The sequence below is a fragment of the uncultured Pontibacter sp. genome, assembly GCF_947502515.1.
Classification (GTDB): Bacteria; Bacteroidota; Bacteroidia; order Cytophagales; family Hymenobacteraceae; genus Pontibacter.
The window spans coordinates 1-57,671 of sequence record NZ_CANNAI010000004.1 but is presented as its reverse complement, the minus strand read 5'-3'; the positions used below and the strand labels follow the sequence as shown (position 1 = coordinate 57,671).

Sequence of the window (57,671 nt, the reverse complement as noted above, 5' to 3'; positions counted from 1 at the left end):
ATCACAAGCGGCGCCTTCGAGCTGATGCCTACTTTTGCCAGCATCTTCACCACAGAAGGCAGCGGCAACAGAGAGTCCATCTTTGAGATCGACTTCACTACAAACGACCAAAATAGCCTGGGTTCATCTACTAACCCGAACACACCTGGTCAGAAATTCTACGTGCGTCAGGGCACTTACGAGGCTTTGCAAGCATCGGCTGCTAACGGTGACACCCGCTTTGAGTCAACTGTTCGCATTGAAGGCTCTGCCAACCGCCGCAGACTGCTCAAGTATGAAGATGCCGTGAATAACGCCGATAACGTAATTGTGATCCGTCTGGCAGAGATGTACCTGATCAGAGCAGAAGCTGCCATCAGACAGTCAAATACTGTTTCAGAGCAATCTCGTGAGGACATCAACATGATCAGAAACAGAGCCGGTCTACCTGACGTGGGTGCACTCTCTGTAACTGCAGCACTTGATGAGATTCTTCGTCAGCGCCGTCTGGAGTTCGTAGGTGAAGGCCTCCGCTACATTGATCTGCGTCGCTACAACCTGACATGCGAGGTGCTTGGCTTCTGCAACGGACAGGCTTTCCGTAACCTCTGGCCAATTCCGCTTCAGCAGATTGAGCGTAACCCGAACCTGGTAAGAAACGAGGGCTACTAATCCCTGATTTTTATACCTTATAAAAAATGGCTCCCCTTGCAGGGAGCCATTTTTTATTTAAAATATTTTCAAATAACTAAACATTTAGTTTGTAAACTAAGTAATTAGTTATATATTTATCTTATTAAACAGCCACAAGCCCTATGAAAGAACTCACCAAAGCCGAAGAAGAGATCATGCAGATCCTTTGGAAAATGAAAAAAGGATTCGTGAAAGATATTTTGGAAGAGATGTCGGAGCCTAAGCCAGCCTATAATACGGTATCGACCGTTGTTCGCATTTTGGAGAAGAAGGGATTCGTCGGCTACAATGCCTTTGGTAAGTCACACGAGTACTACCCGCTGGTGGCCGAAGACAAGTATAAGAGCTTTTTTCTGAAGAACTTCATGAGCGGCTATTTCGGAGGCTCTTTCGAAAAGCTTGTTTCGTTCTTTGCCAAAGACAACAACCTGGACGTAAAAGAGCTTGACCAGCTGATGCGCCATGTAAAAGATGACCTTAAAGAAGAGGACCAACGAGATGGAAACAATGCTTAATTACCTGCTGCAGTCAGCCACAGCATTGCTGGTGCTATACCTGTTTTACAGACTAGTGCTGCATAATCAGCCTGGCCTGCTTTTTAATAGGCTATACCTGCTGCTGACTCCCGTGCTAGCGCTCACTATTCCGCTGCTGGAATTACAACTGCCATTCCAAGCCGTGCTTCCCTCCACGGATGTCATACCTGCCATCCAACTGCAGGAAATACAGGTAACAAGCTATAATTCGACTGCACCAGCCACAGCACCACTCTTTACAACCGGCCAATGGTTCCTTCTGCTGTACGGTGTAATTGGCCTTGTACTACTCTTTAGGCTGGGCATGCAGGTGATCCGCATCCGGACGCTGGCGTCTGCCGCCAAACCGCTTCATTCATCAGGGTCTGAGGCAACCGTGCTCCAAACTGAAGGACAGTTTCCCTCCTTCGCTTTCCTGCACTATGTGTTCCTGGGAGATATGAAGCATTTGTCAGCACAGGAGCAGCAGCAGATCCTTTCGCACGAGATGGCCCACGTACGTCTGCGCCATACCTACGATGTGCTTTACTATGAGATCCTGACCGCTGTGCTGTGGTTTAACCCGCTGGTCTGGCTTATGAAAGAAGAGCTGCGCAATGTGCACGAGTTTCAGGCGGATGCGGAGGTACTCGCTAACTGCCAGCCACAGGAATACAGCTCGTTACTGGCCAAGGAGGCGCTTTACATGGCGGGCATACCGGTGGGGAGTTATTTCCAGAAGCCGCAAGTGTTCCGCCGCCTGCGCATGCTGCAGTTGCATGGAAAGCCTGTAAGCAAAGCGCGTCTGCTGCTTTCCCTGCCTGTAATACTCATACTGCTGGTAGCATTCTCAAGTAGCAAAGTAAGCGCTGATGTGACAACTCTCGTGGAAGAACCCGCTTCGCTGACAGAGCTGCTCGTAATGGCTCCAGCACGAAAAGCCTCAACTCCAATAGGCGAGCAGAAGCCCGAAGGGATAGAGCCTGCAGCTGCGACGGCCAACGCAGCAACCACCGAATCGGCCAAAACAGTGAAGAAAGAGGTCAAGATGGTAGAACCAACTGCTACACCTAACATTGCGACTGAAAATGCCAGTTCTGATGAAAAACCCTATACCTATGTAGACCAGATGCCTAAGTTTAAGGGTGGTGAATCTGAGATGATGAAGTTTATGGCACGACAAGTTCGCTATCCAAAGAGTGCACAGGATGCAGGCATAGAGGGACTGGTAGTGTTGAGCTTCGTGGTAGATAAGACTGGCGGCTTAAACGAAATAACGCTACTAAAGTCGTTGCACGAGGACCTGGACAAAGAGGCCATACGGGTAGTAGAAGCCATGCAAGGTCAGTGGGATCCTGGCAGACAGAATGGGAAAACAGTGCCCGTCCGCTATACCTTGCCCGTGCGCTTCGCCATAAAATAATAGTTTCACCCTATTTTATACCTGCTAAACCCGGTTAAAAGCCGGGGCAGGGTCACTATTGCCTTTTCTTTCCTAAAACAGAACCATAAAACTTACATCTCATGAAAAACAAAAACTCATTCAAAATCTTACTGGCCGCTCCCCTGCTGGCCCTCTCACTCAACATCGGGTTGCAAACAGACGCACTTGCACAGCAAAAGAAGCCTGCAGGCGAACCCTACAGCTACGTCCAGCACATGCCGCAGTTTCAGGGTGGTGAAGCTGAAATGATGAAATTCCTGGGCACCAACATCCAGTACCCTGCTATTGCCAAAAGCAATGGAGTGGAAGGCTTAACCGTGGTAACCTTTGTAGTAGAAACCGATGGTAAGATCAGTGAAGTAAAAACTGTAAAACCACTCAGCAAAGAAACTGACGAGGAAGCGATGCGGGTGGTGAAGCTGATGAGTGGTCACTGGTCCCCAGGCCGGCAAAATGAAGAGGTTGTACGAGTGCGCTATACCTTGCCCATCAGGTTTGCCCTGAGCGAAGCTGACCGTACCGCCGCAGCCAGTGTGGCCAATCGTATGCCTGCCTTTAAGGGCGGCACAGAGGCAATGCAACAGGCTATGCAGGCGCACCTGGCATTACCCGCCGAAGCTAAAAAGGAAAATCTGAACGCCCGTGTAGTGGTGAAGTTCTATGTTGATAAGGAAGGGCAGGTATCGAATGTGCGACTGGAAGGCACCAAACTGAAGAAAATGGTTGGGCCCGGCTCCGAACTGGATTATATGGACGCTTCCACTTTCCAACTGCAAAACAAAGCCATGCTGGCTAAGTTGTCAGAATCGGCTATGGCAGCCGTGAAATCAACTTCGGGCCAATGGGAGCCTGCCCTTAAAAGCGGACAGCCTACCGGTGCTGAAGTAGTGCTGCCGGTGCAATTCCTGAGCTCAGAGTCTGGCCGTGGCAGCGAGAAAATGGGCGTGCCGACTATGACTAAGTATACCAAGTATTCTTATAAGATAGAGGAAGTGGATGTGAAACCAACTTTTAAAGAGGGATCCTTTGAGAGATATCTGGCTAAAAACCTGCGCTACCCTGCCAACACTGACTTCGAAGGAGCCGTTGAGGTGCACCTAATCATAAAGGAAGACGGCAAAGTAATCAGTATGTTCTCGGTAGGTATGGGAAAAGAGATGCATGATGCTATCTCTGGCACAATTCAGAAAACACAAGGTATGTGGAATCCCGGCAAAGTAGATGGCCAGCCTGTAGCGGTTAGTCAAAAGCTTACCATCCTCTTTGTGACGAATGACGGCTCAAGCAAGCCTGCAGACTCGAATGCAAAGAATGCCGATGTAGTAGTCACCAGAATAAAATAAGCTATAAACACAAACTTGTTAGGTTGCCCCCGGCGCTGCTTTTGGCGGTCCGGGGGTTTTTCTATACCTTAAATATCCCACTCATTGAGCGTCGCCATGGCATGGTAGGCCGTCATATCGAACTGGCAGGGCACTACGGATACGTAGTTGTTTACCAGCGCCCACTCGTCCGTGTCCTCTCCTTTGTCGTGGTTCACGAAGCTGCCTGTCATCCAGAAGTAGCGGCGGTTGCGCGGGTCAAGGCGCTCGTCAAACTCCTCCTGCCACCTGGCATGGGCCTGCCGGCATACCTTCACACCTTTGATCGGCTCGCTGCTCTTCTTTGGCAAGTTCACGTTCAGGGCTGTATTCTCAGGTATACCATGTTCCAGTGCCTGTCGGATGATCAGCTCCACAAACTCTTCGGTATGCGAAAAGTCTGCCTCGTGCCCGTAATCGCAAAGCGAGAATCCGATAGCTGGCAGGCCTTCAATAGCCGCCTCAATAGCCGCTGACATGGTGCCGGAGTATAGCACGCTGATGCTGGAGTTGGAACCGTGGTTGATGCCGCTCACCACCAGATCAGGCCGGCGGTCTTTCAACACATGGTGCTTGGCCAGTTTTACGCAGTCGGCCGGCGTACCGGAGCACTCGTAGGCCTCTATACCCAGGTCTTCAAAAGCAATGGAGCGATCGAGGCGTAGCGTGTTGCCGATCGTGATCGCGTGCCCCATACCTGACTGCGGTCCGTCAGGTGCCACAACCACTACCTCTCCTATTTTCTTGGCCACTTTCACCAGCGTCCGTATACCTGGCGCTGTAATGCCGTCGTCGTTCGAAACCAGTATTAATGGTAAAGCCATTTTATTATTTTTAGTTGATGTATGACAAAATAAACGAATTACGTTTTCGTGCTAATATACGACAACCCCGGCAGTCACAACAGGGTTAAGATGAATATAATGATTTCCTAATCTCACCTCATGCTTAAGAATATACTTTACGCCATCTTGTTGGGGGTGGGCATGGCAGCTTGCCTGGCCGACCGTGACAACACCGATGAAGCGGCCAACACTACCGATACGGCAATCGAAGGCGGGCCGATGACAGAAACCGTTGAATCAGGTACCCCCTCCCCCGCAACCCAGCCTGCCGACTTTGTCATTCGAAAGGGGCAGGTGGGCAACATCCGGATAGGTATGCCCATCGAGGAAATGCGCAACCAGGTGCCGGCAGGTCTGCAGATACGGGATACCACCCTGCAGCTCGAGGGTCAGCAGTCTACAGCTTATGTCTTCAGCGGTCCCGACAGTCCACGCGGGCTGCTCGTGGAGCAAACCTGCGAGCCCGATTGCCAGGTATGGCGCATCCAGGTACAGGGCGAGCAGTACAAAACGGCGCAGGGTTTAGGAATTGGATCAAAATACAGTGAAGTAACACAGCACCATCCGATTTCCTACACCAGTTTGGGTGAGGCGGGCTTTGTGGCGGTGAGTGAATCCACGGGCATGTCTTTTTTATTGGACACCAGCCAGTTAGACCAGAACAACCTTCACAAACTGAAACCTGACCAGGTTCCTGCCAATACCCTTGTGCGCGGTATTTTAATATATTAGATTTTTGTAATACTTCAGCGGATTACGTATTATTGCTCTTATGTCATTACTCCGCACCCGCTACAGCTATAAAAACACCGGCCTGCTGCTGCTCCGCATCGGCATCGGCATTATGTTCATCCTGCACGGCTGGCCCAAAATGGTCGGTGGGCCCGAGCGCTGGGCCAAAATAGGAGCGAACATGCAGTTGCTGGGTATAGACTTCATGCCGGAATTCTGGGGTTTTATGGCTGCGTTTGCGGAAACAGTGGGCGGTACGCTGCTGGTGCTGGGCCTTTTCTTCCGCCCGACGACCATCCTGCTGGTTATCACCATGCTGGTGGCTACGCTGCGCCACATGAGCGCCGGCGACGGATTTGGCGGTTACTCACACGCACTGGAAGCAGCTATCCTTTTTTTTGCCCTCTACTTCATCGGCCCAGGTAAGTATAGCCTGGACAAGCAGCTCTTCCCGACAAACAAACACCGGAAGACTTTTCAGGTATAAGCAGGATTTTTGCCCTGAATTGGTTAACATTGCTCTGCAAGACCAATTGTAACACCACACATGCTAACCACCCTACTCTTAGCCGCGCTGCTGGCTACCGGAACACCTGACAAAACCGACCTCAAAACGCCTTACGAGAAAGGTAACAAGAACCAGACCGCCACTTACGACGAGGCCATTGACTGGTACCGCAAGCTCGACGCCGCCTACGACGAAGTAAAAATGGTGCCCTACGGCTATACCGACTCCGGTCGTTTGTTGCACCTGGTCATCATCTCCACCGACAAAGACTTCGACCCGCGCTCCATTAAGCAGAAAGACAAACGCGTACTGCTTATCCAGAATGGCATCCACCCGGGCGAGCCCGAAGGTATAGATGCGACCATGCTGCTGGCCCGCGACTACCTGCAGGATAAGAACAAGCGCAGGCAGCTTGATAATGTGGTGCTGGCCATTATACCTGTGTATAACATAGGCGGTGCGCTCAACCGCAACAGCCATACCCGCACCAACCAAAACGGACCGGAGAGCTACGGCTTTAGAGGCAATGCCCGCAACCTCGACCTGAACCGCGACTACCTCAAGACCGATTCCAAAAACGCGCAGGCCTTCCACCTCATCTATCGCGACTGGGACCCGGATGTGTTCATGGATAACCATACTTCCAACGGCGCCGATTACCAGCATGTGATGACGCTCATTGCCACGCAACACAACAAGCTGAACCCGACACTGGCCGGTTACCTGCAGGGTAAGATGCTGCCTACGCTGTATGAAGGCATGAAAAAAGACAAATTCCCGATGGTGCCTTACATGAACACCATTGGTGAAACACCAGAGAAAGGCATCATTGGCTTTATGGAATCTCCGCGCTATGCTACCGGCTATACTGCTCTGTATAACACCATCGGTTTTGTGCCGGAGACACACATGCTCAAGCCTTTTGATCAGCGGGTGCAGTCCACGTACAAACTAATGGAGCACATGATCAGCACCGTGAGCCGTGACGCAAAAGAAATAGGCGAATTGAGAGCCAAAGCCAAGCAGGAGACGCTGACACAGAAGACATTTGCACTGGACTGGAAACTGGACACTACCAAGGTGGAGCAGATTCCTTTCCTAGGCTATGCTGCCAAGTATAAGCCAAGCGAAGTAAGCGGACTCGAACGTCTTTACTACGACCGCAAGGCCCCTTACTCCACTAACATCAACTACTACAATACCTTCACCCCTTCTGTGACTGTGGAAAAGCCGGTGGCCTACATCATTCCGCAGGCCTGGCGCGAAGTGATCGAGCGATTGAAGTTGAACAAAGTGGAAATGCGCCAGCTAAAGCGAGACACCACCCTCACGCTCGATACATACTATATCACCGATTACAAAACGTCGCCGCGAGCATACGAAGGTCATTACCTGCACACAGGCACGCAAGTGGAGACCCGCACCATGCCGCGCCAGTTCCTGAAAGGTGACTACGTGGTATACCTGAACCAGGAGGCCAACCGCTTTCTGGTAGAGGCACTGGAGCCACAGGCCGTTGACTCTTACTTCAACTGGAACTTCTTCGACAGTATCCTGATGCAGAAAGAATACTTCTCGAGCTATGTGTTCGAGGACCTGGCCGCTGATATTCTGAAGCAAAACCCGGACCTGCGCAAGCAACTAGAAGCCCGTAAAAAGCAGGATCCTGAGTTTGCCAAGAATGCCCGCGCCCAGCTGGACTTTGTGTACAGAAATTCTCCGCACTACGAGCCTACACACAACATGTACCCGGTGGGCAGGTTGATGAAAGATGTGAAACTGCCGCTGTAAAGCAGAATCAGTATAAAACGTGAAAGCCACCCGATGAAGGTGGCTTTTGCTTTTACACCCACTATATTTGTATACACAAGGTTGCGAACCACGCATGCCCCGAAGATTGAAATACAAATACTATGTTAAAGACAAATCACCTATTCCCACTCCTGGGACTAGCCCTTATCACACTGGATAGCTGCACCAGCTCCGGCAGCAGCGGCAGCACAAGCAGTCCGGATAAACAGACAGTCGCCCAAAATTCCGTTCAGGAAGTAGCCCTTACCGAGGCACAACTCGAGAAAGCCCGCACCAATTACGCCAGCTACTGCTCCGGCTGTCACGGCGAACAGATGGAGGCCTTCACCGACCGCAAATGGAAGCATTGTAGTTCTGCTGAAAATCTATTTGCCGCCATCAAGCACGGCTACCCCGAGGAAGGCATGCCCGCCTTTGAGCAGACATTCTCCGACCAGGAAATCACCGCGCTGGTCGCTTACATTCAGGAAGGTATACAGAACGTGAAGCAGTACGATTTCAGCGAAGAAGCCACCGCCACTACCGTCTATACCTCCGAAGACCTCCGCTACCGCCTCGACACCGTGGCGACAGGTATGGAGATTCCGTGGGGGATGGCCTTTTTACCAAACGGCGACATGCTGATTACGGACCGCAACGGTGCTTTCTACCTTTTGCCAAAAGGAAGTCGACAGCTGCAGCAAATTTCCGGTGCACCGGAGGTACTGGCACAGGGACAAGGTGGTTTGCTGGACGTGGAGCTGCACCCTAATTTTACCCAGAACGACCTGATCTATCTCTCCTACTCTGCTTTCAAGAAAGAAGGAGAACAGACTCTCTCGACTACTGCTGTAATGCGCGCCAAATTGGAAGGCAACAGACTCACGGATCAGAAAGTGATCTTTGAAGCTCAGCCTTGGGCCCGTACCCGCCACCACTATGGCTCCCGACTGGAGTTTGGCCGTGACGGCATGCTGTATGTTTCGGTAGGCGACCGTGGCCAGCACCACGAAAATGCGCAGACTATTGAGCGTGCCCCAGGCAAGGTGCACCGCATCAAAGACGATGGCGCTATACCTGCTGACAACCCTTTCTCAAACGAAAAAGGAGCCATTGCTTCTATCTGGACCATCGGCAACCGTAACATCCAAGGTATGACCATACACCCTAGCACCGGCGCCATCTGGACAAACGAGCATGGCCCGAGAGGAGGTGACGAAGTGAACATTGCTGAACGAGGCAAGAACTACGGCTGGCCAGTTATCTCTTACGGCATCAACTACAACGGCACCGTGCTGACTGAACTGACTAAAAAAGAAGGTATGGAACAGCCGCTCTGGTACTGGGTTCCTTCCATCGCCCCATCCGGTATGGCTTTCGTGACGGGCAACCGCTACAAAGGCTGGGAAGGCGACCTGCTGGTTGGCTCTCTCCGTTTCCAGTTCCTGAGCAAGCTCAAAATGGATGGCGACAAGATTGTGAGTGAAGAGAAACTACTCAAAAACATCGGCCGCGTGCGTGATGTGAAAATGGGACCGGATGGGTATATCTATGTCGCAGTGGAGAGCCCGGGGACGATTTACAGGGTGGTTCCTGTGGAGTAGGATTTAGTATGGCGCGAGCGTCTTCGCTCGTGTCTACTATGGCGGGGCCTCCCAGGTATAGGTATAGGCCCAGGTATAGGCACTACCCACACTCGCGGGACGCGAGTGTGGGTAGTGCCTGTGGTGTCCCGCCACTAGTACCAAGGCCACAGATCAAAGCGGCCAGAGTCCGCCCGATAGCTCACACTCGCGGGACGCGAGCGAGGGAGTAAACAAAAAGGTCAGGCCCTTTAACAGAGCCTGACCTTTTTCATTTATACCTATACCTGCTTATGAACTCACATTTGCACGCAGCACGCGCAGGAAGTTTTCGCCTAGTATCTTTTTGATATCCTCTTCGCTATACCCTCTGGCAAGCAACTCACGGGTAATCACCGGCATATCGGCTACACTGTCGAGCTGCTTCGGTGTGGAAGTGACACCATCAAAGTCAGAGCCGAGGCCTACGTAGTCTACGCCGACCAATTTCACGATGTGGTCAAGGTGGTCGAGCAGGATAGACAGTGGCGGACGCAGTTCTGAAGCTTCTTCCGGATAGTTTTCCATCGCCCAGTCAAATACCTCAATTGAGTTCTTTCCTTCCTTGTGCAACGAATCTACTTCTGCCTTGTGTCTGGCCCGGAAAGCATTCATGCGCTTGTCGTACTCCGGATCCAGAAAGCCGGAGAAGAAGTTGAGGTGAATCACGCCGCCGTTTTTGGCGATGGCTTTTATCTGGTCGTCTTTCAGGTTGCGGAAATGCGGGTTGAAGTGATGTACGCAGCTGTGCGAGATCAGTACAGGCTTAGTGGTCGTGGCCATGGCATCCCAGAAAGTACGCTCACCTACGTGGCTCAGGTCAACCAGCATACCTAGTTCGTTCATTTTGCGCACCACCTGCTTACCAAATTTGGTAAGTCCGGGTTTGCGGTTCTTAGGCAGTTCGCCACCTTCCTCGTCCATGGCAGAAGTAGCCCAGGGAGTGGAGTTGTTCCAGGTTAGGGTCATGTAGATGGTGCCGCGCTTGTGCAGTGCCTCCAGGTACTTTAGGTTGCTTTCCATCATGTGGCCACCCTCGACCCCGATCATGGTAGCCATTTTGTTTTGCGCGACGGCCTGCTCTATATCGGCAGGTGTGCGGGCAATCATCATCTTGTCAGGGTTTCGGTTTACGATGGCGTAGAGGGAATCGATCTGGAGGTTGGCGAACTTGAAGCCTTTGCCTTTCCCATACGTACCATCACTCCAGACTGAAAACACTTGTACATCTACCCCGCCCTCTTTAAACCGGGCCAGGTCAGAGTGTGTTTTGCCTCGAAGGTCATCCTCCAGCCGCAGCCCTTCCAGTACCGAGATCAACACATCGTTGTGCGTGTCTACCACAATAGCCTGCTCGTGGAGTTGCTTGTAATCCTGAGCTGATACCTGCAGATTGCCGCAGAGCACGGTTGCCAGGGTGAGGCCTCCGCCTAATAGTTTCTTATAATTCATAGTCTGGTGCTTAAAGTCTCAAAGAGCCATACCTTAAATATAGCCAAAAGGCGCGACTTTCCTAGCGTATCCAATTCTCCACGATCAGATTAGAGAAGGCAAAAAAGTTGGTCAGGATATGGGCCAGCGTAGGTATAAGGATGCGTTGTTGCCGGAAAGCGGTATAGCCCCAAATCAATCCCATAAAAAATGCGCCCCCAACCAAAGGTAAGAACCCTCCCTGGTAGCTGATGCCATAGGCGGCATAAACCGAAATATGCCAGAGCCCAAAGAGCAGCGTAGGCAGCACGAAGGCGTACAGTTTGTTTTGTCCATACCTACTCGTGTAGGCACCACGCCAGTAAAACTCCTCCACGAAACCGTTTGTGAGGGCAGCAAGTGCCAGCATCAGGTATAGCGCAGGGCTAAGAAAAGGATATGCGACTAAAAATGCTGCCGTAAAAGCACCGATTACCGGCAAAAAGCAAAGCACTGCCCAAAGTATGTTTATACCTGTGCGAGGAGGCCAGCTATAGCGTTTGGCCATATCATCTTTCTTCAAGACCAGCCCATGCACAATACACCAACCCCAGTACAGCACAAAACTAGCCAGGTAACCAGCTGTTTTGCCCAAAAGCTGCGGTAGGAAATAAAAGGCTGCAAAGGTTACGGGCAGTAGCAGAAAGCCTGGCAATAGCAGGCGTTTCTGGCTGACATCTTGCGGACGGATAAGTATTGACATCTATTAAGCAGATTTTCTTGAGCTAAGCACATAACAGCCGATCTTGTCGGGGTGGTCCTGCACGAGGTCGGAGCTATGCTGATGACGCAGCATCCAAAGAATGAGCAAATCACCGGCAGCGGCCATGCTGAAGAACAGGCCAAACAGGAAGAGCAGGAAATGCCCCATGGCTATACCTGCCAAAGCTGGCAACAGCCCCATCACCAGCCCCGGCATCATCCCGCCTATGGCATACTGCCTCAGCGGCAGTACTTCTTTGCAATGGCAGTAGGGTGTCAGCATTTTCCAGTACACGCCGTATTTGATTGACTTTAAACCGTTTTTGCAGAACACAGCCCAGGTGAGCCCATGCAGCAGCTCATGTACTACTGCTCCAACAATGAAAACCAGCAGCATGATCATCGGGGAGATCATCAGCAGGTCCCGGTTTGTTTGCACAAGCTGCCGCAGGTTTTGGGTAGAGAACTGTTCGGGCCAGATGAGCAGATAAACCCCCACGTAAATCACCAGAATTGGCACGATGAAAACCAGTGCCCGTACATTGGCCTCGGCAGCCGTCATGCTTAGTTCTGTGGTCTTGTATTTTTCCTTATCTACTTGCATAAGCTAATAATCACTTATAAGTAGTAAAAAATAGGCGAATATTCAAGTTGAATTTCAGCCTTTTGGGGTCGAACTTTGTCAGCATGGATATTAAAGGTATACTTTTCAGGATTTTACCGGCCCTGAGCCTGCTCCTATGGTTGAGCGCTCCGGCACAGGCGCAAAGCGAGCGTGTAAAAGATTTCAACAGCAACGGCTGGTACATGTACTTCGGCGATCACAAACTCAACGAGAAGTGGGGACTACATACCGAGGTGCAATGGCGCCGCCACAATATACTCAAAGACCCGCAGCAACTGCTTATTCGCACAGGTATAAACTATGATCTGACGCCATCAGCCATGTTCACGCTCGGCTACGGCTACATCGAAACGCACCCTTACGGCGACTTCCCAGCGGCGGGTACTTTCCCGGAGCACCGCATTTACCAGCAGCTACAACTCAGGAACAGTGTGTCGCGTATAGGTCTGATGCACCGCTACCGATTGGAGCAACGCTGGATCAAACCAGCCGGAGCCGAAACTACCACCTACCTCAACCGGGCACGCTACATGCTCAAGGCCACCCTGCCACTCATCGGCACCAGCATCGATGTGGGCGAGCCCTTCCTGGCAGCCTATGACGAGATATTTATTGGTTTTGGCAACAACATCCAGCGAAACATTTTCGACCAGAACCGGGCCTATGCTGCCCTGGGGTATAAGATCAGCAATGCTGCAACGCTAGAACTAGGCTACCTCAACCAGATTGTGCAGAAGGCCAATGGCACTGTGTTCGAGCACAACCATACCCTGCAGGTAAGCCTGTTTTATAACCTCGACTTCAGCAATAATAATTAGCCATCCTTATTTATCATCCTGTAAGGATCCTGGTAGTAGATAGCAGAGACCTGCCATCACTTAAACTAAAGCACTGAACAGCAAGACAAGAGGCATTAAATCTACTTTACTGTAAGAAAAGCGCGCCTGCTCAGGTATAGCAGGCGCGCTTTTCTTTTCTCAGCCGATATCAGAAAAACGCTATATTTGTCTAAACGACTCTCCGCTATGGCAACAGTCCTATACCTGAACGAACTCTCAAAGAAATACGGAAGCCTGCAGGCCGTGGACCGGCTAACCCTGCAGGTGGAGGCAGGCAGCATTTACGGTTTGCTTGGCCCGAACGGAAGCGGCAAAACCACTACGCTTGGTATGGTGCTGGACGTGATCCGGCCGAGCGGAGGCAGTTTTCAATGGTTCGGGGATTCCATAAGCAGCGAAACGAAGCGTAGGGTCGGCGCTCTGCTCGAAACGCCCAATTTCTACCCCTACCTCACAGCACGCGCCAATCTGGAAGTAGCAGCCGACACCAAGCAGGCAGACCACCGGCACATCAACAAGATGCTCGATATGGTAGGTCTTGGCACACGCAGCCACACCACTTTCAAAGGCTTCTCGCTGGGTATGAAACAGCGTCTGGCACTGGCCGCCGCCATGCTCAACGATCCGGAAGTGCTGGTGCTCGATGAGCCAACCAATGGCCTTGATCCACAAGGTATAGCCGAGGTACGTGACCTGATCACCCGGATTGCTGCACAAGGCAAAACAATTCTGCTGGCCAGTCATTTGCTTGACGAGGTAGAGAAGGTATGCACACACGTAGCCGTGCTGCAGGCAGGCAAACTCAAGGCCGATGGTCCGGTGGGGGACATACTCTCTACGCAGGATCAGCTGCTGATTAGCGCCGATGAGTTAGCCCCGGTACTGCAGCTATTGGAGCGTCTGCCTTACATCGTGAAATTTGCGCAGGAGAAGAATTACATCAGCCTCACACTCTCTGAAGGCTACACCAGTACTGACCTCAACCGCGATATGTTTGCACAGGGCATTGTGCTATCCCAACTCCTGGTGCGCCGCAAAAGCCTGGAGGCGCAATTTCTTGAAATCACCCAAAAATAAGCACCACATGAATCTGATCAGAACTGAGCTCAGGAAGATACTCCAATACCCTACCTTTTGGGTAATTATGGCCATCTATGTGCTACTGCAGGTGCTGCTGATTTACTTCAGCAGCAACATGATGGTAGGCGGGCAGTCGCTAGGCAAATCGCTTTATGATTTCCCTAACCTTTGGATGCGCTTCACTTACGTCGCCTACTTTTTCAACTTGCTCCTGGGTATACTGGTGATCGTGCTGATCACGGATGAGTACAGCTATCGCACGCTCAGACAACAGGTCATAGATGGGCGATCGCGTACAGAGGCCGTTCTGGCCAAATTTTACGTCACGCTGGGTCTGGCAGCATCGGCCACTGTGTTTCTCCTGGTGATGGGCTTGTTTTTCGGATTAATTTACAGCTCCGACACCAGTATGGGAGCCATATTCGGCAAGATCGATCACCTCTCCTACTTTTTTGTGCAGGCTGTCGGGTACATGTGCCTGGCCATGTTCTTTGCCTTTCTGATACGTAAGAGCGGGTTGGCCATCATCGCCTTTCTGGCCTGGTCTAAAATAGTGGAGCCCATCATACACTACCAGATCGATGACCAGATCGATCGTTTTATGCCTATGAAGGTGTTTGGGAGTCTTACTCCTACGCCGGGGCAGGAGATTATAGATGGCCTCACCAGCCCCATGATGGCACTTAGTCCGGCCTGGGCTGTGCTGCCTGCACTATTTTATATCGCAATGCTTGTATTCGCATCCATTCTGCTGGTGCGACTACGTGATCTCTAAGCCTTTGCTCTAGAGAGAATTATAATAGTCTACGATGCTGAGTAAGTCTTTGGAATTATTGTAGTCAAGCTTATTAGCCTTTACATACTGCTTCACTTTTCCTGCTTGCGTACCGCAAAGCTTAAGCAGGTCTTTTTTGTGCTTGCGTAGCTGCACTATCTCCCCATCCGGTAGCATCACATACAGAATTTCCTGTAGTTCGTCTCCGGCCGTGGCAAAGTGCGGAAAATAATGTGTTTGCAGCGATGCTGTTGCCTGTTGCTGATGCTGTTCACCTTTCGCAGCTGTAACGCCTACGTATCTTTTCATGAGCATGAGTTCCCCCTGATTGATCTGCTCGAAGAATACCGGTACCCTAAAATCACTCTGAAAGCTCCCTCTGTTCCAGGGCAGTGAGCGAAAGATCTGTGGCTTGCCATCATAAACACCGCTGATCATAAAATGGCTGACATTAACTGCAGAAAGAGAATTGATAGTGCCATCTTCTGATGCTATTTGCACAACATCTTTTGCCGGATGATAAATCACTGCCCCCTGCAAACTGTCTCCGCTGGTTAGTACAACTTTTCCATACAGCCATCGCTCTGTATCAAATCCTTCCCGCATCTGTGCCCAAGCCCATCCACTTTCGCAGGCAAATGCCACTAATAATGTAAAAAACAAATATTTGGTACTCAGTCTTTTCATTAGCAAAACGTTAAAATTGTGAACAACCTATTATAAAACCACCTACCTAACCTATTGTTTCACAAAAGATTACATACAATTCATAACGTAAGAAAACAGAAGCGGGATAGACCTTTCACCAAATAATTATTTACCTACGCTCCTGCGCCTGGTACAAAAAAAGCCCGTACCTGGCGGTACGGGCTCTCTGTTCAGTTATTCAAGGCTGCTTAGCGCACAACCGTATTTTTTAGTATCTCGTGCCCCAATTTGTCGCGTTTGGTGGTCAGGTAACTCTGGTTATGCGGGTTCGGCGCGATTTCTATCGGCACATTTTCCACTACCTCCAGTCCATAACCGATCAGGCCAACGCGCTTCTTCGGGTTGTTGGTGATCAGGCGCATCTTCGTTACACCAAGGTCACGCAGAATCTGGGCTCCTACGCCATAGTCACGGTCGTCCATACCGAAACCAAGCTCCAGGTTAGCTTCCACCGTATCGCGGCCTTGCTCCTGCAGTTTGTAGGCCTTCAGTTTGTTGATCAGGCCGATGCCACGTCCTTCCTGGTTCATGTATACGATCACGCCTTTGCCCTCACGCTCCACCATGCGCATGGCTTCGTGCAGCTGCGGACCGCAGTCGCAACGGCATGATCCGAAGATATCACCTGTTACACAAGAGGAGTGCACACGAACCAACACCGGTTCGTCATCCTTCCAGTCTCCTTTCACCAGGGCCAGGTGCTTGGCACCATTGCTACGCTGCGTGAAGGCATAGAGGTCAAAATTACCGAAGTCAGTTGGCAGCTCCACCGCTATCTCACGGTCGATCAGGCTTTCCTTCTTCAGGCGGTACTCTACCAAGTCTTTGATCGAGATAAGCTTCAGGTTGAAACGCTCCGCTACTTTTACCAGATCTGGTAAGCGGGCCATCGTACCGTCTTCGTTCATGATCTCGATCAGCACACCAGCTGGTGCAAGTCCAGCCAGTCGGGCCAGATCAACAGCAGCCTCTGTGTGGCCCGGACGACGCAAAACGCCTTCTTTCTTAGCCTTGAGCGGGAAAATATGTCCAGGCTTACCAAGTGAGTTCGGATCTGTGTTAGGATCAACCAGCGCCTGAATAGTTTTGGCTCGGTCAGAGGCGGATATACCTGTGGTGCAGCCATGTCCGATCAGGTCAACTGACACCGTGAATGGTGTAGCATGCAGGGCCGTGTTGCGGCCCACCATCAGCTCGAGGCCCAGCTCGTCGCAACGCTCCTCTGTAAGAGGCGCACAAATCAGACCACGGCCGTGCGTCGCCATGAAGTTGATGATCTCCGGTGTAACCATTTCTGCAGCGCAGATAAAGTCACCTTCGTTTTCGCGGTCATCGTCATCCACCACAATAATAATCTTACCCTGGCGGATGTCTTCGATCGCTTCTTCTATTGAATCGAGCTTGATTGGCTCTAATGAATTAGTTTCCATGTGTTACTCCATATACCTGCTATACCTATGGTTACCAGCAAGGTGATTGTCTATACTATGAAATGCGCTGCAAAGGTAGAAAGTTTATACCGCATTGCCTTCTTATTTCACAACACAATATGACAGTGAAATATTCAATAGAAGATCAGGTGAACATTGCACGGACTAAAATGCACTAGATCATAACAAGTCTGGTTATTCTGGCTATGATACCCTTGAAGAGATAGTCCTCTCACAGATAATAAACACTAGTCCTACTTATTGACCACAATCCCTAATAAATCCCCGATCTGCTTCTCGAAGGATTTGAGCTGGAAGATGATTTGCAGTACACGGTCCTGTTCGGTGGGGTCGGTGACAAGACGAAGCTTCTCCATTTCGGTCTTCATAAGCAGCTGCACGTTACGCCACTTCAGGCGTAGCACGGCCCGCTCGGCGCCATATGGCAGCAGGTCCGACTCGTGGGGAACGTAAATCTGGTGCGTTTCCCAGTTGTGGGAAAGCTCGTAGGGGTCCGACAGCAGGTTGGTTGCTTCGGTTCGTATTTCCTGGTCCGGGTAGTTGATGAAGTCCTCTGCAGAAGGTATAACACTTTGTTGTAACTTCTCTTTTACAACCTCGATCAGGCGGGCGTAAAGCGGCGTGCGAAATTCCACATCCTCCAACTGCTCCAACATATACTGGCAGGTATTCTGCCCATCCACCAGCACCTTATCCGGGTAATTCAGCAGCATACGCACAATCTCCCGTTCGTAGCGTTTCAGACCATCAGCTTCCGTGGCTGGCTTTTCAGCCTCCATCTGTTCCGCCTCATAGGCCTCCGCTTCTGCCAGATCTTCCGGACTGCCCGAGCGCTGCTGCTTTTGCTGGCGCTCCTGCAAGTGCATCTTATTGTACTCCGATATCAGCAGTTGCTCATCAATGTCAAAAATCAGGCTGCAGCTCTGGAAGAAAACAGTCCGTTTGATCGGATCCGGAATTTTGGAGATAGAGGTCACGATCTCCCGTATGGCCTCCGCCTTCTTTACCGGGTTGCCCTTCGCCTCTTCAGCATAGAGGCTGGTCTTGAACGAGATAAAGTCTTGCGAATGCTCTGCCACATAGGCTTTGAACTTCTCGTCGCCAACCTTATGGATGTAGGAATCCGGGTCCTCCCCTGCCGGGAAAGTGACCACGTTCACGTTCAGACCATTCTCTAGGATCAAGTCAATCCCGCGCAGGGAGGCCTTTATACCTGCCGCATCACCGTCGTAGAGCACCGTGATGTTCTGGGTATAGCGGGCGATAAGCTTGATTTGTCCCTCGGTGAGTGAGGTGCCCGAAGAGGCTACTACGTTCTCAATCCCGCCCTGGTGCAGTGAGAGCACGTCGAGGTAACCCTCCACCATGTAACACATATCCTGCATGCGAATCGCTTGCCTGGCCTGGTACATGCCGTAGAGCACATTGCTCTTATGGTAGATCTCCGACTCAGGAGAGTTGAGGTATTTCGGGCTCTTTTTATCGTTGCTCTTCAGTGTACGGGCACCAAAGCCGATGACACGTCCTGATATATTATGGATCGGGAACATGACACGCCCCCGGAAGCGGTCGTACTTTTTCCCGTCTTCTTTCGCAATAGTCAGTCCCGTCGCCTCCAGATACTTCTGCTTATACCCTGCCTTCAGGGCAGCATCTGTCAGGTCAGACCAGGCATCAAGGCTATACCCTAGTTCAAACTTCCGAATAGTATTACCGCTCAACCCACGCTCTTTCAGGTAAGACTGACCGATGGCGCCTTCATCGTGGCTGTTCAGCAACTGCTGGTAATGTTTGCTGGCAAAATCGGAGACGATGTACAGGCTGTCCCGCTCACTCTGTTCTTTGGCGTATTCGGGGTTCGGCTGATCTTCCGGTACCTCGATGCCATACTTTTTGGCCAGGTACTTGAGCGCCTCCGGAAAGCTGGTGCCTTCCACATCCATGATAAACTGCACTGAGTTGCCCGCCTTGCCGCAACCAAAGCACTTGTAAATACCTTTAGCAGGTGAAACAGAGAAAGACGGTGACTTCTCGTGGTGGAAAGGGCAGCAGGCCCACAGGTTCTGTCCCTTCTTCTTGAGCGAGACAAAATCCCCCACCACTTCCGCTATATCAGCCTGGGCAAGAATCTGGTCAACTACTTCTTTTGGGATCAGGGACATGGGTATACTGGTTGAGGGGCTACAAATATAAGGTATAAATTGTCTGAATCAGGATTGAAGGATTAAAGAATTTTCAGGATTGGTAATCGATTAAACCTATACACACATACCGCAAGTGCAGCTTGTGGTATAAGCAGATGTAAGGACCTTAAAAAAACCTACAACTTACCGCATAACATAATCCCCTGCCCTCAAATCATGTTTAAAGTTTTTTTGTTTGTATCTTTGTAAGGCTTTACAAAAGCGATTAACACTATGGCAATTACAAAAGAAGATATACTCAAAGCCCTCAGTTATGTAGAGGAACCTGATCTTGGCAAAGACCTGGTGACGCTCAACATGATCGAGGATGTGCAGGTAGATGGCAAAAACGTGAGTTTTACCGTGATTCTGACGACTCCAGCCTGTCCACTCAAAGACCTCATCCGCAACGCCTGTATTCGTGCTATCCATACAATGGTAGACAAGGAAGCAGAAGTGACCGTGAACATGACTTCCCGTGTTACTTCCGGCCGTGCGGGCAGCAGCGAAGTACTCACAGGCGTAAAGAATATCATTGCCATCGCCTCCGGTAAAGGTGGCGTAGGCAAGTCTACCGTTACGAGTAACCTGGCCATTGCCCTAGCGCAGTCGGGTGCTAAGGTTGGACTAATTGATGCCGATATTTTCGGACCTTCTATACCTACTATGTTTGGTGTGGAAGACCAGCGCCCGAGCATGGTGCAGGGAGATCATGGCAAAAACTACATCATTCCGGTTGAGAAATATGGCGTAAAACTGATGTCGATCGGTTTCCTGACGCCGCCTGATCATGCGGTGATCTGGAGAGGCCCTATGGCAAGCTCTGCCCTGAAGCAATTTATCAGCGATGTAGAGTGGGGCGAACTGGATTATCTCCTGCTTGACCTTCCTCCGGGAACCTCTGATATTCACCTCACCATGGTGCAGGTGCTGCCGGTTACAGGTGCTGTGATCGTGACGACTCCTCAGAAAGTAGCGATTGCCGATGCACAGAAAGGTCTGCAGATGTTCCGTCAGCCTCAGATCAACGTGCCGGTACTAGGTGTGGTCGAGAACATGGCTTACTTTACACCTGCTGAACTTCCTGAGAACAAGTACTACATTTTCGGACAGGAAGGTGGCCAGAACTTAGCCAAGAAGTTTGATGTGCCTGTATTGGGCCAGGTACCACTGGTGCAAGGTATACGCGAATGCGGCGACGAGGGAACTCCGGTGGCCTTGCAGAACGATTCTCCGGCTTCCGGTGTTTTCAGAGAGTTGGCCCAGGCTGTTGCCCAGCAGGTGTCTGTTCGCAATGCGACTTTGGCCAAAACACAACCAGTAGAAATTAAAAGCTAAGACAGATGGCAACCATTAATGTTGACAACAATTTTTTACTTCGCATCGAGAGTGCCCTCGACCAGATCAGGCCCTACCTGGAAGCTGACGGCGGCAACGTCAAGGTGCTCGAAGTAACCGATGATATGACCCTGAAGCTGGAGCTGCTGGGCGCCTGTGGTACCTGCCCGATGTCTACCATGACGCTTAAGGCAGGTGTGGAACAGTCGGTGCTCAAAGCTATCCCAGAAATTAAAGCTGTAGAGGCTGTCAATGTGACGCCACTGCCTTAGGCTTTGTAGATAAAGGATTCTCTAATAAAGAATAGAAATTGTAAGCAGGTGCTGAGAAATCAGTACCTGCTTTTTTTGTTTCCCCATGCCCTTCAAAATCCCTATATTTGTCTAACAACCCAGATTTTCTTGCACTATGATAAAAGCGAATGACCCTGCATTGCATTCCTGGATCGAAATATCCCCTGAAAGCGACTTCCCAATACAGAACCTTCCATTCGGTATATTCGAATCAGCGACCAAAGACCCGCGTGTAGGCGTAGCCATCGGCGACTACGTGCTCGACCTTTGTGCTGTCGCCCAGCACAACCTGTTCGAGCTTCTTGATGTTGACCCTACTGTTTTTCACCGTCCATACCTAAATGACTTTATCGCACTTGGTAAGCCCACCTGGCGTGCCGTACGCAACCGCGTGTCGGAGCTGCTCCGCAACGACAACGACGAGATCAGCGGTAACAGCAAACTGATGCAGGAATGCCTGATCAAGCAAGCACAAGTTCGTATGCTGATGCCCGTCAAAGTAGGTAACTACACCGACTTTTACTCCAGCATTGAGCACGCTACCAATGTGGGGACTATGTTCCGCGACCCTAAGAATGCTCTGCTGCCCAACTGGAAGCACATCCCGATCGGTTACCATGGTCGTGCCTCTTCTATCATTGTATCAGGTACTGACATCCGCCGCCCTAACGGGCAAACCAAAGCCCCTGATGCAGCTGCCCCTACCTTCGGCCCATCTCGCCTGCTCGATTTTGAGTTGGAAGTAGCCTTTATCACAGGTCGAGAGACAAAGCTTGGCGACATGATCAGCCCTGACGAGGCAGATGATTACATTTTCGGCCTGGTACTCTTCAACGACTGGTCAGCTCGCGACATGCAGACTTGGGAGTATGTACCGCTAGGTCCATTCCTGGCCAAAAGCTTTGCTTCTTCTATATCCCCATGGGTAGTCACACTGGATGCTTTAGAGCCCTTCCGTGTAAAAGGTCCAGTGCAGGACCCGAAACCACTACCCTACCTGGAGTTCCACGGCGACCACAACTATGACATTAACTTAGAGGTATCACTCCAGCCAGAGGACGGACAGGAAAATAGTATCTGCCGCTCCAACTTCAAATATATGTACTGGAACATGAACCAGCAGCTGGCCCATCAGAGCAGCAACGGCTGTAACATACAGATAGGCGACATGTACGCATCCGGCACCATCAGCGGCCCGGACAAAACCTCCTACGGCTCCATGCTCGAACTCACCTGGCGCGGCACCCAACCGATCAAGCTTTCAGACGGCACCGAGCGTAAGTTTATCAACGATTATGATACCGTGATCATGCGCGGCTTTGCTGAGCGGAATGGGATTAGAGTTGGTTTTGGGGAAGTAAAGAGTAGGGTATTGCCGGCGTTGTAAGCGCTGTTTTCCTTTTGCCGATGGATCCCTTCCCAGAATTCAATATCGCTTCATGCATTTTTGATTAAATGCCCCCTTCTAAAGGGGATTTTAATCAAGACTTAAAAAAAATGTCAAACGGTAAAACAGCAGAAGGCCCGATTCAATCCGGGCCTTCTGCTGTTTTACCGATCTAGAAAGGTCTTACTGCACCATTGAATCCAGTTCTTCGAATCTGGAGTTTTTGCTCTTGAACTCGGGAACGATCTTTTTCATTTGCTTCACGGTATCCAGCTCGTCGCCCTCCTTGTTAAGGTTAAGGAGCTCGTTGATGCTGGCCAAGACCTTATTATAGGTATACTCGCGCACTTTCGATACTTTGATCTTTTCGTGATGGGTCGGGATGGTGTGCTCTTCCTGATTTAACAGCTCTTCGTAGAGCTTCTCTCCAGGACGAAGGCCTGAGAATACGATCTCGATGTCATTTGCTGTCAGACCGGCCAGCTTGATCATCTTGCGGGCTAGGTCCACTATCTTCACGGGCTGCCCCATGTCGAAGATAAAGATCTCCCCCCCTCTGCCCATCGTGCCGGCTTCCAGTACCAGTTGCACCGCTTCCGGTATGGTCATGAAGTAGCGGGTAATGTCTGGGTGTGTAACGGTAATTGGACCGCCTTTTTCGATCTGAGAACGGAAACGGGGAATCACCGAGCCATTTGACCCCAGCACGTTGCCAAAACGAGTTGTGATAAAGCGGGTTTGCTGCAGGGCTGTACCCTGTACATTGTCCTGAAGCCGAGGCTGTGCACTGATGTTGTTGAGTGACTGAATGTAAATCTCTGCGATACGCTTCGAAGCACCCATCACATTGGTTGGGTTAACGGCTTTGTCAGTGGAGATCATCACAAACTTCTCTACATCAAAGGTCATGGAGAGGTCTGCCAGGTTTTTGGTGCCTAATACATTTGTCAAAATGGCTTCTGAAGGATTGCTTTCCATCATCGGCACATGCTTGTAAGCGGCAGCATGGTATACCATCTGGGGATTATACTCCTTAAAGAGCGCATACATGCGGTTAAAGTTCTGAATGTCAGCAATGCAGAGCTTTAGGTTAGCATCCGGGAATTCTTCCTCCATCTCCAGCTGCAGGTCATGCAGGGGCGACTCAGCCTGGTCGCAGATGATCACCATTTCTGGTTTGTAAGAAAGCACCTGGCGCACAATTTCTGAACCAATAGAGCCGGCTCCACCTGTAATCAGGATACGCTTGCCGGCTAGGTCAGCTGATATTTTGTCATTCTCGATCACAATCGGTGGACGCTGCAGCAGATCCTCGATGCGCAGGTCTTGTATCTGGTTCATACGCAACTGGCCCGACATCCACTGCTCAGTTGGAGGCACGGTTACTACTTTTATACCGAGCTCAACGCAAGTTTCGATGGCGTTCTTACGAGCGTCTGATTTCAGGTCCTCGCTCAAGATTACCAGTTTATCAATGTGCAGTTTGCTCTGCAGTTTTTCGATATCATTGATATGGTATACCCGCTTCTGCTGGATGTGCTTGTCGATCTTGTTTGGATTGTCATCCACAAAACCGGCAATTGTCAGGCGACCGGCATTGCTTACCTCGAGCGCCTGCTTCACCAGAATGGCAAAGCTATCAGCTCCGTAGATCAGCACTGTTTCCTTATTGCCGCTGTCACCACGCTTAATGTAGTAAAACAACGCCTTGGCACCTAAGCGCATCATAATCAGCACCGAAGAACTGATAAAGAAGTTGACCAGGAGCACTACATAAATGTTCACAGAGTCGATGTGATAGGCAGGCGCAACCCACAGACCGACGATGGCGCCGTAAACCAGACTAGCCATCAGCACAGCGGTAAAGATGCGGTAAATATCGTCAGTGCTGGAGTAGCGAATCAGACCGGTATGAATGCGCATCGCGTAAAACACCATTACAGAGATCATCAGGTAAATACCGCTGTAAACAAAGAAGTGACCGCGCAGGATTGTTTCAAAATCAAATTGGCGGATAATAAAGAAAGACAAAGCGAAAGACCATGTAGAGATAATTTGATCGATGATCAGAATGATCCATTTCGGTAAAGCTTTGTTCTGTAAAAATGTTTTCATACGGTAGTCTCAGGGTAGAGAAGAGCTTAGATTACGGCATTAAGCTGGCATTCGTTTTTATTTAAATTAATATCTGTTTTGTCCAGTCAAGCTTCCAGCTTACGTTAGAATCATTCAACAGTTCTCACATTAACTAATTCATAACGACACTTCACCAGCATAATTATATCCTTCACATTTTAAAAGACATAGATGCCGTCCAAAATTACACAAAAAATCTGAAAAGTTCAGCTTTTAACTTGCTGTTCCTCAAGTAGCACAGCCAATAGCTTATACGTAAAAATCCACCTGCGCTTTTCGAATAATATCGCTCCGCAGGTGGATTTTATTTTATTTTTCTGTCGCGCGCCTATCGCGCAAAGCAATCTTTAATGGCATGAAGTACGCGTTCCCTTTCTTCGTCTGACATGTTAGATCCGGAAGGCAGGCAGAGTCCTTTTTCAAACAGGCGCTCGCTGGTACCATCACCATAATAAGGAGAATCAGCGAACACAGGCTGCAAGTGCATCGGCTTCCAGAGCGGGCGTGTTTCGATATTCTCACGTTCCAGCGCCAGTCGGATATCTTCCCGACTCACTCCTTGGGCATCATCCACCAGCACCGTGCTGAGCCAACGGTTAGAATAAAAATCTCCATTCGGCTCTTCTGCAAATTGAATAGCAGGTATAGCAGCCAATTCTTCACGATAGAAGGTATAGTTAGCACGGCGCTGCTGCACACGATCCGGCAGTACATCCATTTGACCGCGCCCGATGGCAGCGCAGATATTACTCATGCGGTAGTTATACCCAATGTGGGAGTGCTGGTAATGCGGAGCAGCGTCACGCGCCTGCGTCGCCAGGAAACGGGCCTGCTTGATGTAAGCTTCGTTGTTTGAGACCAGTGCACCACCGCCAGACGTAGTGATGATCTTGTTGCCGTTGAAGGACAGAATGCTCATCGCCCCGAAGGTTCCCAGCTTACGGCCTTTATAAGTCGAGCCCAGTGCCTCTGCCGCATCCTCCACCACAGGTATAGCATAGCGATCGGCAATGGCCATGATGCGGTCCATCTCCGCTGGCATACCATAGAGATGCACGACAATGATGGCCTTCGGCTTTTTGCCCTTACTGATGCGGTCTTCAATTGCCACTTCCAGTAGCTCAGGCGACATGTTCCAGGTACGGTCCTCGCTGTCTACAAACACCGGCGTAGCACCCTGGTAAGCGATCGGGTTGGCAGAAGCCGAAAAAGTCATGCTCTGGCAAATTACTTCGTCACCGGCTTTCACCCCCAGCATGATCAGCGCCAGGTGCAAGGCCGCTGTGCCCGAGCTCAGGGCTGCCACATGAACGCCTTCACCCAGAAACTCCGCTAAGTCACGCTCAAAGCCGTCTACATGCGGACCAAGCGGTGCGATCCAGTTGGTGTCAAAAGCCTCTTTGACATTCTTAAACTCGTTTGTCCCCATGTGTGGGGAAGAGAGCCAGATTTTTGTATTCATAGTTATTGCTGATGTTCTTTTATGATTCGGGCCGGGCTACCAACTGCTGTTACGCCATCAGGCAGATCGCGTATAACTACGGCACCAGCACCTATTTTGCACCACTTGCCTATCTTCAGGTTCGGGATCACGACGGCACCGGCACCTATATGCGTCCCTTCGCCTACCTGCACGTTACCGCTGAGCACCGCTCCCGGTGAGATGTGGGCATAATCCCCAATCTGGCAGTCATGGTCGATGCTAGCTCCTGTATTGATGATGGCATGTTTCCCCACCTGTGCGTCGGCCTGTATAACGGCCCCTTGCATCACTACGGTGCCTTCGGCGATGGTAGCGGAGGGCGAGACAATCGCTGTTGAGTGAATGGCTTTACCAAAAACTACCTTCAATTTTTCAGCTACGCGACGACGGATAGCATTGTCTCCAATGCTGATGATGACAGGCTGCTCCACTTCCTCTTCTATTTGAGCCCCCAGTACAGGTACACCGCCTACTTCTTTTATAGCGGGATTCTTATCAAAAGCTCCAAGTACAGGTATAGCCCTATCCCGCAGGATGTCGATGATCACTTTCGCATGTCCGCTCGCGCCGTATAGGTACATGGGATTTGTCTTTGGTAGTGCAGATGCAAAGGTAAGAATTCTCAATTTGTCATTTCGAACGCTAGTGAGAAATCTGGAAAGCTAATTGTCTGAATCAGGATTTACAGGATTTAAAGATTTGCAGGATTCTCGTGAACGATTGTCATCCCCAGCCCCTTCAGAGGGAACTTTTAGCTATTACATCTATTCCTGTCATTCAGAAGGAATCTTGGTTGTAGGGAGGTCTGCAGTAGCTATAACCTGCCTCACTGTAGAAAGAAATTTTCGCGTAGAATTTCCCCCTTGAAGGGGTAGGGTGGGTTAATCTTTGGCGTAATCACTACCTCTAAACCGCTTCATTGTCGCTACCCCCTCAGCACTGATTCCTTCGGACTTAAACACTTTTCCAATGGTTTTAAAAAAAATCTTCACGTCCAGCCAAAAAGAGATGTTATCCACATACCATACATCATAACGAAATTTCTCTTCCCAACTGATGGCGTTGCGGCCGTTTATCTGAGCCCAACCGGTGATGCCGGGGCGCACTTCGTGGCGACGCTGCTGGGTTTTGTTGTAGAGGGGCAAGTATTCCACCAGTAAAGGGCGCGGACCAATCAGCGACATATCTCCTTTGATCACATTGAGTAATTGCGGTATTTCGTCAAGAGAGGTCTTGCGCACGAAAGCACCAATTGAAGTCAGGCGTTCAGCGTCTGATAGTAGTTCGCCATGCTCGTCGCGGCGGTCGTTCATGGTTTTGTATTTGATCACCCTAAAGATGCGGCCGTTCTTGCCTGGTCGTTGCTGCAGAAAGAAGGGTTTGTCGTCATTGGCGATCACCAGCAGCAGCGTAACCACTAGGAACACGGGCAGCAGCACGATGAAAGCCATCAGGCTCAGCATTAGGTCGAGCGGGCGTTTAAAGTAACGGTTATATACCTTCATCTTGTTTTAAATGGGATCTGTATTCCTTTAATAAAAGCTCCCAGAAATGGGTCTGCTCATAGCGCTCTACGATCATCCTGCGCGCCTGTGCCTGCATGTGGGCATAGGCCGCCTTATCGGTGACCAAACGTTCCATTGCGGCATACAAAGCCACAGTCGACTTCGGCGGTACGATCAAACCATTCTCTCCATGTTGGATGATCTCGTTGCAGCCGTTGATATCGGTCACAATAGCAGGAAGATCAAAGCAGCCTGCCTGCATGGGCACATTCGGGAAACCTTCGCGATAGGAAGGAAAGGCCAGTGCCTGGCTAATGGCCAGGTAAGGGCGCACATCGTTTTGAAAACCCACAGACAGTATACCTTTATTTTCCTTTATCTCCTGCAAAACCTCGTCTGCGATCGGGTCCAGGTCCTGTTCAAAAGGTCCAACCAGCAACAGCTTCACTTGCGGATATAATTGCTGTAACTTCACAAAAGCCTGCACCAGTTCCTGTATACCTTTGTCTTTTACCAGGCGACCGATAAAGATGAATACAAAATCTTCCGGCGCTATACCTAAGCTGGCTTTTAATTCCTGCAGCTTCGATTCATCTAATTGCTCTCGGCTGTAGAATGCAGTGTTGATGCCGTTGCTGCTGCCATTTCCGATCACTTTTACTTTCTCCGGTCCGCAGAAGCCACTTCCTAGGATAAAGTCTTTCAGCACGGTAGAGTTAGGGTATACTTTCGTAGCGCAGGCGTAGGTAAGCTTCTCTACCGCTTCCAGCAGTTGGCGGGTTTTGCCCTGTGTTTCCATCAGTGGAAGACCAGCCACCGTGTGCAGTCGTACCGGCACGCCCGCCAGTTTAGCACCCAGCATGCCAATAATGCCCGCCTTCGGGGTATGGGAATGTACAATAGCGGGCTTGTGCTTCTTGCAGAGGCGGTAGAATTGCCAGAGCGCCTTCATATCCTGCACCGGTGTGATCTTGCGCGTCATCCCAATCTCGATCAGAGGCGTTTCCTGCTCCCGAACTACCGCCTCCGACTCAGGTCCCGCCGCCGACACCATCACGGGTTCAAAGCCTTTGGCACGCATATACAGCAATTGGCCTGTGATTAACTTTTGTAGAGAGAGCGGGACAGTGGTAATGCGGACAAGAACTGGGGGCATTGGGGTATAATTTGTTTTCGGGTGCAAAGATAAACAAACTTAAATTGTCATTTCGAATGCAATGAGAAATCTGATTCTGTGTTATAATCTACAATCAATCTAGATTTCTCCTATCGTCGAAATGACAACATAGTACTTAAGCAGTTATATACTCATAAATCCCCCGCATGCTTAAGCTTTGCATGCCATATTGCTGCTCTAGCTTTTTATAATGATCGATAATGATCTTCAGATCAGCCATACTGCGTTCAGGATAGCTGCCGAAATTGTGCGGATGCCACCAGAGGTGATAGCATGCTTTACGTTTGGCGGCAGCGGTCATTTCTGACAATATGCGGTTAAGACGTAGTTTATTCAGAATGTCTCTTTTCCCATCAATTGGTCTTAAGAATCGACTGGTAGGTATAGCTAGTGGTAGTCCATCTTCCAGTTTAAGAGAAGAAAGCGGGAAAGAGGTTCTTTTGCCCAGTGGTAGGTAAGCATCACCTGTCCGGAAGATCCTATTAGTTAGTGTATCCTTCACAGTCTGTTTCCAAAACCAATCGCTGGGGTTTGAACGGACCGTCTTAATGCCTTCTTCACGGCAGACACGCAAATACTGTTCATTGAACTGGTTACGCGGAAACACAAGTGACCTCAGTTTCATGCCTTGCCGGGCTGCTATACCTTGCGCCGCCTGCAAATCCTGCCGGAACTGCTCCAGCGTCTGCCCGGCTTCCTGGCAGTAGTAGTGTGCAAAAGTATGGGTCGCCATCTCCTGGTAAGGCGTCTGATTGATCTGCTGTACCAACTCCGGCGCAAAAAAGAAATCCTTTAGACTTCCATTCATGCCATACTCATCCTTCAGCCGGTAAGCCGACAGCTTGTCATTGTGGTACGACGGCCGTTGCGCAGGTATAGCAGTTGCCCAGTCGGCCCAGTCTTTGGCAAACAGCATCCCCACTGTCGCCCAGGTCACCTGCACTTGCTGTTGCTCAAACAGCGTCAGCATTTCAGGTATAACCTTGCGGGTGTTGGCGAAATACTGCTCCCGCTCAGTTAGCGGCACTTTATCAAAAATCCCCCAGTACAGCTCAAAGTCTAGAGAGATGGTGAAGACAGGTATATTTGTTGGCATGGTTCTAATTAACCTCCCCCTGCCCCCTCCTAAAAACAGGAGGGGGTGAGAAAGTATTTTTAACTCCCTCCCCTGTTTTTAGGGGAGGGTCGGGGTGGGGTGAATAGGGAGGACAGGGGAGGAGTGCTCCTCCAACTTCCTCCTTTTCAACTTCATCAAATTTATTTTCTTCTGTTTCTTGTATTCCATAAAAGAGATAATCACAAAGAACAGAAAATACATTACCATACTCTTCTGCCGCATGGCTATACCTAAGTTCGACATCACAAAAGATAGCGCTATTGATGCAGCGATAAATATTACCAAACTCATCTTCACAAGTGATGGAGAATTTTTCAGGAAAGGAATAAAATCCTTATCTAGTAACTGCAGAGCAAGTAGTAAATAAAATAAATTTTCGAACGACACAAAAATACCAAGTGCACCTGGCGCATCAACAAATAGAGGTCTAAACCAAAAAGTGAATAGTTTGAGCGGCAGTGGATAAGAGCTGATGTCCACTCCTGATCCCGCTTTAGCTAAATAGCCTGACTGCCTATCTGCAAAAGTTTCAAAGCTATCCAATGTATTTTCAGAATCAAGACCAGCTACTGCTAAGATATTGTCCATCAATAAAAATGTACCTCCCGCAAATGCCACGTACACCAGCAACTTTTGATATAATGGGACTTTCTCTTTGCCTGTAAAATAACCAACAATTGCTCCTACAGCCAAAAACAAAAACATATGTGGCCTGATATTATATACAACAAAAGAACCCAGTAACAACGACATAACTCTTTTATGTGGGGTCTTCATTGCATAAGCAAACATGCCTATACCCATAAATATCAGGGAACCTTTACCCAAAGATGCTGTCCAAAAATGCATGTTTGGCAAAAACAGGACTAAAGTGATGAGGTCGTAGCCTTTAAACTTTACATTAAGCTTATTATTTTCCTTGAAAAAAAGATAAAAATAAACAAAACCTAGAAAGCCAAACCAGGAGAAAAGAACCATAGTGGATTCGTAGGAGAATCCTATGGTTTTAATAAATGGGTAGGAAACGAAATGGATAAATTTACTATCTGTTCCATAAGCACTTAACCAATTTTCATACGAACCACCTCTAGCGTAATACTGTTTAGAATCAGAGGCATTAAATGTGGCATATAGGTAATATATAAGCCAGAATATCAAGTGATAAATGTATAGCTTGTTTAAAAAAGACACAGCTAGAAACTTATGCTTCTTTTTTAGAGCAGTTAATAGAAGTTGGTTTACACCCCACAATGACACCATTAAAACTACAGCTCCAATCATACTCGACAACCCAACGAACTAATTCTTTTAATGCTTCCCCAATTTTTGGTGCCAGACCTCCATTGCCAAAACACTAAACAGTATGCGGGCTCTCCTATCTCGTGTCATAGAAGCGCCCTCCTTATCTTGCAACAAAGCATCAATTACTTTAGGATCTACTACAGAACGATACAAAGCATTGGCACTTGAAAGATAGTCCTTTAACATCGGCTTTAACGTATTCTCCATAAGCGGAATTACAGGCACTTCAAATCCTCGTTTAGGCAGTTTCTCTACGCCTGCGGGTAGGTATTTCGCAGCTAACTTCCTAAGCAAATACTTTGTTGTGGTTCCTTTAATTTTAAGCGAATCTGGTAAAGAAGGTGCAAATTCTAGGATTCCTTTCGACAGGAATGGGGAGCGCCCTTCCAAAGAGTGCTGCATGGAACTGATGTCTATTTTCTTCAATAGAATGTTTGGTAAAATAGTTTCGAAATCAGTTAGCATAATCTGTCTTAATGCTGACATTTCTTTCGTAGCATTTTGCTCAATTCTGGATCTTAATTCACCTGACGGCTGTACTTTAAAAGATTTTGCCTGATCATAAAGCATGTCAGTACCCGAGCTGAGGTATTGTTCATATAGTTGCATACTGTTTAGTCTGGCTAGTCTGTAGGCGTAGTTATACAGGCTCATTTTGTCAGTAGGGGTAGGAAGAAAAGGAAGTACAGCGCCTGAAATATTTTTAACTACAGCATTATGTAATAGCTTATTACCAAAAGGCACATACCGTCTATACCCACCAAAAAGTTCATCCCCACCATCTCCATTAATGATAACAGTCAAATGTTTTTTTGCTTCCCGTGCTACGTAATAAGACGGTATTTGTGAGTCGTCCATAAAGGGCTCTCCGTAAGCGGTTACAATTTTTTCAAAGTCATTAGCCAATTGGTCGTACGATACGGATAGTTCGTGGTGGTCTGTCCCTATATGCTTTGAAACTGCACCTGCAATAGCCGATTCATCATACTGTCCACCAAATTTTACCGTAAAGGTTCTCAGATCAGGCTTCACTTTCGCTGCCATGGCCGTAATAATGCCACTATCAATCCCTCCGCTAAGAAAACAGCCAACTTCCAGGTCACTACTTTCTACCCTGCTCTTAACCGCCTGCTTCAATCGCGCGTCTAACTCAACAAGCGCATCCTGCTCGCTGAGTTGCAGCGTCTGCTGGTAGTATGGCTCTATCGACCACCATTGTTTTTGATCCGATAGTTCTTGGCTATCGACTTGTATAGACACCAGATGCCCTGGCTTCAATTCATAGATATCTTCGTAAGGTGTAGCTTCGCCATACACCATACCTGTCTGCAAATATTCTGCAATGGCAGACAGCTTAATAGTTGGTTTAACAATTTTTTGAAGCAGATTCTGCTCACTGGCAAAATAGATGCTATTACCCTGCTTGGAATAGTAGAGTGGTTTCTTACCTGCTCTATCACGAAGCAGGTAAAGCGTCTTTTTTCCTTTGTCATACAGTGCAATAGCAAACATGCCATCCATGTATTGCAACATATCAAGCCCAAACCGGCTGTACATGCGCATAATTGTTTCAGTATCGGAACGGGTATGGCATTTCAGGTCAAACTTATCTCGTATCTCTTGGTGGTTATAGATTTCACCATTAAATATAATAGCTAGATCCTCGTCTGCCATAGGTTGTGTTCCTCCAGCTATATCTACAATGCTTAGCCTGGCGTGGAACAGGTGCACCTGATCATACGATTCATAAAGTTGACCATCAGGTCCCCTGTGGCAGAGCATCTGCGTTGCCACCTCCATCTCACTAGCTTCCAGCTGGCCTACTTTTCCAAAAATTCCACACATAGCTTAAAATAATTCGAGGTCACCCATTTTAAAGGACCAATCATCCAAATTTTCAATTCTACTTATCAGATTACTGTCATTAACCTCCCGAATCGTCACTTCCGGAGCCAAATACTGAAGCGGAAAAGTCCTATATCTGATTTTACTCCATAGGCTTAATGGTTCATTGCCTATATAGCTGATAAAAGTAGTCCCCAATTCAGCAGCTAAGGTATGGCAAGCTGTTAAAAATACAGTTGTATTGTTTTTACCATTTAGCCATAGTTCGTCACATATCCTTAACTCATAAAACCTTCCACGTTTTTTTAAATGAAATAAGAGTAACACGCCAAAATTATCTTTTACATACTCATATTTGCCATAGGGTATTTCAGGAATACTTTGAAAACGCCACTTATGATAATTTACTGCATGGTTAGTATGAATATGAAGTTGATTTATAACAGGAAGGTAAGAGGATACATCAAAATTGAAACCCTGAAGAGATTGATGATACGCTTTAAATTTCTCAGCTGCTTTAGCGCTATAGGTTAAGGCGAGGCTCCCTGTTACATTTGGTTTGCCTAAGACCTGCCAGCCCATTTTCACATAGCCTGGCTTGGATTGTTCGTTTGGCGTATTGTAAATAAAAGAACTTGGTTCGCTTTCAGCCAGTTCCCCCAGTAGCCGTTTCGTTAACTTTGAGAAAATTCCCTTGCCACGGTAATCCGGGTGGGTTGCTGTATCAACAGCACGAAAGGCTGGCAGTACCTGACCATTTATTACCCATTGCCAGCGCATAAAGGCACGCAGGCCAATCAGCTTACCATCATTAAATGCCAGCAAAACAGGCGATGGGCCAAAGGGGTTATCTACATGCTTCCAGCGCCAAAAGCTTTCCACAGGAGCTCCTCCTTCTACCCCTAATGATAATTCAAATAGTTCTAATATAACAGGTACATCCTGTTCATTTGCCACTCTTATCGTGTAGTCCATTGTTTGTATATTGGAGATAAATACCCTCCAGCTTTTGCACCATTTTCTCCATACTGAAGTGTTGCTCTATACGCTTTCGGGCTTCCGCTGCCATTGCTATGCGCATTGGCTCATTCTCAATCAGCAAAGTTACATCTTTTTCTAGGCTCTCCACATCTCCTGCTTTGCTAATCATACCCGATACATGATGTTCTATGACCTCGGGTATACCCCCCACTCCTGTGGTTACTGGTATGCACCCCATACTCATGGCCTCCAAAAGGGCAATGGGTAAACCTTCAAAATCTGAAGTCATTAAATAAATGTCTGTGATGTTAAAATATGGCTTCACATCTGTTTGAAGTCCGGTAAAGTGTAGTCGTTTTTGAGCCACTAATGGTGCTGCAAGTTGTTCTACTTTACTTTTCTCAGGCCCGTCACCTATCATAATAAAGCTAACTTTCTCATGAGTTGCTGCAACCCTTTCTGCTACCTTAACAAAATTATCAAGTCGCTTTTGTTCTCTAAACACAGCTGCAGTTATTATAACGACATGATCATCCGGTATATTCAGTGTATCACGTATGTGCTGTTTACCTGTTTGGCGGGTAAAGCTTCTGGTATCAACCCCATTCAAGACCAACTGAATCCTTTCGGGTTTTGTGAATTGTAACAGCGCCTTTTCTGCATCCGCAGAAACAGGAATGTTCAAATCATTCAAGTGAAGTGTCACTCTACTCGCTAAACGCGTAAGCCCGTGGTAGCGGCTAAAATTATTATGCTCTGTATATACAACAGGAATCCCGGCTATTTTTGCGGCTAATCTACCTGCTATACCTGCCCAAGGTAAATGGCAATGCAGTATTTGGATATGATGTTGTTTGATATATGCTACCAATTTTGGGACCTGAAGCATAATCTTTATGTTATTAGAAGCTTCCAGGCATGCAACACTACCCCCACTTGATTCAATTGCCCCTACCATCTGGTCTTTCCAAGGAAGGAAATACACATAGTGGAATTCATATTTCTCCTGATCGTGGTATTTTAGCGTTTCAGGTAAAAGCATTTCGGCTCCGCCACGGCCAAGGGATTTAATGAGATGGAGAACTTTAGTTTTGTCAGACAAACCAATCGGTATTTAATTGTTTCTTAGTACTTCGTTATATAATTGCACAAAGTTCGAAGTAATATGTGAATTCATATAATATTTCCTGACTAATTGGGCAGCATTAGCTATAATTTGCTCCTTTTCAGAAAAAGGCAATTGTAAAACTTCATGAATTGTCTCTTCAAAAGCACGTTCATTCTCAGACTCGACCAACCAACCTGTTCTCTTATGGTGGACTACTTCACCTATACCGCCAACATTATAGGCAATAACAGGAGTTTCGTACAACATGGCTTCCAAGATTACACCAGGCAAACCTTCAATTATACTTGGTAAGAGTAAGGCATGCGCATTCGCAATGTAGTCCAAAGGATTATTTATGAAACCAGTGAAGTGAACACAGCCTTTTAATTCATGCTCTATAACAATATCCTCGATTGAATTTCTTAAAGACCCATCTCCAACAAGCCATAAGTGCGCGTTTGGTTGTTGTTGTTTTACTGAGCGGAAAATACGTAACAAGCCGACATGGTTCTTTTCGAAAGAGAAGCCACCTACATGTACAAGGTTAATTTGTTCTAAAGGGAAAGCTTCAAATGGGTTATTGACTACTTTCTTTTCATCAAGCCCGATAGGTATGGTAATAGCTTTACTTGACAAGCCAGGGAAAAGCTTTATTAAGTCTTTCCTGGAATGCTTACTCACTGAAGCAATCGCATCTGTTTGCTTATAAAGAAAACTATTGTACAGCTTTTGGAATGGACTTTTTATGTAAGAGCTTAGGGTACTTGCATTTCTAAATATAATAGGTTGTTTCCATCCGAATAGCATTTTCGAAAAGACAGCGTATTTCAGCGTATCGCCAGCATTCGCCTGAATAATATCAGGATTTTGCTCCTTTATGAGTTGTGCTAATTTTCCCCATCCTGCTTTATCCCATAAGCGGGCTTTAGGATTAGCATCTAATACCAGATAATCAGCTTTATACTTATGCTTTTCTATACTACCGAAAATTGCGATTATCTTAGATGAGTGCCCTAATGCTTCTAGTTGAGTCGACAATTGGGCAGCAAACATTTCAGCTCCACGTGGCTGGGGCTTTTGAATGAGTTGTAAAATTTTCATGAAATAATCTGCTGATAGAACTTAAGCGTCTCTTCGTTTATTTTACGCAGATTGAATTTATTGTTAAAATTTTCTAAACTCCTTTTACTCATACTTTCACGTAAAGCTGCGTCCTGCACAAGTTTTACCAGCTGCTTTGAAAGTTCGATCTCATTTCCTATAGGGAACATCAGTGCATTTACTTTGTCAACTACTACTTCGCTAAAGACGGGTAGGTCACTACAAATAATAGGGAGCCCTGCTGCCTGAGCTTCTATCAATGCTCCACCTAAACCTTCATATAGAGATGGGAACACAAATAAGTCAGAAGACACTAACAATTTAGGGATATCACTCCTATGACCTAACCAATATATATTTTCTGATAAGTAAGGGTGTTGACTCAAGTAATCAAGAATAGCAGATGTTTCATTTCCTTCCCTCCCACAAAACAATACTTTAATACCTCTCCAAACCTCAGATTTTTTTTTATAAATATCAGTCAGAGCTTTAAGGAAAATTAAGTGGCCCTTAGCATATTCTTGTCTTCCTACATGTATAAGTAAAACACTTTCTTTATCAATCCCAAGTTGTGTAACAATATCTTCCCTACAAGATTTTTCAATAGATTTAAATTCGTTTACTTCCCTACCACGACTGATTACGCCAATTTTTTTTCCTGGAATCCTTAATTCATTATTATAATGCCTTTTTACCTGTTCTGTTATTGCAATGCAGTAATCTACCCCTTTTGTAACTAGCATTTTATCCATGTACTTATATACGTAGAACCCTAACTTATTTATCTTAGGGTCTCTTAACCTTACATTATCATAAGGACAGCTTACAAGACTCTCAACATGAAGAAAGTTAAAAATAGCTTTTGCTAACCTTGTTCTTATGTTGGATTTGAATAATACAGAATGTACGACATCCGGCTTAAATTCTTTTATAAGATTTACAATGCCAGTAACCTGTTCGATTAAATATTTGCCATTAAGTGTAATTGTTTCGTTAGTCAGACCAAAATCGGATGGATCATACTCTGGGATTCTATCCTGAAGTTTACATAACTTAACTGCATGCCCCTTTGATTTAAGGTAGGACATTAGCTGCAAGGATGATATTTCAGCACCGCCTGTATATAATGAATCAATTATAAGTAATACTTTCATTTAAAATTTACGAATAAGCTTTTGGACATCTATTACTGACAGGCCAGACAAATAATTAAATGTATGTGTTGCTAATAAATCCTTACGCCAATATGGTTTAATTTCACTAACAGGTTGCTCTTTGAAGGCTTGTGGAGTCAACTCAGTAATCTCAAAAAACTGAATCCCAAAACCATATTTGTGCGCTCCGATTTGTCCTGGTCTTATTAGTTTACCATTAAAATTAAACAATCTACCAGCTGGTCGTGCTCCTCTAACATCATGTTTCACAGGATTCATTTTATGGGCTTTCCATTCGCCTTCTACTAAATCATCTGTGTAATATATGTGAAGTAGTTCATTGGCAGATAGGCCTTCATTAGTTTTCACAGTAGCAAACATGTACCATAAACCATCGTGCTGATGAAGGGTAGCATCGTAAGCAGCAATATTATCAATCAAAATTTTCTTCTTCTGCCAATTAAAAGGAAAGTTCTGCGCCTCATATAATATTATTTGTTTGTTATCACCACTTTCAGGAATCATGCAGAAACGCTCATTTAACTCAAACACGAATGGGTATGAGAGGTGAAAAGGTTCTTTCAAGACAACATCTATAAACTCAAAAGATTTTGTCACAGCATCGTATTTGAAGCATACTATCTCCCCAGGTTTGGAGCCATATTTTTGCTCCGCGAATAAGTAGATTCCTGTGGTATCTTCAACTAAAAAAGGATCTGCCCATATACAATTCTTAGGTGGTGTCAAGTATTTATATCGAAATAAAGACGTTTCTAATCCTGCCTTTATGGAGTAACCTATTGACCACTGTTGAAAATGGAGTATGTCCTCAACCTTTCTTTTTATCGCTCTGAATGCTAAAGATACTCCATATCGAATGCTTCTTATATTTGCAGTATCCTTATATAATGGGTGACTATAAAAAGCTGGAAAATGTATATTATTGTCTCCTGTATTTGGGAACACAGTTAGCTCCCCCATTGCTAATGCAGCCAATTTAGATTTAAACAACTCTACTCCTGCCCAAAAGAGTGCAGCCTGATTACGATTAAATGAAGTATAATCAGTTTTGATAAAGGACTTACCTATAACAGTCCCACCATCAAGGTCTTCAGAAAGTCTCTGCAAAGTTACTCCTGTTACAGGCTCTTTGTTAATTACTTCCCAGAATCCAGGAGGCCCTCCTCTGTTAATATCATTATCTGCATGGTGTAGAGACCAAATACCTAATGGAGCAATATTTAAAATATCTCCCCTTAGTATTCTAAAACCAAATCTTAAAATTACATCTGGGTTTAGACTTTTTAGCTCCTGAATATCTTCGTTTAAGAAATAATCACTAAATTTTTTCTGCTTTGGTGAAACGAAGAGCACATCATTTTGTAACTCTTTACTTAAAGCAACTCGATCAAATGGATTAGGATTGAATTGAAAAGTTAACCTATCTACTTTTCTTAAAATCCTATAGCCGTTAGTATTGTCTGCTGCTTTTGGAGCTTTATTTACTACAAGTCCAATTATTATAAAGTGCGAACTATTTTGTATAAAAGAAATAATCTCATTGATCCAGCGAGGAACATTTAGCTGATCAATTAATACTAATACCCTAATTTTTGATTGATTACTGGCTCCCATTACTACAATTAGAGCCTTTTAGCTCTTCTCTAAAAAAAATTGTAAGTTTATTCCTAGCCTGGCAAGTCAAAGTTTTGCATTAACTTTTTCCCAAAAGCTACTTTAGTATTTGTTTATTAATAATTGCTTATTTAAAACAGGAGCCCAGTATTCATTCGATAGGGTATAGCTTACTTCTTTAAGCCTATCCAAGTATAATGTATCTTCATATTGTTGAAGATACTCATAGATATTCTGAGCAGCTATTTCGGCGTTAACCTTTACTGGAATAAGGACTCCAACATTATAATTTTTAAGATATGAAGTCAAATCCCATTTAAGCTCAGACAGAGCTACTAACGAGCCTGCAGCTGTATATTCAGCAAATTTTGTAGGGAAAGCTACTTCGTTAACAATATTGTCACGTCTTATTAAGAAACCAATCTTCGATTCACTTAGCCAATTAGCTACCTCTTTAAAATTATTAGAACCTACGAACTCAATTGATTCTGCTGGTAGTTTTTCAGCTAAAATTTTAGTCCTATCATCCCTTGATATAACTCTAAATTTTAGTGAACTATCAATCTGATGAAGTTCTTCCCAAATTTCCTTCAGTATATCTAAAGATTGCCATGGAGCTCCAGTACCTAAATAAGTAAGGTACTTCTTTTCAGTAATACCTTTTGAATTAGAAAACAAATCTGTATCTACTGTTATTGGTATTTCAATAAAACTAGCAGATTTAAATATATAACTCTTAATTAGCCTTGTCATTGGCTTAGAAACTGTAACTATTTTATCTGGTTGGTCAAATAAACCATTAATCTTCCATTGAAAGTAGTTAGAAATATTACCTGTAATACTACTCCCATACATTAGATTTTCTTCTGGTACACCATTAACATACCATACCTTAAACGTACTATTCAAACTTTGACTATACACCCAGGCTGAAAATCCAATGAAATGCGCTTTCGTAATTTCTATCGTTCTAAATAGGGTTTTAATTTTTTTTATGGTGCTGAAGTATTTAATAAGCGGTTCATTAATCAGATGAATATTAGATAAATTGAACTCATCAATAAAACTTTTAAAATGTTGCTGCTTGTCAGGACTAAGTGTATTGGGGAATATCCACACAAAATCGACCTCATCATTATTGTTTAGCAGTATTGAATTTATTAATAATTTTAATCTAGCTCTTTCTAAAGGACCCCTATATAGAATAACTTCTTTCATTTTGTAGTATTTCAGCAATTATTTCACAAGACTTACCATTGCCATAAGGATTTTCACCAACCAAATAGCTATCATAGGCTTCCCTATTTTCAAGTAAAAGTGATGTCTCTTTAACTATTTTATTTGCATCTGTACCAACAAGTTTTACAACTCCGGCAAGCACACCTTCCTCCCGTTCAGTCTCTTCTCTCATTACCAGCACAGGCTTCTTAAGCGAAGGTGCTTCTTCTTGTACTCCGCCTGAGTCGGTAAGAATGATATATGACCTCATCATTAAGCTTATAAAATCTGCGTACCCTAGCGGTTTTATCAGCATAATGTTAGGCTGATTACCTAGTTTCTTGAATACAACTTCACTTACGTTCGGATTCAAATGAACAGGATAAATAAAATAAACTTCAGGATACAGTTCTGCCAGCTTATTTACTGCTTCACAAATATTGATAAACCCCGAACCAAAATTCTCTCTCCTATGTCCAGTAATTAATATAATCCTATTATCTTGCTTATCACCTACAAAAAAATCTTGTAGTTCAATAGGATAAATATTGTTCGTCTCAATTTTATTTCTAGAGAATAATAATGCGTCTATTACAGTATTTCCTGTAACGCTAATATTTGCCTCATTAACATTCTCTAACATAAGAGCTTCTTTACTCTTTTGAGTTGGTGCGAAATGTAGCTCTGCAAATTGGGATATAAGCTTTCTATTAACCTCCTCTGGCCATGGAGACATTATATTTCCTGTCCTAAGGCCAGCTTCTATATGCCCAACTTTAATTTTATTATAGAATCCAACTAGTCCAGCAACGAATGCAGTTGTTGTATCTCCCTGTACTAGTATTAAATTACTTTTACCTTCGGTATCAAACAGCTCTTGAAGTTTAACTATACACTTTGAACTAAGTCCACTTAAAGTTTGATTATGAGACATAATCTCTAAGTCAAAATCTGGTTGTATTTCAAACCAATCAAATACCTGAGCTAACATTTCTCGATGTTGTCCAGTACTGATTAATCTTGTAATAAGACCTCTTTCTTGAAGTTGCTTGTAGAGTATGGCCATTTTTATGGCTTCTGGCCTAGTACCTACTACTAAATCTATTTTCATATTATTTTAAAGTTCTTATTTCTGGAAAGTTTGTGATAATTAAAGAATTAATATTAATTACTTTATTAAAAAGGCTTGCTAACACTAATTTAAATTCATTCAAGACTCGCCATTACAGCTATTTTTTTTTAATGCGATAAAATTTTGATCAAGAATGAAGGCCAGTAAGTTAAGAGCTTAATAAAACCACTAGGTGAACCTTTGTAAAGTGTAAAAGCCTGATACCACAAAAACTTTTTAAATAAGTATAGTTTAATTTCGTTTCCTAAATTTTTATTACCAATTAGATTTACAGCATAATATCTAGCTAAAGCAGCATAAAAATAATATCGTCCTTTTTTGTTACTTTCATTACTCATCGACCCTATGTGAGTCCTTATATAAACTAAACTCTTATTTAGAGTACTAATTTTAATTTCAGGTTTCAATGAAAGCTTAATATTAAACAACCATTCCTGCGAATTCTGGATTCTTTCATCAAAAGGAGGTTTGTCAAAAATATCTTTTCCCCATAATCCAGTGGCTGTTTGCCATTGCAACCTACTAGTAATTAAATCTTTAGTAATATTTTCAGTTAATAACACATCGCTCCAAAGCTTCTCAAACAATATCACTTCACCATTTTCGACTCCAAAAAATCTTGCTAAGCATAAATTCACATTTGAATTGTTTGCAAGTAAATTAGCTAACTGCAATTCAAGGCACTTTTCATGCAATTTATCATCTGAATCGAGCCATTTAATAAATTGACCTGTTGACATTTCCAAACCATAATTCCTACATGCGTTTGCACCTTTTAGCCTATCATTTGGCCGTTTTAGGTATTTAATTCTTTTATCTTGTTCATTAAAAAGTGTAACAATGCTTTCTGTATTATCAGATGAACCATCGTCAACAACAAGTACTTCCCAATTTGAATATGTTTGGATAATAACACTTTTAATAGTTTCAGATAATATATATCCTCTATTATAAGTGGGAATAATTATTGAAACTTTAGTCTTCACAGCTACTTTTATGCATATAATTTGAAACCTAATTTCAGAATTTAGTATTTCTTTTCTCTAATCTATTTATAAAAATATTTAGAGGATAGTTTGTGATTTTAATAATAATTTTTATCAGAATTGTGTTTCTATTTAAACCTAACTTGTCAAGAAATAACATTCTTTTGATTTTTATTTTTTTTAGAATCCTTTCTTGAGTTGGCAGCAATTGTATATACCTTTTATAAAAAACTTTTCCACGTAAAACATCGAAATTAGAAAATACTTTTTTGTAACTGCTATCTTTCTGAACAGAACTTAAGCAAATTCTATATTTTGCTCCTACTATATTCAGATAAGTTAGCTTAATGTTATGTTTTGTGATTTTGAGCCACATTGGCCTATCTTCCCACATTGGGATAGATTCGTCAAAATAGCCCAATTCCTTAAAAATTTCACTTTTAATCATAACTGTTGCAGCCCAAATTTGACACTTTCTAAGCAAAATTTGAAATTGCATTTCAGGCGTTAAACCATCTTTATTGATTGTAAAACTAGATGAATTTGGCACTGGGAGACGGTTACATTCTTTGAAAGAGTCCTTGTACATATATACATTAGAATGTAAAAACTTTACTTCAGGTTGAGTTTCAATATAATCAATATAAGCTTCTACAAGGTTTGGAAACATAGCATCATCCCCTGCAATAGTTTTTATCCATTCTCCTTGTGCTATTGCTAATCCTCGATTAAAATTAGGAGCAATACCAGTATTTTTGAGAGAAGTAACTAACTCGGATCTTACAAATCTGCCAGCATTCTCCTCAAACCAGTCCCTGCATATTTGAACTGTATTATCATTAGAGCAATCATCAGAAACTATTAATTCAAGCTCAGAATAAGTCTGATGTTTAATACTATCTAGTGTCTCTACTACAGTATTAGAGGAGTTGTAAGTAACTACAATTATAGATACTAACGGCTTTTCTTGAATTACTTGCTGTATCATTTAGATTTAAACTTATTCATAAGCTTATTTAGTAAACCCATAATCTCTATGCGCTTATTCATCTCAACAAATGAAAATACGCATGAGGCTAAAATTAAAATTGTACCTATTGGAAAAGAAAAGCTTTTATCCAACATTTGCACAATGAGAAAACATGCTACAGCTAGAGTAAATTGAACAGAAAAAATTTTAACCAATCCTCTGCTAATAGTATAAGAATAAAAGATTTTACCTATGAAGTAGACTTGAATGAGGTAAATGAAATACCCCATTAAAAAAGATATACCTAAACCAGTTAGCCCCATTAAACTATACCCCAGTATATTAAATCCTAGAATATAAGCGCTTGCTATAACTTCATTCCAAAAAAACATCTTGCTATTTCCATTCGCCAGTATAACAAAACCTATTGCCCAACTAATAGCTTTGAAAAATATACCTAAAGCTGCCCAGTGTATCATGGTAGTAATAGGACTAAACTTATCGGAATACAATAGTACCACAGCCCAATTGATATAAACTAAAAAAGCTACTAAAATTGGAGCAAGAATTAGTAGCGCTATTTCCGCCTGTTGATTTATTTCCTCACTACTTCTGCTTTTATTGTGTGCTACGGCTGCTAATCTGGGATAATAATCAGTAGCCATCGCTGTAAATATCATCCCGACGTATGTATTTATAATAGCGAAACCGGCATTGAATAACCCTACATCGGCTACTCCTCCTTTATGACTTATAAATATTCTTACAATGTAAGCTACACCAATAGCTATAATACCACTTAAACTAATAAAGAAACCCATGCGCAGCATATCTTTTCCTTCAGCTAACATTGTTTCTCTACTAATCACTACTTCGGGGACTTCAACTTGCCGAGAGAAGTAACAAGTAACTACTAATGCTGAAATAGAAGTAATAATAATGGCAGGGACAATCCCTTCTTCTCTGAAGAAATAATACAGTGGAACAGAGATGACAAGCCCCATTACAGCGCCTATCATGCTTGACTTAGCCATCGATTGAATCTTTCTTGTCCCACGGAGAACCACTCCCTGCCCAGCTGAAATCTGGGAAAATAGCAAGGTTATTGATATCAATAGAAAGGCAACAGTGTAATTCCTATTGCCAAAGGCAATATCACTTAACCAAGGGGCAAAGAGCAAAGTAACTAAAAACCCCAACAAGCCCGTAAACCAAACTAATTTACGAAATACCGCTACTGTGGTGCCAAACTTTTGTGCCTCACCAGTTGCATAAGAAGCTGCAACATTTTTAACTGCAGATTTACTGATACCAAAATTAGTTAAAGCTTCAATTAAGCCAGTAGTTGATGTCAGAAGGGTTACTATTCCCATTCCGGATGGCCCTAAGAATACCGCAACCATTTTGGTTCTTACAATTGTAATAATAATATTGAATACCTGAACTCCACCAAAGATGGATGTAACTTTAAATATCTGTCTGTATGACCCACCCTTATCGTTTGACAACGTTTTACTCATGAGCAAATAACTATAATCGCGACTCCTTTTAACTTCCTCTTTTATACTTTAAATGTGGGCCCACCAAATAAAGCATTTCCTGAAAACGCTTTATTTGTCACTTTATTCTTGCTAGGAACATTACTTTAGATAACTGTCCTAATAGTTACTTTCTTAATTAACAAGCAAATTTTATCTACCACTTATAGTCTAAACTACAAATTATCTATCAATTAGTAGCATAGAAGCGTTTTATCACATCACATACTTGCAGTACTTCTTTGTTATCCATCCCTGGCCACAATGGTAAGCTTAAGCATGTATTGGCTAACTCTTCAGCAATTGGAAAGTCTCCACTCTTATATCCCAAATGCACATAAGCCTTCTGCAAATGAGGGGGAATAGGATAATGTATTAATGTACCTATATTGTGATTTGCTAAGTATTCTTGAAGCTCATTCCTAAGCTTAGTTTTAATAACATATAAATGGTATACGTGCGTCGCTTCCGGGTGCACATATGGCAGTACGAGGTCATCTAACACACTTAAGTTTTCATTATACCAAGCAGCAATCTGCTGGCGCTGAGCCGTCCATCGCTGTAGGTATTTAAGCTTTATTGTCAAGAACGCAGCCTGTAACTCATCGAGACGCATGTTATGACCTATAAATTCATTCTTGTATTTAACCTGAGAACCGTAGTTTCTCAGCGCCCGTATACGCATTGCCACTTCTGAGTCATTGGTAGTAACAGCTCCACCGTCTCCTAGCGCTCCCAAATTTTTCCCAGGATAAAAGCTGGTACCATTTGCATGCCCCCAACTACCTGTAATCTTACTTGCAAAAGCAGCCCCATGTGCCTGCGCATTATCTTCTATAACATAGAGCCCATGTTTCTTTGCTATTTCCATAATAGCATCCATATTACAGGCTTGACCATACAAATGTACTGGCATTATAGCTCTGGTTCTTGATGTAATAGCTTCTTCTATATTATTTGGGCTAATGTTGTAAGTTGATTGATCAGGTTCTACAAAAACTGGGGTAGCCCCAACATAGGATGTTGCTAAAGCAGTAGCTATATAGGTGTTAGAAGGCACAATGACTTCATCACCAGGACCAATATTTAATGCTTTCAAAGCCAAGTGCAAGGCATCTAGGCCATTGCTTACTCCTATTACATGTTCGACTTGGTTAAATCGAGAATAGGCTTTCTCAAAATCCGACAACTGCTTACCCATAATATACCAGTAACTGTCGTAAACTTTCTCAAAGGCATTTCGCATTTCAGCCTTGATAGCTGAGTGCATAGGTTCGAAATTCAAGAATGGTACTGTCATCATATTATAAAAAAGCTTGCTCAATCATTTTAAAATTCGCTGTATTAATTTCATAGAATCGATGAGCGTAAGCTCTGGCTCCAAAGCCTTCTTTCCAGTCTAATAAACCTTCGTTCACCTTGCATCCGTTCTGCTCATTCACAATACCGAAATCAAAGTAATCCTTATGTTTGAAGGTTTCATTTATTATTTCAAAGAACAATAAATCTAATGAGCCGTTCGCTCTGCCTTCGTTTGAGGCAGATATATATTGTGCATGGGCAGTTGTTTGTGTCTCGAATATGGTTGTACCCGCCATTATTTGCCCATCAAGCAAGGCGACAAATTGTCGAATGTGGGGGTTGTTATCTTTGTAGAGCTGTTGAATTTCATCCAAAGAGTGTACCGGATTAACTCCGAAACGCTCACTTAAATTTGGTATTAGAATTTCGTTCCAAAAGACACCGAAATCCGTTGTTTCTACTACACTTACTCCAAGTTTACGAGCCTTTTTGACTGACCTAAGTCTTCTTTCCTGAATTTTCGCCTTTTGGCTGGCTCCTTGTTTGATTACAGAAGCAATATCAACTCTATACAACTTTGCTTGTGTTAGAAATAAGCCATAGTCAATTTCATCTTGGCTTTTAGAGCAGTAAAATGAAGGCATTTGTTTAAAGAGTACTCTTTCAATTTTATTTTCAAAACAATATTCCAGCATTCTTGATATATACTGGAGCACTGCCTTAGAATAAGTATTTAGGGGTACAACAAAACCACCGTAAGTTAAACCTGAGTGAGATGCTATTGTCTTTTCATCAACTTTATTAGCTGGGAAGATGGCGACTGGCTTATTTTTGTCGTAAACAATTAGTGAGGCATCCTCGAAACGGTCCTTATGATATTCCATAAATGAGCGGGCATGAAGAAAGGTGCCATTTTTAGCCTCGGAGAGTACTTTGTTCCAATCTTCTAAGTGCTCTTTAGTATAACGCTCTACTTTTAACATTATAGCTTGTATTCATAAATTTTTACACTACCACTATCAATCATAGTAAATCCATACTTCTCATAACTCCTAATCGCTCTTTGATTCTCGCTATCTACTTTTAGCCAAACTTTTTTAAGTCCTAAGTTTCGCCCATGATTAACTATAAAATCTATAATTATTTTACCAAGACCTTTCCCCCAATATTCTTTTTCACCAATATACCCCCAGTACTCTCCAGAGGACGAATCGATATTTTTCAGACCACAGACTCCAACAGGTACCCCTTCATATTCTATACCTTTTATAAAATAATCTTTTCTTGCCGAGAGTCTAGAAAAGAAAGACAACTGCTCTTCCCTAGTAAATTTGGGGGTCATAGTAAGTCTTTTTATTTCTTGGTCTCTCAACCAATTCCATGATAGATCAAGATACCTTTTGTCGTAATCAACAAACTGCATTTTCTTTATCTTCAAGAAATCGGAGTATTCTCTAATATAATCGTGCTCCCCATAGGGAAGAGATGCCAATACGAGACATATGGCACCAGATGAGAAGTTATCTAATTCCCTCCAAAGACCAGAAGGCATGTATAATCCTATATAAGGCCTTGATAGATGAAATGTACGTTTTACACTTCCATCATCTACAGTTAGGTCAAAGCTACCACTGGCAGCTATGATTAGCTGTTGCAAATTCTTATGTGCATGTCCACCACGAGATTCTCCTCCGGGAACATCATACAGGTAGTAAACACGCTGCACCTCAAATGGGACCTCTTGCATATTGTTTATAGCAGTAATATCGCCGGCTGGATTGTGCACTCTGGGCAACTGCAAGATACTACAATCAAAAACTGTTGTCTGACTCATTTAATACCTTTAAATTCTTCAATACTATATATATAATCCGATGCAGAATAGACCATACTTGACAAATGCACACTTAAGGCATTGGTTGAAAAATTTTCCATATGTCTCCAAGTTAATGCAGGCACATAAATGCCATAATAACTGCGATTAAGGAAGAATTTCTCAGAATTGCCATCTGTATTCGTTATCACCACATCAAAGCTGCCGCTTAAGGCAATAATAATCTCCTCCTGCTGCCTAAAGGCATGCCCTCCCCTTTGCTCGCCACCTGGCACATCATATGTCCAGAAAACCCTCTTAATTTGAAAAGGAATTTGCTGAGGACTCTGCAAAAATGTAAGGTTACCACGTGGGTCCAGTATTTTAGGGAATTCTATTATATGTGCTTTCACGATGACTTTTATAGAAGTGATTAAATACCTCTAAGGTAAAAATTAAAATGACAATTTAACCGCTCCATAATTCTCCTTGAGCACCTGGATAAGGTACTCGCCGTATCCGCTTCTGCGCAGTGGCTCCGCTAGCATTCTGAGCTGCTCGTCATCGATGAAGCCCATGCGCCAGGCCACCTCCTCGATGCAGCCGATTTTGAGTCCCTGCCGCTCCTCGATCACCTGCACGAAGATGGCAGCCTGCATCAGCGAAGCTACCGTGCCCGTGTCGAGCCAGGCCGTGCCGCGGTTGAGCACGCCCACCTTCAGCCTGCCTCTGCGCAGGTACTCGCGGTTGACGTCCGTGATCTCGTACTCACCCCTTGGGCTGGGTTTTAGGTTCTTTGCAATTCCGACAATGTCATTGTCGTAGAAGTAGAGACCCGGCACGGCGTAGCTGGACTTAGGCGCTGCCGGCTTCTCCTCGATGGAGACGGCCTTTCCGCTCTCGTCGAACTCGACCACCCCGTAGCGTTCCGGGTCCGTGACGTGGTAGGCGTACACCACCCCGCCCTCGGGGTCCGCGTTCTCGCGCAGCACCGAGCCCATGCCCGCCCCATAGAAGATGTTGTCGCCCAGCACCAAAGCGACTTTGTCATCTCCGATGAACTCCTGCCCAATCACGAAGGCCTGCGCCAGCCCGTTCGGCGTCTCCTGCACCTTGTAGCTGAACCTGCAGCCGATACGGGAACCGTCCCCGAGCAGCCGCTCGAACATGGGCAGATCGTGGGGCGTGGAGATGATCAGGATCTCCCTGATGCCCGCCAGCATCAGTGTGGAGAGCGGGTAGTAGATCATGGGCTTGTCATACACCGGCATGAGCTGCTTGCTTACGGCCAGCGTCAACGGGTGCAGCCGGGTGCCGGAGCCCCCGGCCAGGATGATGCCTTTCATAGGTTAAATTGTCGGTTGTTAGCTGCAGATTGCCTTTCCACAATCCCCGCAGCTGTGCGTTCTAAAAATAGTCATACTGTGCAATGAGTTGCAGCAGCTAGCTGCCTTTACCGCTTCTGGTACTGCTCTTTATAATAATCGCGGTAGTGGCCGCTTGTCACCTCCTCCAGCCAAGCTTCGTTCGCCAGGCACCAGTCTACAGTCTTTCTCAGGCCCTGCTCGAAGCTGACCGAGGGTTTCCAGCCCAGCTCCCGCATCAGCTTTGAGGAGTCGATGGCGTAGCGTGCGTCGTGGCCGGCACGGTCCTTGACAAAGGTGATTAGCTTGCGCGACTCGCCCTGCTCTCTTCCCAGCTTCTCGTCCATCACGTCGCTGAGCAGCTCGATCAAATCTATGTTGCGCCACTCTTTCACCCCACCCACGTTGTAGGTCTCCCCCAGCTTGCCGCGGTGAAAGATGTCGTCGATGGCCCGGGCATGGTCTTTCACGAAGAGCCACTCGCGCACGTTCTCGCCCTTGCCGTACACGGGCACCGGCCTGTTCTCCCGGATGTTGTGGATGGCCAGCGGGATCAGTTTCTCGGGGAAGTGGTTTGGTCCGTAGTTGTTGGAGCAGTTGCTCAGTTTCACCGGCAAACCGTAGGTATGGTGCCAAGCCCTCACGAAGTGGTCCGAGGCCGCCTTGGAGGCCGAGTAGGGCGAGCGCGGGTCGTAGGCCGTGCTTTCAGTAAACAGGCCGTCTTCTCCAAGCGAGCCGTACACCTCGTCGGTGGAGACGTGGTAGAACAGCCTGCCCTCCATCTCACCTGCCCAGTGCCTTCTACAGGCCTCGAGCAAATTCACCGTACCCATCACATTGGTCTGAACGAAGGCCATGGGCCCTGCGATGGAGCGGTCCACATGCGACTCGGCCGCCAGGTGGATCACCGCCTCAAATTTGTGCTCGGCAAAAATCGACTCCAGGAAGGAGGCGTCCGTGATGTCCCCGCGGAGGAAGGTGTAGTTAGGTCTGCCCTCCACGTCCGCCAGGTTCTGCAGGTTGCCCGCGTAGGTCAAGGCATCAAGGTTGAAGACATGGTAATCTGGGTACTGCTCCACGAAAAGCCGCACCACGTGCGAGCCGATGAACCCGGCACCGCCGGTAATCAGTAGGTTCATAATTTGATAGTCTCTTGTTCTTTGTACCAGTTGTAGGCAATTCCTAAACCCTCCAATACAGAGTAAGTAGGAACATAACCTATCAAATTGCTCGCTTTACTGATATCAGCCAAACTATGTTGTACATCGCCTTTGCGTTCTTCTCTATATTCGGGTGCTAAATTTATACCTGCCATATCCGTGATTCTACACCAGAGCTGATTCAAGGTAGTGCGTTCTCCAAATGCAACATTTATGACATCATGTTCTGCTATACCTTCAGCCAACATGGCTTTCACATTAGCCTGCACCGCATTTTCCACAAAGGTAAAATCACGGCTAGTCTCACCATCCCCATTAATATATGGAGCTTTACTCTGAAGTGCTGCCTTTATAAAAAGTGGAATTACTGCCGCATAAGGTCCTTTAGGGTTTTGTTTTGGTCCAAACACGTTGAAGTACCGGAGTCCAATAGTATGAAAGTCGTAGGTCTTAGAGAAAACACTAGCGTACAATTCATTTACATACTTCGTGACAGCATAGGGAGAAAGTGGGTTACCAATTTTGTCCTCTACTTTCGGTAGTCCGGGATGATCACCATAGGTACTGGAGCTCGCGGCATACACAAAGCTTTTAACCTGGGCATCTCTTGCTGCAACCAGCATATTCAAAAATCCACTTACGTTTACTTCATTACTAGTAATCGGGTCATTGATGGAGCGGGGAACTGAACCTAGGGCAGCCTGATGCGATACATAGTCTATACCTTCCAATGCTTTCTGGCATGTTTCCAGATCCCGGATATCACCCTCGATCAGCTCAAAAACTGGGTTGCTTTTGAATTCTTCTATGTTTGCGTGAGAGCCGGTAGAGAAGTTATCCAGTACGCGCACCTTTCCTGCACCGTACTTGAGCAAGTATTCTGCGATATTAGAACCGATGAAGCCAGCACCTCCTGTAACTAGAAAAGTGTTTTGGCTTAAGTCAGTGTTATGGTAAGGTGTATTGTACATATTCTTTATTGTAAAATAAGTTTGAAATACCGGGTCAAACCACCCCGACCCCTCCTTAGCCAAGGAGGGGAGCTTTGCTTCTATTCTTAAAGACGCGCGTCTGCGAGTTCTTTTGGGAGAACACCTTTCACGTCGTAGATAACAGCTTTGCCTTTGCAGAGTTTACTTAAATCTAGTTCCCGGAATTCATTGTGGGATACGGCCAGGATAATGGCGTCACAGTCTGTTACACCATTCAGTTCTTTCACCGAATCCCAACCGTATTCGTGCTTCACTTCTGCTGGCTCAGCCCATGGATCGTAGATCGTGATATTGGTATCGTAATCTTTAAGGGTACGCAGGATGTCTACTACTTTAGTATTGCGCACATCCGGGCAGTTCTCTTTGAAAGTAATGCCCAGTACCAGGATATTTGCTCCTTTTACAGCAATGTCCTTCTTAACCATCAATTTAATCACTTCATGGGCCACATACTCGCCCATACCGTCATTTAAGCGGCGACCAGCCAGGATGATCTCCGGGTGATATCCAGCTTCCTGTGCTTTCTGTGCCAGGTAATATGGGTCAACCCCGATACAATGTCCTCCTACCAAGCCAGGCTTGAATTTGAGAAAATTCCATTTCGTTCCGGCTGCTTCCAATACCTCGTCTGTATCAATACCCAGACGATTGAAAATTTTGGCAAGTTCGTTTACGAAGGCAATATTGATATCACGCTGTGCATTCTCGATCACCTTCGCTGCTTCTGCAACCTTTATAGATGCTGCCTTGTGCGTTCCTGCTGTGATTACTGCTCTATACAGCTGGTCTACTTTTTCTGCTGTTTCAGGAGTAGAGCCGGAAGTGATTTTTAGAATTTTAGAAACAGTATGCTCTTTATCCCCTGGGTTGATGCGTTCAGGAGAATAGCCAGCAAAAAAGTCTTCATTAAATTTTAATCCTGACATACGTTCCAGTACCGGCACGCATTCCTCTTCTGTCACACCAGGGTATACTGTCGATTCATAGATCACAATATCGCCTCGCTTCAGCACTTTACCGACCGTCTCACTCGCTTTGTACAGTGGGGTCAGGTCCGGGCGATTATTCTTATCAACCGGGGTAGGTACAGTGACGATATAATAGTTGCAGGCTTCAATGTCATTCAGGTTATTTGAGCAATACAAACCCACCTGACTATTAGAGTTTGAAGTTAGAACCGATTTTAAATAATCATTTTCAATCTCTAACGTGCGATCATACCCCTCATTCAGTTCGAGCACCCGACTTTCATTGATGTCGAAACCAACAGTAGGAAACTTCTTTGCAAACTCAGCAGCTAGTGGTAAACCTACATAACCTAACCCGATTACGGCAATTTTGGCATTCTCTATACCTGTCATTTCTATACCTGACATTTGTTTATGTTCGTTTTTCTAGTTTTCATTTTCACTTATTAACCATCTCTGCCTGAGAGGGCAAATTTAGAACGATTGTCATCCCCCTGCCCCTCCCGAATCAAGTCCGGGATCTTCGACTTCAAAGGGGGACTTCGGGAATGATTAACCTGCACCTTCCCCAGCCCCCTCCTGTTCTTAGGAGGGGGCTGGGGAAGGTATTACTTCACCAACTTCCTCAACTTACTCCCCAATCCCTTCGACTCTTCTTCATAGTAATTCCCGTAACCATAGCCATACCCATAAGAGTAGCCATAACTGTTCGATTTCTTGGCATCGTTCAGTACGATCATCGGATGTTTGAGTTTCCGTGACTTATAAAGGTCGTCGATGATCTGAAGCTGCTTTTTATGCGTGTAATTATAGCGCACAATATAAAGGCTTGAATCAATGTAAGGTGCCAATGCCAAGGTATCCGCTACTTGCCCAACAGGCGAGGAATCCAAGATGATATAGTCAAATGCTGCTTTTAACTCATCAATTAGCACACCGATCTTAGGAAGCAACATTAGCTCAGCAGGGTTAGGCGGAATAGGACCAGAGCCGATAATAGCCAGTTCAGGCATATCTGGTGCAAACTGGATCATGTCCTCGATCTGTACGCTGTCGGAGATCAGGTAGTTGGTGATACCAATATTGTTTGGCAGATTTACACCTTGTGTCAGCTTCGGCTTACGAAGATCAAAACCTAATACCACTACTTTTTTACCCGTCATCATCAAACTAGCAGCAAGGTTCAGGCTGAAGAAGGTTTTTCCTTCACCACTCATACTAGAAGTAACGAGGATCACCTTGTTTTCTTTTCCTCCTGCTGCGAACTGTAGATTAGCACGTAGCAGGCGGAAGAGCTCAGCACTGGAACTGCGGCTCTGCTGACTGATGACCAGCATTTCCTCTGTATTATTATGCCCGATCTCACCCAGAATAGGAGTAGTCGTGGCTTTTTCTACATCCCGCACTTCCTGCACAGTATCGTTCAGCATGTCACGAAGGAAAATTCCAGCAAAAGGAATAGCCAAGCCAGCCAATAGTGCCATCAGATAGATATTTGTAGACTGAGGCTCAATCGGGCTACCTCCGGCTGCTGCAGGGTCGATAACACGGGAGTTTGAAGGGGTAATGGCCTGAGACAAAGCCGCTTCCTCACGCTTCTGGAGCAGGTATAGGTATAAGCCTTCCTTAACCCCCTGCTGTCGGCTTATTTTGGTTAGTTCTCGCTGCATAGAGGGCACCTGCCGCACCTGTGACTCGAACTGACGTGCGTTGGCCTCCAGGTTGCGACGGACAACCAGTAGCCCTTCCCGGATGTTACGTATATTCTCTAATATATTAAGGCGAAGGACTTCCAGCTGTTCGTTTACGTTGCGCAGCACCGGGTTATTTTCAGTAACAGAGCGGCCCAGGCGACGGCGCTGGTTCTGTAATTCGTTGAAATTTCCTATCAACCCACCTAAAGTCTGATCTGAAATATCGAGACTGGTAGGAACCAGTTCATACTTGTTTTCTTCTTTCTGCAGGTAGGACTCTACTGACTCCAGGATTTCCAGCTTAATTTCGTTTTCTGTAATCTGCTGGTTTAGTCCATGTGCTGTGCTTAAATATAGCCCACCACTCGCCGATTGATCAATTATACGGTTCTCCTGCAGATATTCCTGTACATCTTGTTCTACATCGCTCAACTCTGCTGTCAGGTATACGAGGCGCTCGTCAATAAACTGGATAGTTTTAGTAACAGCTAAGTTTTTCTCACTGATCGTTTCACGGTTATACACCTCGATCAACTTATTTAAAATATCTTTCCCTTTCGCTGGCACCGGGTCGGTCAGACTAAGCTCCATAACAGTAGCAAATTCATTGACGCTCTTCACTCCCAGTTGCTTGCTATAGCGACTAGCTAACTTGCGTAAGTCATTGAAACGAACTAACACACGACGCCCTTTGTCATCCATAAGATCCGAATCAGCTACGATAGTAAAAGATCCGTAACTTTTTTTGATCTGTTCTCCGAATTTATGAGTCGATACTTTGTTTTCACCTTCCCAAATACTGAAAGTATTGCCACTCTCCACTTCCACTACAAAGCTCCTACCTAAACCTGCTGAGTCAAGCTGGGTAATTACAGCTTTGATAGGACTACGTCCGCCATAGAGTTCCGGAGACTTGATGCGTCCTTCACCAAAATAAGACACTTCGAGCCCCAGTTCCAGCAAGACACGTTCCATTAAGCCCTTAGACTTTATGATAAGCACTTCGTTTGAAAAAGATTTATTGGCCTTTAGCCCAGCTAAATCCCCAAATACCCCGCTATTTGCCAAATCTGCACCGCTTTCATCTTTTATCAGGATTGTTGCTTTCACGCTATACACAGGAGTAGAATAGCGCAGATATAAATGCGCTGCAGTAAGGGCCAGTGCCACACCTATCACAAACAGGTACCAGTAGCGCAGGTACCGCATGATCAGGCCTTTTATATCTAAAGACTCGCTGTTGTCTTCCTGGAAATCAAGTTCAGACATTATTATAAATAAGGAAACATTATATTACTTTAACAATTGGTAAAGCACCCAGGCTGAGGATACGATACCGGCAGCAAAGCCCCAGTTACGACGGATAAAGCTCGTACCTGTTACTTTGGCCTTATCTGGCTCTACATACACAATATCATTCTGTTGCAGGTAAAAATAAGGTGAGGTCAGTGTTTCCTTGCTGTTCAGGTTTAAGCGGGCCATGGTACGCTGCCCATCCTGCTCCCGAATCACCAGTACATTGTTCATCTTACCATAGATGGAAATGCCTCCTGCCATGGCCAGGCCCTCCAGCAAATTTACTTCTTCGTTATCAGCAGGAACCTGCACAACGGATGGTCCAGTTTCACCCATCATCGTGAAGCGGAAATTCTGTAATCTTACCTTTACAATGGGATCCTGCACGTAATCGCGTACTTGTAACATAATGGAATCCCGAACTTGTTCCGTTGTCATACCATGTACCTGCATATTGCCTAGCACCGGGAAATCAATTGCGCCTTTCGTATCTACCAGGTAACCTTCATTCTGATTTCCCTGCTGGCGCATCATTTGTCCGCCACCGCCAGCTCCCTCTTCCATAATAATGCCCCTATTGAACAGCAAATTTGTTTCCGCATTAGGAGTGAGCACTTCAATCGCCAGTAGATCACCAGGCTTGATAGTCAAACGTTTCAGTTCAACCGGCTCAGTAATAAGCGGCTTCTGTTCAAGATCACTAAAATAGACAATATTACGTGTGCGGAGTGAGCTACAGGAGGCAAAAAAGAGAAGACTCAGAAAGAGTACCAGTTTAATTTTCATACAGGGTAAAATAGCGTTTGCTTTGCTAACAGGCCATGAAGCAAAAATGTAGAATATAGATTAAAACACATTCTCGCTAGAAAGCAAAATTACGTAAAATGTTTTTGAAAACAGTTATATAGTATAGTTAATTGTCTGAATCAGTATTTAAGAATTGACACTATTTCTCTTTTTATTGATTTTGCTCAGGCAGGCTATAGAATTTTTTCTGTCATCTCGACGAAAGGAGATATCTGTATTATTCCATTGACTCAATAATCTCCCAGATTTCTCCCTAAGGTCGAAATGACATGTCTGGGTTCTTCTGCCTTTGACTTATTCATTCATACATTTTGTAACTTGCAGACTCTTTACCACTTTCTGAATTAAACACCATGAAAACGATAAACCCGAAAGAAACCAAAACGGCGGAAGTACATGCTTTATTGCTGGGAGCCATAGCACCGCGGCCGATTGCCTTTGCCAGCACGGTGGATGAGAAGGGGAATGTGAACCTGAGCCCGTTCAGTTTCTTCAACGTGTTCAGCGCTAAACCGCCCATCGTGGTCTTCTCCCCTGCCCGCCGCGTGCGTGACAACACAGGCAAGCACACCCTAGAGAATGTGGAATCGACAAAAGAAGTCGTGATCAATATTTGCAACTATGATATGGTGGAGCAGATGTCGCTAGCCAGCACGGAGTATGACAAGGGCGTTAACGAGTTCATTAAATCAGGATTGACGCCAGAGCCTTCGGTGATGGTACGTGCTCCTCGTGTGAAGGAAGCGCCCTTCGCGATGGAGTGCCGGGTGAATGAAATAATTAGCTTGGGACCGGAAGGTGGTGCGGGTAACCTGGTGATATGTGAGGTGCTACTTATTCATGTGAACGAGAATATCTTGAACGAAGAAGGCAAGATCGATCCGTTTAAACTGGACGCAGTGGCCCGTATGGGAGGTGACTACTACCTGCGGGCTAACGGCGATTGCATTTTCGAGCTTCCCAAGCCCGTGCGCAACAAAGGCGTTGGTGTAGACCAACTACCGGAGCACATCCGCAACAGCAGCATCTTGACCGGCAACTACCTGGCCCGCCTTGGCAATACAGAAGTTATACCTGGTCCGGATGAAGTAGAGGCCTTTAAGGCTGATCCACTGGTAAGCTATACCTTTAGTAAGTACAGCCATGATGAAGCGCTGCTTCGTGCTGAGCTGGAACTACTGGGTAAAAAGTTGCTGGATGATCATTTGGTGCTGGAGGCGTGGAAGGTACTTTTATTGAGTAAGGTATATTAAAATGGCATGTTGTTAATTACCTAATCAGCTGTCAAAGTAAAAACCTTAATTAATACTTAGGTACTATTTCGCGACTCTCTTGGGGCACCTTATTTTCTAAAAATCTGCTACTTGCTAATTGATAAGCGGTATGTATTTGATAAGCAGCCCATCCTGCTATACCAAAGAATTTAAAACAATCCTCAACAAATGTAGGAATATTAATAAACATATCTACAATCGAGTAGACGGCCCCGTCAGCGTTAGCTGACGGGGTGCGCCTCTCACACCACTGTACAAGCGGGTCTCGCATA

The 57,671-nt window shown here is 45.5% G+C and carries 51 protein-coding genes (1 of these 51 running past the window's edge); 15 read left to right on the top strand and 36 right to left on the bottom strand.

The features are described from left to right. The 4 genes from Q1A54_RS11530 to Q1A54_RS11515 form a co-directional block, all read left to right on the top strand. A protein-coding gene (locus Q1A54_RS11530; protein ID WP_299988055.1) for a RagB/SusD family nutrient uptake outer membrane protein crosses the window boundary here: on the top strand, positions 1–651 show its 3' end. The gene continues 717 nt to the left of window position 1, outside the view; 651 of the gene's 1,368 nt are visible here — the last part of the coding sequence; its start codon lies beyond the left edge, outside the window; it ends in the stop codon at positions 649–651. A 143-nt stretch (positions 652–794) separates the two neighbouring features. Beyond that, entirely contained in the window at positions 795–1,187 is a 393-nt protein-coding gene (locus Q1A54_RS11525; RefSeq protein ID WP_299988052.1) for a BlaI/MecI/CopY family transcriptional regulator, read from the top strand. Next, the gene (locus tag Q1A54_RS11520; protein WP_299988049.1) at positions 1,144–2,610 is read left to right on the top strand and encodes a M56 family metallopeptidase; all 1,467 of its coding nucleotides are present in this window, start codon (positions 1,144–1,146) and stop codon (positions 2,608–2,610) included. Before Q1A54_RS11525 ends, Q1A54_RS11520 begins: the two co-directional genes overlap by 44 nt. Before the next feature lie 101 nt (positions 2,611–2,711). Further along, a complete protein-coding gene (locus Q1A54_RS11515; protein WP_299988046.1) occupies positions 2,712–3,974 on the top strand; it encodes a TonB family protein in 1,263 nt (420 codons plus the stop codon). A gap of 68 nt (positions 3,975–4,042) precedes the next feature. Here the strand turns inward: Q1A54_RS11515 and surE are convergent, their stop codons facing one another. Beyond that, on the bottom strand, positions 4,043–4,816 hold the full coding sequence (gene surE / locus Q1A54_RS11510) for a 5'/3'-nucleotidase SurE (RefSeq protein ID WP_007656749.1): 774 nt from the start codon (positions 4,814–4,816) through the stop codon (positions 4,043–4,045). Positions 4,817–4,936: 120 nt separating this feature from the next. Between surE and Q1A54_RS11505 the strand changes: the two genes are divergently transcribed. From Q1A54_RS11505 to Q1A54_RS11490, 4 genes are all read left to right on the top strand, one after another. Beyond that, a complete protein-coding gene (locus Q1A54_RS11505; protein ID WP_299988043.1) occupies positions 4,937–5,569 on the top strand; it encodes a mechanosensitive ion channel protein MscS in 633 nt (210 codons plus the stop codon). Between the two features lie 40 nt (positions 5,570–5,609). Beyond that, positions 5,610–6,056, top strand: a complete 447-nt coding sequence (locus Q1A54_RS11500; protein WP_299988040.1) for a DoxX family protein — start codon at positions 5,610–5,612, stop codon at positions 6,054–6,056. Between the two features lie 60 nt (positions 6,057–6,116). Further along, positions 6,117–7,868 carry a M14 family metallopeptidase gene (locus tag Q1A54_RS11495; RefSeq protein WP_299988037.1) on the top strand — a complete coding sequence of 584 codons (1,752 nt, stop codon included), beginning with the start codon at positions 6,117–6,119 and terminating at the stop codon, positions 7,866–7,868. Positions 7,869–7,990: 122 nt separating this feature from the next. Continuing rightward, the gene (locus tag Q1A54_RS11490; RefSeq protein WP_299988034.1) at positions 7,991–9,472 is read left to right on the top strand and encodes a PQQ-dependent sugar dehydrogenase; all 1,482 of its coding nucleotides are present in this window, start codon (positions 7,991–7,993) and stop codon (positions 9,470–9,472) included. Positions 9,473–9,742: 270 nt separating this feature from the next. On the opposite strand, the gene Q1A54_RS11485 is transcribed toward Q1A54_RS11490, so the two are convergent. The 3 genes from Q1A54_RS11485 to Q1A54_RS11475 all read right to left on the bottom strand — a co-directional run bounded on the left by Q1A54_RS11485 (position 9,743) and on the right by Q1A54_RS11475 (position 12,266). Then, on the bottom strand, positions 9,743–10,942 hold the full coding sequence (locus Q1A54_RS11485; RefSeq protein WP_299988031.1) for a dipeptidase: 1,200 nt from the start codon (positions 10,940–10,942) through the stop codon (positions 9,743–9,745). Between the two features lie 61 nt (positions 10,943–11,003). Beyond that, the gene (locus Q1A54_RS11480; RefSeq protein ID WP_299988028.1) at positions 11,004–11,663 is read right to left on the bottom strand and encodes a CPBP family intramembrane glutamic endopeptidase; all 660 of its coding nucleotides are present in this window, start codon (positions 11,661–11,663) and stop codon (positions 11,004–11,006) included. A 3-nt stretch (positions 11,664–11,666) separates the two neighbouring features. Continuing rightward, positions 11,667–12,266: a DUF3267 domain-containing protein gene (locus tag Q1A54_RS11475; protein ID WP_299988025.1), complete on the bottom strand. Its 600-nt coding sequence runs from the start codon at positions 12,264–12,266 to the stop codon at positions 11,667–11,669. An 83-nt stretch (positions 12,267–12,349) separates the two neighbouring features. Here Q1A54_RS11475 and Q1A54_RS11470 point away from each other — a divergent pair, with 83 nt between their 5' ends. The 3 genes from Q1A54_RS11470 to Q1A54_RS11460 all read left to right on the top strand — a co-directional run bounded on the left by Q1A54_RS11470 (position 12,350) and on the right by Q1A54_RS11460 (position 14,981). Next, positions 12,350–13,105, top strand: coding sequence for a DUF2490 domain-containing protein (locus Q1A54_RS11470; protein ID WP_299988022.1), 756 nt, complete (start codon positions 12,350–12,352; stop codon positions 13,103–13,105). A 207-nt stretch (positions 13,106–13,312) separates the two neighbouring features. Then, positions 13,313–14,203, top strand: coding sequence for an ATP-binding cassette domain-containing protein (locus Q1A54_RS11465; RefSeq protein WP_299988020.1), 891 nt, complete (start codon positions 13,313–13,315; stop codon positions 14,201–14,203). A 7-nt stretch (positions 14,204–14,210) separates the two neighbouring features. Next, complete coding sequence (locus Q1A54_RS11460; protein WP_299988017.1) at positions 14,211–14,981, top strand: ABC transporter permease; 771 nt, start codon at positions 14,211–14,213, stop codon at positions 14,979–14,981. Between the two features lie 9 nt (positions 14,982–14,990). Here Q1A54_RS11460 and Q1A54_RS11455 read toward each other — a convergent pair whose 3' ends face one another. The 3 genes from Q1A54_RS11455 to dnaG all read right to left on the bottom strand — a co-directional run bounded on the left by Q1A54_RS11455 (position 14,991) and on the right by dnaG (position 19,302). After that, positions 14,991–15,668: a hypothetical protein gene (locus tag Q1A54_RS11455; RefSeq protein WP_299988014.1), complete on the bottom strand. Its 678-nt coding sequence runs from the start codon at positions 15,666–15,668 to the stop codon at positions 14,991–14,993. Positions 15,669–15,877: 209 nt separating this feature from the next. Continuing rightward, positions 15,878–17,119 carry a bifunctional 3,4-dihydroxy-2-butanone-4-phosphate synthase/GTP cyclohydrolase II gene (locus Q1A54_RS11450; RefSeq protein WP_007656772.1) on the bottom strand — a complete coding sequence of 414 codons (1,242 nt, stop codon included), beginning with the start codon at positions 17,117–17,119 and terminating at the stop codon, positions 15,878–15,880. Between the two features lie 254 nt (positions 17,120–17,373). Beyond that, on the bottom strand, positions 17,374–19,302 hold the full coding sequence (gene dnaG, locus Q1A54_RS11445; protein ID WP_299988011.1) for a DNA primase: 1,929 nt from the start codon (positions 19,300–19,302) through the stop codon (positions 17,374–17,376). Between the two features lie 255 nt (positions 19,303–19,557). Between dnaG and Q1A54_RS11440 the strand changes: the two genes are divergently transcribed. From Q1A54_RS11440 to fahA, 3 genes are all read left to right on the top strand, one after another. Beyond that, positions 19,558–20,661 (top strand): Mrp/NBP35 family ATP-binding protein, encoded by a 1,104-nt coding sequence (locus Q1A54_RS11440; RefSeq protein ID WP_007656776.1) that lies wholly within the window; start codon positions 19,558–19,560, stop codon positions 20,659–20,661. Positions 20,662–20,666: 5 nt separating this feature from the next. Further along, a complete protein-coding gene (locus Q1A54_RS11435; RefSeq protein ID WP_299988008.1) occupies positions 20,667–20,933 on the top strand; it encodes a NifU family protein in 267 nt (88 codons plus the stop codon). Between the two features lie 136 nt (positions 20,934–21,069). After that, positions 21,070–22,341, top strand: a complete 1,272-nt coding sequence (gene fahA, locus Q1A54_RS11430; RefSeq protein WP_299988005.1) for a fumarylacetoacetase — start codon at positions 21,070–21,072, stop codon at positions 22,339–22,341. Positions 22,342–22,524: 183 nt separating this feature from the next. Here the strand turns inward: fahA and Q1A54_RS11425 are convergent, their stop codons facing one another. From Q1A54_RS11425 to Q1A54_RS11290, 28 genes are all read right to left on the bottom strand, one after another. Next, entirely contained in the window at positions 22,525–24,456 is a 1,932-nt protein-coding gene (locus Q1A54_RS11425) for a nucleoside-diphosphate sugar epimerase/dehydratase (protein ID WP_299988002.1), read from the bottom strand. A gap of 349 nt (positions 24,457–24,805) precedes the next feature. Continuing rightward, positions 24,806–25,939 (bottom strand): aminotransferase class I/II-fold pyridoxal phosphate-dependent enzyme, encoded by a 1,134-nt coding sequence (locus Q1A54_RS11420; protein WP_299988000.1) that lies wholly within the window; start codon positions 25,937–25,939, stop codon positions 24,806–24,808. 2 nt (positions 25,940–25,941) lie between these two features. Beyond that, positions 25,942–26,541, bottom strand: a complete 600-nt coding sequence (locus Q1A54_RS11415; RefSeq protein ID WP_299987997.1) for an acetyltransferase — start codon at positions 26,539–26,541, stop codon at positions 25,942–25,944. Between the two features lie 300 nt (positions 26,542–26,841). Then, a complete protein-coding gene (locus Q1A54_RS11410) occupies positions 26,842–27,465 on the bottom strand; it encodes a sugar transferase (protein WP_299987994.1) in 624 nt (207 codons plus the stop codon). Then, positions 27,452–28,621 (bottom strand): glycosyltransferase family 4 protein, encoded by a 1,170-nt coding sequence (locus Q1A54_RS11405; RefSeq protein WP_299987992.1) that lies wholly within the window; start codon positions 28,619–28,621, stop codon positions 27,452–27,454. Before Q1A54_RS11405 ends, Q1A54_RS11410 begins: the two co-directional genes overlap by 14 nt. A gap of 136 nt (positions 28,622–28,757) precedes the next feature. Next, on the bottom strand, positions 28,758–29,738 hold the full coding sequence (locus Q1A54_RS11400; protein ID WP_299987989.1) for a polysaccharide deacetylase family protein: 981 nt from the start codon (positions 29,736–29,738) through the stop codon (positions 28,758–28,760). 78 nt (positions 29,739–29,816) lie between these two features. Beyond that, entirely contained in the window at positions 29,817–31,040 is a 1,224-nt protein-coding gene (locus Q1A54_RS11395) for a hypothetical protein (RefSeq protein ID WP_299987986.1), read from the bottom strand. A gap of 27 nt (positions 31,041–31,067) precedes the next feature. Continuing rightward, positions 31,068–32,906, bottom strand: a complete 1,839-nt coding sequence (asnB, locus tag Q1A54_RS11390; RefSeq protein WP_299987983.1) for an asparagine synthase (glutamine-hydrolyzing) — start codon at positions 32,904–32,906, stop codon at positions 31,068–31,070. A 3-nt stretch (positions 32,907–32,909) separates the two neighbouring features. Beyond that, positions 32,910–33,881: a GNAT family N-acetyltransferase gene (locus Q1A54_RS11385; protein WP_299987980.1), complete on the bottom strand. Its 972-nt coding sequence runs from the start codon at positions 33,879–33,881 to the stop codon at positions 32,910–32,912. Next, positions 33,853–34,989 carry a glycosyltransferase gene (locus Q1A54_RS11380; RefSeq protein WP_299987977.1) on the bottom strand — a complete coding sequence of 379 codons (1,137 nt, stop codon included), beginning with the start codon at positions 34,987–34,989 and terminating at the stop codon, positions 33,853–33,855. The genes Q1A54_RS11385 and Q1A54_RS11380 overlap by 29 nt, the downstream gene beginning before the upstream one ends. Positions 34,990–35,001: 12 nt before the next feature. Further along, positions 35,002–36,096, bottom strand: coding sequence for a glycosyltransferase (locus Q1A54_RS11375; protein ID WP_299987974.1), 1,095 nt, complete (start codon positions 36,094–36,096; stop codon positions 35,002–35,004). Then, the gene (locus tag Q1A54_RS11370; RefSeq protein ID WP_299987972.1) at positions 36,093–37,250 is read right to left on the bottom strand and encodes a glycosyltransferase family 4 protein; all 1,158 of its coding nucleotides are present in this window, start codon (positions 37,248–37,250) and stop codon (positions 36,093–36,095) included. The genes Q1A54_RS11375 and Q1A54_RS11370 overlap by 4 nt, the downstream gene beginning before the upstream one ends. Beyond that, complete coding sequence (locus tag Q1A54_RS11365) at positions 37,251–38,885, bottom strand: hypothetical protein (protein WP_299987969.1); 1,635 nt, start codon at positions 38,883–38,885, stop codon at positions 37,251–37,253. A 102-nt stretch (positions 38,886–38,987) separates the two neighbouring features. Next, positions 38,988–40,103 (bottom strand): hypothetical protein, encoded by a 1,116-nt coding sequence (locus tag Q1A54_RS11360; RefSeq protein ID WP_299987966.1) that lies wholly within the window; start codon positions 40,101–40,103, stop codon positions 38,988–38,990. Beyond that, complete coding sequence (gene wecB / locus Q1A54_RS11355; RefSeq protein WP_299987964.1) at positions 40,081–41,214, bottom strand: non-hydrolyzing UDP-N-acetylglucosamine 2-epimerase; 1,134 nt, start codon at positions 41,212–41,214, stop codon at positions 40,081–40,083. The genes Q1A54_RS11360 and wecB overlap by 23 nt, the downstream gene beginning before the upstream one ends. A 128-nt stretch (positions 41,215–41,342) precedes the next feature. After that, positions 41,343–42,221 (bottom strand): glycosyltransferase family 2 protein, encoded by an 879-nt coding sequence (locus tag Q1A54_RS11350; RefSeq protein ID WP_299987961.1) that lies wholly within the window; start codon positions 42,219–42,221, stop codon positions 41,343–41,345. A gap of 34 nt (positions 42,222–42,255) precedes the next feature. Next, positions 42,256–43,209, bottom strand: a complete 954-nt coding sequence (locus Q1A54_RS11345) for a glycosyltransferase (protein WP_299987958.1) — start codon at positions 43,207–43,209, stop codon at positions 42,256–42,258. Continuing rightward, the gene (locus Q1A54_RS11340) at positions 43,206–44,699 is read right to left on the bottom strand and encodes an oligosaccharide flippase family protein (protein ID WP_299987955.1); all 1,494 of its coding nucleotides are present in this window, start codon (positions 44,697–44,699) and stop codon (positions 43,206–43,208) included. Before Q1A54_RS11340 ends, Q1A54_RS11345 begins: the two co-directional genes overlap by 4 nt. A gap of 220 nt (positions 44,700–44,919) precedes the next feature. Beyond that, the gene (locus Q1A54_RS11335) at positions 44,920–46,053 is read right to left on the bottom strand and encodes a DegT/DnrJ/EryC1/StrS family aminotransferase (RefSeq protein WP_366915807.1); all 1,134 of its coding nucleotides are present in this window, start codon (positions 46,051–46,053) and stop codon (positions 44,920–44,922) included. Further along, complete coding sequence (locus Q1A54_RS11330; RefSeq protein ID WP_299987952.1) at positions 46,034–47,014, bottom strand: GNAT family N-acetyltransferase; 981 nt, start codon at positions 47,012–47,014, stop codon at positions 46,034–46,036. Before Q1A54_RS11330 ends, Q1A54_RS11335 begins: the two co-directional genes overlap by 20 nt. Further along, positions 47,014–47,865: a GNAT family N-acetyltransferase gene (locus Q1A54_RS11325; protein ID WP_299987949.1), complete on the bottom strand. Its 852-nt coding sequence runs from the start codon at positions 47,863–47,865 to the stop codon at positions 47,014–47,016. The genes Q1A54_RS11330 and Q1A54_RS11325 overlap by 1 nt, the downstream gene beginning before the upstream one ends. Next, entirely contained in the window at positions 47,862–48,257 is a 396-nt protein-coding gene (locus Q1A54_RS11320; RefSeq protein WP_299987946.1) for an FdtA/QdtA family cupin domain-containing protein, read from the bottom strand. The genes Q1A54_RS11325 and Q1A54_RS11320 overlap by 4 nt, the downstream gene beginning before the upstream one ends. 42 nt (positions 48,258–48,299) lie before the next feature. Beyond that, positions 48,300–49,190, bottom strand: a complete 891-nt coding sequence (gene rfbA, locus Q1A54_RS11315; protein ID WP_299987943.1) for a glucose-1-phosphate thymidylyltransferase RfbA — start codon at positions 49,188–49,190, stop codon at positions 48,300–48,302. 107 nt (positions 49,191–49,297) lie between these two features. Beyond that, positions 49,298–50,347 carry a dTDP-glucose 4,6-dehydratase gene (gene rfbB / locus Q1A54_RS11310; protein ID WP_299987940.1) on the bottom strand — a complete coding sequence of 350 codons (1,050 nt, stop codon included), beginning with the start codon at positions 50,345–50,347 and terminating at the stop codon, positions 49,298–49,300. Beyond that, positions 50,344–51,339: an SDR family oxidoreductase gene (locus Q1A54_RS11305; protein ID WP_299988993.1), complete on the bottom strand. Its 996-nt coding sequence runs from the start codon at positions 51,337–51,339 to the stop codon at positions 50,344–50,346. The genes rfbB and Q1A54_RS11305 overlap by 4 nt, the downstream gene beginning before the upstream one ends. An 86-nt stretch (positions 51,340–51,425) precedes the next feature. After that, a complete protein-coding gene (locus Q1A54_RS11300) occupies positions 51,426–52,736 on the bottom strand; it encodes a nucleotide sugar dehydrogenase (protein ID WP_299987937.1) in 1,311 nt (436 codons plus the stop codon). Positions 52,737–52,936: 200 nt separating this feature from the next. Next, entirely contained in the window at positions 52,937–55,291 is a 2,355-nt protein-coding gene (locus Q1A54_RS11295; RefSeq protein WP_299987934.1) for a polysaccharide biosynthesis tyrosine autokinase, read from the bottom strand. Positions 55,292–55,315: 24 nt separating this feature from the next. Then, entirely contained in the window at positions 55,316–56,104 is a 789-nt protein-coding gene (locus Q1A54_RS11290; RefSeq protein ID WP_299987931.1) for a polysaccharide biosynthesis/export family protein, read from the bottom strand. Positions 56,105–56,478: 374 nt separating this feature from the next. Here Q1A54_RS11290 and Q1A54_RS11285 point away from each other — a divergent pair, with 374 nt between their 5' ends. Continuing rightward, positions 56,479–57,378 (top strand): flavin reductase family protein, encoded by a 900-nt coding sequence (locus Q1A54_RS11285; protein WP_299987928.1) that lies wholly within the window; start codon positions 56,479–56,481, stop codon positions 57,376–57,378. Between the two features lie 49 nt (positions 57,379–57,427). Here Q1A54_RS11285 and Q1A54_RS11280 read toward each other — a convergent pair. Beyond that, a partial coding sequence (locus tag Q1A54_RS11280; protein WP_299987925.1) for a hypothetical protein occupies positions 57,428–57,671 on the bottom strand: 244 nt, incomplete at its 5' end.

Bases quoted from the DNA above. Each gene is read 5' to 3' on its own strand.
- Q1A54_RS11370 (WP_299987972.1), bottom strand. From the start codon at position 37,250: ATGAAAGTATTACTTATAATTGATTCATTATATACAGGCGGTGCTGAA.
- Q1A54_RS11295 (WP_299987934.1), bottom strand. From the start codon at position 55,291: ATGTCTGAACTTGATTTCCAGGAAGACAACAGCGAGTCTTTAGATATA.
- Q1A54_RS11405 (WP_299987992.1), bottom strand. From the start codon at position 28,621: ATGCCCCCAGTTCTTGTCCGCATTACCACTGTCCCGCTCTCTCTACAA.
- Q1A54_RS11345 (WP_299987958.1), bottom strand. From the start codon at position 43,209: ATGATACAGCAAGTAATTCAAGAAAAGCCGTTAGTATCTATAATTGTA.
- Q1A54_RS11460 (WP_299988017.1), top strand. From the start codon at position 14,211: ATGAATCTGATCAGAACTGAGCTCAGGAAGATACTCCAATACCCTACC.
- Q1A54_RS11325 (WP_299987949.1), bottom strand. From the start codon at position 47,865: ATGAGTCAGACAACAGTTTTTGATTGTAGTATCTTGCAGTTGCCCAGA.
- dnaG (WP_299988011.1), bottom strand. From the start codon at position 19,302: ATGTCCCTGATCCCAAAAGAAGTAGTTGACCAGATTCTTGCCCAGGCT.
- Q1A54_RS11495 (WP_299988037.1), top strand. From the start codon at position 6,117: ATGCTAACCACCCTACTCTTAGCCGCGCTGCTGGCTACCGGAACACCT.
- asnB (WP_299987983.1), bottom strand. From the start codon at position 32,906: ATGTGTGGAATTTTTGGAAAAGTAGGCCAGCTGGAAGCTAGTGAGATG.
- fahA (WP_299988005.1), top strand. From the start codon at position 21,070: ATGATAAAAGCGAATGACCCTGCATTGCATTCCTGGATCGAAATATCC.
- Q1A54_RS11415 (WP_299987997.1), bottom strand. From the start codon at position 26,541: ATGTACCTATACGGCGCGAGCGGACATGCGAAAGTGATCATCGACATC.
- Q1A54_RS11465 (WP_299988020.1), top strand. From the start codon at position 13,313: ATGGCAACAGTCCTATACCTGAACGAACTCTCAAAGAAATACGGAAGC.
- Q1A54_RS11440 (WP_007656776.1), top strand. From the start codon at position 19,558: ATGGCAATTACAAAAGAAGATATACTCAAAGCCCTCAGTTATGTAGAG.
- Q1A54_RS11455 (WP_299988014.1), bottom strand. From the start codon at position 15,668: ATGAAAAGACTGAGTACCAAATATTTGTTTTTTACATTATTAGTGGCA.
- Q1A54_RS11410 (WP_299987994.1), bottom strand. From the start codon at position 27,465: ATGAAGGTATATAACCGTTACTTTAAACGCCCGCTCGACCTAATGCTG.
- Q1A54_RS11330 (WP_299987952.1), bottom strand. From the start codon at position 47,014: ATGTTAAAAGTAGAGCGTTATACTAAAGAGCACTTAGAAGATTGGAAC.
- Q1A54_RS11490 (WP_299988034.1), top strand. From the start codon at position 7,991: ATGTTAAAGACAAATCACCTATTCCCACTCCTGGGACTAGCCCTTATC.
- Q1A54_RS11395 (WP_299987986.1), bottom strand. From the start codon at position 31,040: ATGATTGGAGCTGTAGTTTTAATGGTGTCATTGTGGGGTGTAAACCAA.
- Q1A54_RS11520 (WP_299988049.1), top strand. From the start codon at position 1,144: ATGACCTTAAAGAAGAGGACCAACGAGATGGAAACAATGCTTAATTAC.
- rfbB (WP_299987940.1), bottom strand. From the start codon at position 50,347: ATGAACCTACTGATTACCGGCGGTGCCGGGTTCATCGGCTCGCACGTG.
- Q1A54_RS11475 (WP_299988025.1), bottom strand. From the start codon at position 12,266: ATGCAAGTAGATAAGGAAAAATACAAGACCACAGAACTAAGCATGACG.
- Q1A54_RS11470 (WP_299988022.1), top strand. From the start codon at position 12,350: ATGGATATTAAAGGTATACTTTTCAGGATTTTACCGGCCCTGAGCCTG.
- Q1A54_RS11450 (WP_007656772.1), bottom strand. From the start codon at position 17,119: ATGGAAACTAATTCATTAGAGCCAATCAAGCTCGATTCAATAGAAGAA.
- Q1A54_RS11305 (WP_299988993.1), bottom strand. From the start codon at position 51,339: ATGTACAATACACCTTACCATAACACTGACTTAAGCCAAAACACTTTT.
- surE (WP_007656749.1), bottom strand. From the start codon at position 4,816: ATGGCTTTACCATTAATACTGGTTTCGAACGACGACGGCATTACAGCG.
- Q1A54_RS11525 (WP_299988052.1), top strand. From the start codon at position 795: ATGAAAGAACTCACCAAAGCCGAAGAAGAGATCATGCAGATCCTTTGG.
- rfbA (WP_299987943.1), bottom strand. From the start codon at position 49,190: ATGAAAGGCATCATCCTGGCCGGGGGCTCCGGCACCCGGCTGCACCCG.
- Q1A54_RS11480 (WP_299988028.1), bottom strand. From the start codon at position 11,663: ATGTCAATACTTATCCGTCCGCAAGATGTCAGCCAGAAACGCCTGCTA.
- Q1A54_RS11505 (WP_299988043.1), top strand. From the start codon at position 4,937: ATGCTTAAGAATATACTTTACGCCATCTTGTTGGGGGTGGGCATGGCA.
- Q1A54_RS11435 (WP_299988008.1), top strand. From the start codon at position 20,667: ATGGCAACCATTAATGTTGACAACAATTTTTTACTTCGCATCGAGAGT.
- Q1A54_RS11285 (WP_299987928.1), top strand. From the start codon at position 56,479: ATGAAAACGATAAACCCGAAAGAAACCAAAACGGCGGAAGTACATGCT.
- Q1A54_RS11365 (WP_299987969.1), bottom strand. From the start codon at position 38,885: ATGGGAGCCAGTAATCAATCAAAAATTAGGGTATTAGTATTAATTGAT.
- Q1A54_RS11425 (WP_299988002.1), bottom strand. From the start codon at position 24,456: ATGAAAACATTTTTACAGAACAAAGCTTTACCGAAATGGATCATTCTG.
- Q1A54_RS11485 (WP_299988031.1), bottom strand. From the start codon at position 10,942: ATGAATTATAAGAAACTATTAGGCGGAGGCCTCACCCTGGCAACCGTG.
- Q1A54_RS11375 (WP_299987974.1), bottom strand. From the start codon at position 36,096: ATGAAAATTTTACAACTCATTCAAAAGCCCCAGCCACGTGGAGCTGAA.
- Q1A54_RS11360 (WP_299987966.1), bottom strand. From the start codon at position 40,103: ATGAAAGAAGTTATTCTATATAGGGGTCCTTTAGAAAGAGCTAGATTA.
- Q1A54_RS11500 (WP_299988040.1), top strand. From the start codon at position 5,610: ATGTCATTACTCCGCACCCGCTACAGCTATAAAAACACCGGCCTGCTG.
- Q1A54_RS11290 (WP_299987931.1), bottom strand. From the start codon at position 56,104: ATGAAAATTAAACTGGTACTCTTTCTGAGTCTTCTCTTTTTTGCCTCC.
- wecB (WP_299987964.1), bottom strand. From the start codon at position 41,214: ATGAAAATAGATTTAGTAGTAGGTACTAGGCCAGAAGCCATAAAAATG.
- Q1A54_RS11400 (WP_299987989.1), bottom strand. From the start codon at position 29,738: ATGCCAACAAATATACCTGTCTTCACCATCTCTCTAGACTTTGAGCTG.
- Q1A54_RS11420 (WP_299988000.1), bottom strand. From the start codon at position 25,939: ATGAATACAAAAATCTGGCTCTCTTCCCCACACATGGGGACAAACGAG.
- Q1A54_RS11300 (WP_299987937.1), bottom strand. From the start codon at position 52,736: ATGTCAGGTATAGAAATGACAGGTATAGAGAATGCCAAAATTGCCGTA.
- Q1A54_RS11385 (WP_299987980.1), bottom strand. From the start codon at position 33,881: ATGGACTACACGATAAGAGTGGCAAATGAACAGGATGTACCTGTTATA.
- Q1A54_RS11515 (WP_299988046.1), top strand. From the start codon at position 2,712: ATGAAAAACAAAAACTCATTCAAAATCTTACTGGCCGCTCCCCTGCTG.